Origin of the sequence: Flavobacterium salilacus subsp. salilacus (assembly GCF_004634195.1) — a bacterium.
GTDB classification, from domain to species: Bacteria; Bacteroidota; Bacteroidia; order Flavobacteriales; family Flavobacteriaceae; genus Flavobacterium; species Flavobacterium salilacus.
Genome location: NZ_SKBP01000006.1, coordinates 115,343 through 173,013, shown reverse-complemented (window position 1 = coordinate 173,013; position 57,671 = coordinate 115,343). Strand labels below are relative to the sequence as shown.

Here is a 57,671-nt window from a genome sequence, read left to right as displayed (position 1 = left end):
TGAAAAATACAGGAAATATGTCCTGTTGCAATTTCTCATAGAACACAATATGTGTCCGCTTACTATTGAAGAACTTGACGAATGGCGCAAGTACACCAAACCTTACGGCAGGCGCTACCCGCAGTCTGAAGTATTTATTAACTGGCTGCGTTTTGATTTTAATGGCGATGGCAAGCCTGATTTCCACCTGCTGGGCAAAGATAAAGATGAGAGTTATTACGCATTCCGTGCCTTTGCTACCGATGAACACTACCGTAATGTGTTCCAGAATAACCCGCAGGTACTGGGCAGGGTGTTTTACCAATTGGTGCAGCGTCGTGGCTTTAAAGGCCGTGATGATGAGGAGGCTAAAACCATGCTTACAGGCAGTAAAGACGGTGCTGTTAAGGGCAGGGATGATATTTCGGCTTATATTGAAGATTATGGTACCTTGGGCGCAGCGCTATACCATTATCAAAAGGCACGTGGCGGCCGCATAAGGCAGCGCTACAACCTACGCAAGGATTATGAAAACGAACTGAAAGAAATATGCCGCGTTCAGGATATAAGTGATAATGATTACCAAAAACTATGGAAAGCCATTATCTGGCAGCGACCGTTACGCACCCAAAAGGGGCTTATTGGTAACTGTATTTATGAACCTGGTAAAAAGCGCGCCCCCATAAGTCATCCGCTGTATGAAGAATACCGTACTTGGATTTTTATCAATAACCTGAACATAGTGCCACCGGCAGGCATTGCCAAAGCCGATTACCTGAAAGACAAAATTTACCCGCTGTTCTATAAGGCATCTGATGATTTTGATTTCAAGTCGATTTTAACCCAGTTAAAGAAAGACGGCGCAGAAACTACAGCCCGGTTTAAGGAAAATACTAAAGTGGTTTCTGCCAGGCTGCTCAGGTTTTTTAATGATGTTTTAGGCGAGGGTTGGAAAGAAAAATACGGCTGGGCCTACATACACAATCGTGAGGCAAAGCAGCAAAAGAAAACGGGTAATGGCTATACCTTTGAAGATGTATGGCACGTGCTCAATACGTTTGACGACCGCGAGAGCCTTAAGGATTTTGCAGTGAATAAACTTGGCTTAGACGAAGAAAAGACCAATAAGTTTGCAGGCAGGAGGTTGAAGCAAGGCTATGCCACACTGAGCCTTTCAGCCATTAAAAAGATATTGCCTTACCTGCAAAGAGGCTACATTTACAGCCAGGCGGTATATATGGCAAACTTGTACAAGGTGTTAGGGTCAGAAAGTATTACTGATGGGCTTATTGAGCATTTTTCTGAAGATATAGGAAAAATATTTGAAGCCAATAAAGACCTGAAACAGGTAAACGGAGTTGTAAACAGCCTTATAGCCGACGAAATGGCGGCAGGCCGTTATACTATAGAAGACGGCAGGCCGCTCGATGCAGATGAGCAGAGCCGCGTATACAAAAAAATAATAGAAACATTTACCACCAAAGCCTGGGAAAACTTTAGCGATGAAGAGAAAGAACGTATTATAGCAGCAGTATCAGAAAAATTCAGGTCGTTTTTAATGACATCGATAAGGGAAAAGAGCGGTGCTTTTGCCCAGCCTGCACGCCTTCACGACCAGGTTTTTGATTATTTTAAAGAAGCTTATGGTATCCCTGAAAGCAGGAAGAAATTTTTATGGCATCCGTCTGAACAGGAAAATTATACAGCAGCACAAGAGTATGAGCACTTTACCCTGAAAGGCAAAGACGTTTATATACCGGTCAAGAAAAAGGAGGCTTTTATACACAAGCATCCCGATGCTGATTATGAAGGGCGCAGCTTAGAACTTTTAGGAAGTCCCGAACCTATAAGCATGGGACTTAAAAACCCTATGGCGCTAAAAACCATGCATAAGCTAAAGCAGCTTATTAACCACCTGCTTAAGACCAATAAAATAGATAAATATACCCGCATAGTGGTAGAAATAGCCCGTGAACTTAATGATGCCAATACACGCAAAGCCATAGAAAAATGGAATAACGAGCGCGAGCGCGAAAATCAAAAACACCGTGATACCATAAAAGAAATTAATGCGGAATGCAAAACAAATTTTGATGAAAATAACCCAAACATGATACGCAAAATACGCCTGTGGGAAGAACAGGGCAGGATGTGTTTGTATACCGGTAAGCTTATTGGTGGCAGCGAGGTGCTTAAAGGGCATCTGTTTGATGTAGAGCACACCATACCGGCCAGCATTAGTTTTGACAGTGAACTAAAAAACCTTACCCTTGCTGATACACACTATAACAGGCATGTGAAGGGAAAACGGTTTCCATCACAATTACCCAATTATGAGCATGATGAAACAATTAACGGTAAAACCTATCCGGCAATTATAACTTCTATGGAGCGCCTTTTTGGGAAAAGGTCGTTAAAAACGGCAACAAGAAGAGGGAAGGAAGAAATCAAAGAAAGTTGGAAAAAGATTGAAGACCTTGAGAAACTATATGACGATTGGCGTAACAGGGCAAAATTTGCCTCTACAAAGGATATAAAAGACAATTGCATACAGCGCAAGCATATGGCCAAGATGGATTTAGACTATTGGAAAGCCAAGCTGCGTACCTTTACCCTTGAGGAATATAACTCGGCCTGGAAAAACAGCCAGTTGCGCGATACCCAAATGATTACCAAGTATACGCTACCTTACCTGAAAACGGTGTTTAATAAAGTAGCGGTAGAGAAGGGCAGTGTGGTACACGCGTTTAAAGAAATTTATGAAGTAAAGCTTCCATTTGAAAAAAAGGATCGCAAGGTACACAGCCACCATGCTATAGACGCGGCTATACTTACATTAATTCCGCCATTTTATGACCGGGATAAGATTTTGCAGAAGTATAATGAGCAGAAAGACAGGGATAACACTTCTTGCTATCATGAGAAACCTAACGGGTGGACTAATTTCTCAGCGGGAAAAATACTGGGCATAGAGCATGAAATACTGATTAACAATATTGCTGAAAATAAAACTACTTTACCAACTTATAAAAAGGTGAGGAAGCGTGGCAAAATTGTCAAAAATGATAATGGTACAATCAGAATAGCCAAAGGCGATACCATACGCGGGCAGCTGCACGGCGAAACACTTTATGGTGCCATTAAGCAGCCGGTAAGAGATAATGACGGCAGGATTTCTTTTGATGATAACGGTAAGATGAAACTACAGGAAAAAACTTTTGTAGTGGTGCGAAAGCCGTTGCTGTATAAAAAAGACCCAAATTCACCAGGGTTTAAGTCGCTTGAAGAGATTGAAAAGGTAATTGTAGACAAAGATCTGTACAGGATGATAAAACAGCAGGTAGAGGCTTCAGATTTTAAAACTGCTTTAACTGAAGGCGTTTATATGCTTGGTAAGAATGGTGAGCAGGTTAATAAAATAAGGAGGATACGCTGTTTTGAAAGCCTTAATTATGACAATACTGTAAAGGTACACACCCACAGCTTTATCTCTAAAAAAGAACATAAACGCAAAACCCTTGCTATAAACGGGGAAAATGCATTGTGTTTGTTTTATAAAAGCACTGACGGGAAAAATAAATCAATAAACATTCAGAGTATTGGTAAAGTGGGCGAATCTAAAATTAAGGATGATAGCTATTATTTCAACGAGCCCTTTTTCAACCAGGTAGAAATGGGTAAAGGGAAAAATGCTCTTACTGTTCCGCTACATGCTGTACTGAGGTCAGGACAAAAGGTTATGTTTTTTGCAGATTCTCCGGAAGAGCTTACTGAACTTACAAAGGCTGAGCTTTCTGCGCGTATGTTCAAAATGTATCAATTCGAAGCAGACGGCAGAATTAAGTTTAAGCATCATCTTGCCTCGGGGATAGACACTGAACTTAAAAAGGACAATAAAGAGTTTTCATATTATGATGCGAATGAAAAGCAAATGTTTTTACGCCTTACTCAAAAGCAATGGAATTTTATTGTTGAAGGGCCTGATTTTGAAATGGCTCTTGACGGCAGCATAACATTTAAAATCTGATACAATGAACCGTTCTGGTTTTTTAAAGGCATTAGGGCTGGGGGCAGGAGGTTTACTGCTACCCCAACCCTTACACTCCATATTTAGAGATTTTTTAAATCAAAAATTATGGTAAAACGAACCCTGTTTTTTAGCAATCCGGCTTATTTAAGTACAAAGAACGAGCAACTGGTAGTAAGTTTTCCGGAAGATATAAAGTTGCCGGTTACCATTCCCATTGAAGATTTGGGCTATATCGTGCTGGAACATCCTCAAATAACGCTAACAAACGGGCTAATGGGTAAGCTTATCGAAAATAAGACGGCAGTAATAACATGCGACAAGCAACATTTACCCAATGCTATTTTGCAACCATTAACCGGACATAGCGTGCAGACCGAGCGTTACAGGCACCAGCTTAACGCCAGTGTTCCATTAAAGAAAAACCTTTGGCAGCAAACGGTAAGTGTCAAGATAGCAAACCAGGCGCATCATTTGTCAGCAATAGGTAAAGACAGTAAAAAGCTGAAACGCTGGGCAAATGAGGTAAAAAGCGGCGATGTGGAAAATCACGAAGCAATAGCAGCAGCTTTTTATTTTCAAAGCTTATTTAGCCATGTCCCTGATTTTAGCCGAAACCAGAAAGGAATGGCACCTAACGGTTTATTGAATTATGGGTATGCCATTTTGCGGGCAGTTACTGCACGTGCGCTTATTAGTAGCGGGTTATTGCCGTCAGTAGGGGTTTTTCACAGTAATAAATACAATGCTTTTTGCCTTGCAGATGATATTATGGAGCCATATCGGATTTATGTAGACGCTTTGGTTTATGATATAACACAAAAGCACCACAACTATGAAGACCTTACCCACGAATTAAAAACAATACTGCTTGCCATACCCGCCATGGATGTGGTATTAGAAGGAAAACGCAGCCCGCTTATGGTGGCGATGAGCCGTACTACAAACAGCCTGTATGAATGCTATGCAGGTATCAGTAGGAAAATACTTTATCCGGTTTTTGAGGTAACTGTTTAGCCTTATGAAGCCTGATTATTATTCAAGATTAAACCAATATCGGAGTATGTGGGTACTTGTATTTTTTGATTTACCTACCGACACAAAACTGGAGCGAAAATCAGCTGCCCGTTTCAGGAAAGACCTCTTGGACGATGGCTTTACTATGTTTCAATTTTCAATATATCTCAGGTTTTGCCCCAGCCGTGAAAATGCCGATGTACATACCAAGCGAATAAAACGTGTTTTGCCCCGGCAGGGCAAGGTAGGTATTATGCAAATAACCGATAAGCAGTTTGGTATGATGGAGATATTTTATGCTCAAAAAGAAATGCCAAAAGACACCCCCGGCCAGCAATTAGAGCTGTTTTAGAACTTATAAACTACTCTTTACTACTCTTTACTGTCCTGAAATTTAGTTGATTTTTCAATCCTGACAGAGTGTGTAAAAATAAGTATACCAGCATTTTACAGCTGGTATACTGTGAATCATCTACTAAAGTATGATTTTTGAAAGCAATTCACAACAGGATGCAGTTGCCATATTTGCCCGCCTTGACTGTGAATCATCTACTAAAGTATGATTTTTGAAAGCAATTCACAACCGGGGTTTATTGGTTCTTAGAAGAACATTACTGTGAATCATCTACTAAAGTATGATTTTTGAAAGCAATTCACAACACGAGCAATACACAACAAACTTAAGAATAGACTGTGAATCATCTACTAAAGTATGATTTTTGAAAGCAATTCACAACCACGGAGTTAATGAGTACAAATTTTTTAAACTGTGAATCATCTACTAAAGTATGATTTTTGAAAGCAATTCACAACTGTCCCAACTTGTAACCGACGGGATTTTAGACTGTGAATCATCTACTAAAGTATGATTTTTGAAAGCAATTCACAACTTTAAGCAACAACACAAAAAAGTAATAACAACTGTGAATCATCTACTAAAGTATGATTTTTGAAAGCAATTCACAACTACATTAAACACGTAACATTAAACGCTTCACTGTGAATCATCTACTAAAGTATGATTTTTGAAAGCAATTCACAACTAGGGGACGACGGCGCTTTTGATAAAGCTAACTGTGAATCATCTACTAAAGTATGATTTTTGAAAGCAATTCACAACTAACTTTCTATTAAGCCCCAATTTTTAATAACTGTGAATCATCTACTAAAGTATGATTTTTGAAAGCAATTCACAACTGGTGGTGCGAGTACTGAAACCGGGAAGAAACTGTGAATCATCTACTAAAGTATGATTTTTGAAAGCAATTCACAACTAGAAACTTCTGCTAAGGCGTTCTTTGGGAACTGTGAATCATCTACTAAAGTATGATTTTTGAAAGCAATTCACAACTAACTATAAATCCTTTTTACTGATTAATACACTGTGAATCATCTACTAAAGTATGATTTTTGAAAGCAATTCACAACTGGAAGTGTTGTTTTGAATAGAACGGAAGGACTGTGAATCATCTACTAAAGTATGATTTTTGAAAGCAATTCACAACTATTCGTTGTAAGCATTGAAACACGCTTGACTGTGAATCATCTACTAAAGTATGATTTTTGAAAGCAATTCACAACTTTTTCGCCGTTAGCATTCTTGTAAACCATACTGTGAATCATCTACTAAAGTATGATTTTTGAAAGCAATTCACAACCGGACGGAACGGCAGCAATTAAAACACTTGACTGTGAATCATCTACTAAAGTATGATTTTTGAAAGCAATTCACAACAAGATATTTTAACAGCTTTTAAGGCTTTTTACTGTGAATCATCTACTAAAGTATGATTTTTGAAAGCAATTCACAACAGAGGGACAGGATGTATTTGTGCCTGCCGTACTGTGAATCATCTACTAAAGTATGATTTTTGAAAGCAATTCACAACCCGCTACTATGCTAAAAATCCGTTAACTAACTGTGAATCATCTACTAAAGTATGATTTTTGAAAGCAATTCACAACGTTTTACATATACAGGCTTATCAGCCGGATACTGTGAATCATCTACTAAAGTATGATTTTTGAAAGCAATTCACAACTAACAAGTCAACGCAGGATATTTGGAAAAAACTGTGAATCATCTACTAAAGTATGATTTTTGAAAGCAATTCACAACTTAAAGCTAAAACCTAATTTTAAATGAGCACTGTGAATCATCTACTAAAGTATGATTTTTGAAAGCAATTCACAACATGGAAAGCTGCCGTTGCAGCTTTAAACAACTGTGAATCATCTACTAAAGTATGATTTTTGAAAGCAATTCACAACAAAGAACTACCGCCAATACAGTCAAGCCCTACTGTGAATCATCTACTAAAGTATGATTTTTGAAAGCAATTCACAACCCAAGCCTGTCAGCTTCGCGCATCGATGGCACTGTGAATCATCTACTAAAGTATGATTTTTGAAAGCAATTCACAACAATCCAAACCTTGTTTCGGCAGGCGGAGAACTGTGAATCATCTACTAAAGTATGATTTTTGAAAGCAATTCACAACCGGATGCCGAGCTAAAAAATAAAGCTTGGGACTGTGAATCATCTACTAAAGTATGATTTTTGAAAGCAATTCACAACCCTGAAAATCCCCTACAATTTCTGTCACAACTGTGAATCATCTACTAAAGTATGATTTTTGAAAGCAATTCACAACTATATATGTTGACGAGCTTATTTCTAATAACTGTGAATCATCTACTAAAGTATGATTTTTGAAAGCAATTCACAACACTTTTCCTGTTGCTTTATTATAGCATTTTACTGTGAATCATCTACTAAAGTATGATTTTTGAAAGCAATTCACAACCCACAGTTTGCTGTAGATGAGCCACTTTATACTGTGAATCATCTACTAAAGTATGATTTTTGAAAGCAATTCACAACAAATGAGGAATGTTTTAGATATGTATGAAACTGTGAATCATCTACTAAAGTATGATTTTTGAAAGCAATTCACAACTCAAGACGTACACCTTACCGTAAAGGTAAAACTGTGAATCATCTACTAAAGTATGATTTTTGAAAGCAATTCACAACTAGGCATCGCTTCGATTTTGCCCGAAACGACTGTGAATCATCTACTAAAGTATGATTTTTGAAAGCAATTCACAACACTTTAGTGCTGCTTTTCCGTTGCTACTATACTGTGAATCATCTACTAAAGTATGATTTTTGAAAGCAATTCACAACTCTTATTCGGATAACATTTTGTTTAGAAATACTGTGAATCATCTACTAAAGTATGATTTTTGAAAGCAATTCACAACTAGCTCTCGAAGCAAAACCTGCTAACGTCTACTGTGAATCATCTACTAAAGTATGATTTTTGAAAGCAATTCACAACTACTCAAGTATGTAGCTTAGCTGCTCATTACTGTGAATCATCTACTAAAGTATGATTTTTGAAAGCAATTCACAACTATTCAGGATCTGATTAAAAGGGCACGCAGACTGTGAATCATCTACTAAAGTATGATTTTTGAAAGCAATTCACAACTTGCTGCTCGAATTGGTTAGTTTAACATTACTGTGAATCATCTACTAAAGTATGATTTTTGAAAGCAATTCACAACGTGGATAAGGTAGGTCTGTTTGTGCGGTTAACTGTGAATCATCTACTAAAGTATGATTTTTGAAAGCAATTCACAACTATCGCCCGCAGGGGTTTTCAGTTCTGCAAACTGTGAATCATCTACTAAAGTATGATTTTTGAAAGCAATTCACAACTCCAACGGGCAAGCACCCAAAACTTAGCATACTGTGAATCATCTACTAAAGTATGATTTTTGAAAGCAATTCACAACACTCAAATTAAGCGAGACACCGCCACCCGTACTGTGAATCATCTACTAAAGTATGATTTTTGAAAGCAATTCACAACTAGACAGGGATAACGAAGCTTTGGAACGCAACTGTGAATCATCTACTAAAGTATGATTTTTGAAAGCAATTCACAACTGGTCCTGACTCCAGCATAACGGTTTGCAGACTGTGAATCATCTACTAAAGTATGATTTTTGAAAGCAATTCACAACTCCAGTCCACGTACTTTTGCGGCATCAGCAACTGTGAATCATCTACTAAAGTATGATTTTTGAAAGCAATTCACAACATCGGTCTAAAAATATAGCTCAGCATCTCTACTGTGAATCATCTACTAAAGTATGATTTTTGAAAGCAATTCACAACAAAAACTATGATAATGATTAGGTAATGTATCAGATTAGGGTTTTGCTTTGATTTTGATTGTAAACCATTGAAAAACAATAGTAAAATAAGGTTATTGTATAATAATAGAGGGAGTATAATAACTGCCTCTGTTATTTTTAATGCTTCTAAAAGCCTTAAAATGTTTTTATTTAATCTTGATGTATCAAAATAGGGCATGGAAATAAACTGTAGATTTTGCGAAAGCAAATGTATTAAGAATGGATTTCAGTATAATGGAAGGCAACGTTATAAGTGTAGTATTTGTAACCGTAAGCAGCAGAATAGCTATTTATATAATGCTTGTAAACCAATTGTAAATAATCAGATTATCCTGTTTATAAAAGAAGGTTTGAGGATTAGAAGTACTTCAAGAATTCTAAAAATATCTACCACAACATTGCTTCGACGGATTATAATTATTGGCAAAACTATTTCCAGACCAATTATCAAAAGAAATAAAATTTATGAGGTTAATGAGATGAGAACATTAATCAACTTTTTAACCTTAAAGACTTTTACGTTACCCTATAGCACTGCTCAATTGGAACATAGGTAAGTACATTGCAACAAGCAATACTGCAACCAATACGCCAACAAAAAGAATAATAAAGGGTTCTAAAACAGTTGATAACACTTTAGACTGCTGCATAACCTCTTGGTTATATTGTTCGTTTAATTGATTGAAAATATATTCTGTTTGATTGGTTTCTTCCGCTACTTTAACAAGAGATATAATTCTATTATCAAATAGTTTGTTGTTTTTAAGGCTTTCGCTAAGGCTTTCCCCTTTCATTATGTTAGCTTCAACCTGGGTTAGGGCTTCTTGTAACGGTACAAAACGAATCATTTTAGTAACCATCTGGATACTGTTTAGTATGGGTACTTTTGAGGATGTAAGGAGTGTAACAGCTTGTGTAAACTGTGCTAAGTAAATTTTACTTATAAAACGACCTACTACCGGGATTTTGAGCATCAGCAAGTGAATGTTTTTCCGATAGGCATAATTGTCTTTTAAAAACCTACTTACCATGAAAAACAATAGTATTGAGAGAAAGAGAATCAATCCGTATGATTTGGTAATTTCTGACAGCTTTACAATTACGCGAGTAAGATAAGGCAGCTCCATATTATTTTGTTTAAAAATATCCTGGAACATAGGAACTACATAGCTAAGCATAAAAATTACTACTAATACTGCCGTAGATAATACTATAGATGGGTAAGTAAGAGCAGCTATAATAATTCTTTTCTGCTCATTTTTACGTTCATAAAAAATACCTAGTTCTTTGCTTACTCGCGCTGTAGTACCGGTTTCTTCTCCTATTTTTAAAGAGAAGTACTCATATTCAGAAAACTGCTTTGTAGCATATAAGGCTTCAGAAAATGGCTTCCCGTTTATTACCTGCTGCAATACACCACTCAACAGTTGTTTGTCTTTCTCCTTTTTTAAAGATTCAATTATTAAGCCGAGAGCTTCTTTTATAGTAATTCCGGCTTTTAACAGGACGGATAGTTCCAGATAAAAAGCTTGTTTTTTTTTATTAGAAAATCCACTACTGAAAAATGTTATCTCGGTTTTGAGTAACTTTTCAATGCTATTCCCGACAGATTTATCGGAATTATTTGCAGATATGTTATCTAACTTAAATGCCATTGTTGTTCATGTAATGTGTTGCATCATACTGCATGGAAGCAAATATAGTATGATTAGGAAGTTCTTTTTGCGCAGAGATAGTAACAGCATCGATAAATCCTGACTTTACCTCGTTGCCAAGGTAATAAAATTTATCTACAGTTAATTGTGAATGTATAGTATCAGCATTCCTTAGTAAATACTCCGGATTAAAAGAATAGGTAACGGTATCAATATCCGAAGTGCAGATTACTTTGTTATCAATGGCTTTGATAGTGTTATGAGAATTAAAATCTTGCCATAGGCGTTGCTCAAAGAGAGAAATTTCGGTTGTTTTTGCAAAGTTACGTTCAACCGTTCTAATTTGTTTTTGTACAAGGCTTAATACACTAAAAGCAATACCTACTACTATGGCTGTAATAATCATTACAACCAGCATTTCGGATAGGGTAAAAGATTTTACTTTAGCGCGCTGTGTCATATATACTGTTTATCGTTATCTCTTTTTCATTTAGTTTGTGTTTTGCAGTGGCATAAAGCCATATATTTTGGTTTTCTTTTTCTGTAGTTATATCTATTTTCCAGTTACCAAACTCTTCGTGGTAGGGTAGTTTTATAGCATTATGCTGTATCTGATATTCTAACTCGTAAATCCGGGTTTCTGCATCGTGTGTTTTTCTGGAAAATGAATTAAAAAGCAAGTTATTAAGTATAAGGCTTGCCACTATAAAAACAATCACAATAAGCACAGTTGCCATGAGGGTTTCTATTAATGTAGCCGATTGTATTTTTTTTAATAAAGCCATTTCATCACTGTTTTAACTTCATTTTCAAAAAGCAGTCCTCCAAAAGCTTCGGGCAATTTTGCACTCGAAATAGTTGCATCATATAGATGATTTACAAATATAGTACCTCTTTCATTGGCTACAAATTGATTAGTGTACACTGTACCTATAACATTTCCTTTCAACTCCAAATTGCCTTCGCAGTATATTTCTCCTTTTACAGTAACGCCGGAATCAACATATATATTTACTTTATAATCATTTTCTTTAGGTCGCTCTAAAAAGCACAAAGTCCCTTTGAGAACAGTTCCTTCACTAATATAAATTTTATTTTGAAATTCGTTATATGGCTGAGTTAAGTCAGGTTCTTCCTCAACCATTACGAGTGCCGAAGGATAATTTAATTTACACCTGCTGCCTATTTTTATAGTAGTTGTTGCAATAGCCTGGAAATTACCTGTAACCCCATCTTCAACTTCAATAATAGGGGCAGCAAGTATTATATCTTTTAGTTTTGCAGTATTACGAACCGTAATTTTATCGGCAGACCGTATAACGATATTCCCTGTAATGCTACTATTTTCTATAACTATTTCCTGTTGTGATACGATACCTTTTACAGGGGCATTAAAGGAATTTGTAATAACAGCATTATCAGATAATGAAATAAAATTGTCTTGCTCCGGCATAAATTCATTCAGATAATAATCTAGTATAGACCTGTAATTGTATTTTAGCTTAGGCAGTTCAGGAGTACTTTCTGCCACATTACCGTATATGAGGCTGGTGCCATAATAGCTGTGCCCTGCTATACTGCCTGTTTTAATTCCTTTTTGGGGCAATATAGCTTTTCCTGTTATGTTTGTGTTCCCTACAACAACAAGAGGCTTAGCCATGTCTTTTAAATATAACGACGGGCGCTTATCTGCTGGTATTGAAGAGCCAAGAAAAGAACATTTTGTAAATTCTTTTTTTCGATCTATGCTTTGCACCCATGCTTTTTCGTAAATACCCCAATGGGATAAATGGGTACGTATTGATTGATTGATTTCTTTGCCAGGCACAGCAATACTTAGCGTATCTCGATTAATTTCATCTTGCCCCTTCAAAACCATTATCCCTGAGTCGGATAGTTGTATGTTTTGTATGGAGGATTTTGATTGTTCCAGAAAAAAACGATGGGTATAAAATAAAATAACCGCAGCAGCAAGTAATAAGGCTATAATAACCGCAATAAAAATGGTGAACTGTAAAGCTCCAGAATAAATTTTATGCCCCCATTTAAATATCACGATTGTATTACTATTTTATTTTTTTGTCCTTTATATACCACTTCTATATATTCTCTGTTTCCGTTTTTTAAGGTGACTTCTTGTTCGGTATCTTTTTCTTTCATCAAAAATGTTTGTCCCTTAATAATTACCATAAACACTTTCTTTTCATTCTGATTGTCAGATACTATACCCTTATATATGATATGAGGCATTATAATCGGTTCAGCAGGTTTGGGTTTGGTTTTTTTAGATATACTTGTTTTATTATTATTGGGCAAGTACATTTTACCTAAAAAAGGATCGCGATAATTTACATTGATGGTAAATGTATCTTTAACAGGAATATTTATGGGCTTAATAGTATATGCTTTATTATTGTTAACCGCTACTGCATCGGAACCTGAAAATGAAAAAAACTGATATATGACCATAGCCCATATAAGTAATACTAAGGGCAACAGTATATATATGGCTTTTTTGTTTTTCATTAATTTATAGTAAAACTGAATACACTACTTTGCTGACTTTCATTACCGGCTTCATCAAATGCTTTTACATACCAATAGTATGTACCATTACTTAATGTTGATGTGGTATAAGGACTCGTTTCTTCACCTTCATATACTGCCGGATCGGTAAGCGAGCTATTGTTGTATATATAAATAACATCTGTTTCGGCACTTCCTGCAATAGCAGTCCTGCTCCAAGAAAATGTTATATCATTGTCTGATGTATTACCGGAGTTAGCAGGAGTATTTAAAATAGGGGTGTTCGGTACTGTGGTATCTATCAAAATATTTCGAGAGGAATATAGTGTATTCTGTTCGCCATTGGTGGCTCTTACGCGCCATTGGTAGCTCCCGTCAGAAAAGGTATAGCTAACAGAGGTTGCCGTTACATCCTGCTCATCTACCAAGTTATTATTACTGTCTAAAATTTGTAAATTGTACTGGGTAGCACCTAATACGGATTGCCATACTAAGTTTTGAGTAGCCGTATTTGTAATTATATTATTGGCAGGCGAAGTTAAGGCAACTGTATTGCTTTGAAAATCTTCATTGCTCACTACGGTTAGCGACCTCGTACTGAAAGCAGTTTCATAACCACTATTAACGCCCTGAACCCTCCATTGATAATTGCCAATACCTAACTGTGTGGTAAATGACGTAGTGTCAACAACACTATCAGCTATTATTTGTAACGGATTATTAAAATCCGGCTTTGCAATTTGTATTCTGTATTCTGTACCATTTTCTATAGCTCCCCATGTAAAGGTAATACTGGTCGAGAAAAACTGTGCATTGTCAGCAGGAGCGATAAGTAATACTGTTTCATCAGAAATGTCATCTTCCAGCAAAATTTCTTCGCAGGACAACAGCAGCAATATTGGGAGCAGTATGTATAATAGTTTCTTCATGGCTATTACATTTTAAACAAATTGGTTTGTTCTTTCTCTTTTATTTTTTCTTTCGTTTCTCCTTTGCAGCTCTTATTGTCTTTTACAATATCCCCTATATACCATTTTTGCCTGTCATTTACAGCCCAACAAAATTTACCTAATGTATAGCCTATCACAGTACCCTGTGTTAAATCTATTTCATCTGTTTTTTTGCCTGTTTTGTATAAACTGAGAGTATATTTTTTGTCTTGGCTGTTAGTAAGGTAATAAGCATCCGATGTCTTAATTTTATTCAAGGCTTCTTTAGGCAATGTTATTGCAAGCCCTGTAACGGCAACAGCATCTTCGGTATCTTTTAAATAGGTGGCAATATCTTTATTATAATCACTGTTCAGTTCATTAATATAGCCTTTTACATCAAGTAGGGAAATGGTTACCAGTTCCGGCTTAACAGACAAACTGTCTGTATATTGTATTTTTTGTTGCTCCTGTGCCAACTCAGCTTTAGCGGTATAAATCTTATATGTGTTTTTATTAAAGGGGCGCACCTGTACGTCCAGCCTTATATTGTTTTTTAATAACGGAAATGAATGCGTTTTAAAATCATTATCAAGCTTAAATAATGTTGTTGAGCGACCTATGCTACCTAACTCAGTAGTTGCTGCTGATACTGTGTACTTAACATTGTTAATTTTAGTAGTTTGGCAGCCTGTAACTACTACTATTATTAATATAAACAGATATTTAAAGGTGTTTTTCATCATAGTAAAAGTAAACATTTCAGGGTGAAAATTCTATTGTGGCCCATCTTTAACAGTTTCATTTTTTTGCATAATTATTTCTCCTGTAAGATAATCGGTATTGTATTTATAGTTTCTGTTCTTTGCAAAGGTAATATGCTTTACCGCGCCCAGTGTTACATCATTTTCTATGGCATTTATCAGTAATAATATACCGTTAAAGCTTCCTTCCAGCGTAAATATATAACTGGATGTCTTAATTTCATTTTCAACGATAATGTGTGGCTCTTTAAAGTCTGTAATTTTCAGATTATAGCGATTACTGAGAGTTGTTATTTTTTTCAGTAACTCGTTTTGAAACGATTCTTTTTCTATAAGAGAATATCGTTCTAAAATAGTATCAAGTTGTTTTTCTCTGATAACCAGTTGTCTCAGTATATCAGGATTATTCAGTGAGTTTTCTGTCACTTCTTTCTTAGATTGATATTCATTGTAATAATGAATAGTATTCGAAAAAGCAAAAGCATAGCAAATGTAGAGGGTTATGATTAACCCTAACAGAAGTAACTTATTATTTCTGCTTAATTTCATTTTGTATCTGCCCTTAACGAAAATTCTGTTTTGTTATTTTCTTTGCCGAACGATGTAATTGTTACGTTTTTTATCTCTTCCAAGTTCTCTATTTGGGATATCCAATTCGTAAAATCCTGATTGCTTAGAACCTTACCCGAAATTATAATAATGCTGTCTTGTGGTTGTATTGCTTCACCTTCTTTTATACGCTTCTCTACAGGATGAAAAATTAGTTTGTCCAATACTATTGAGCCGGGAACAGAAGAAGTTATTTTATTAATAACCAAAGAGCTTTTTGAAGAAGTATTATTGGCAAAGTTTTCTAATTTTTCCTCCTTATCGCTTATTCTCTTTTTTAGTTCATTTATTCGTTCTATTTCAACCTTATTTGCCGAAAGCACAGTATCTATTTCAGAAGCTTTTTTAAAATAATGGCTGAAGAGTAAAAAATTAATAAGCAAGAGTACTAATATCAGACCCATACCAAACCGGAGTGTTTTCTCAAAAAAGGCTTTCTGTTTAAATTTTTCGGCAAGTATATTTTTAATAGTAAGAATACTCCCCGATGTTTTATCAATGGTAAGGATGCTGCTTAAAATACCTGCAAAAGCTATAATCCAACGGGTATCTACTGCAAGACCGTTTACGTCATAAACCACAGGCTTTCCATTATAAATGTTCAGGCTTACTTCGTCTTTCTGCAAATCAATTTCATGAGTATTTGTTGTAACTGATGGGGTATTTATAAAATCTGTAACAGTAGCTAGAGAGCACAAACCAAGACTAACCGAAGCCACCCTGAAATTCTCAGAAAAGGTATTTATTTTTTCATCAATATAATTTTTTCGGCATATCACAATAACAGAAGTTGAGCCCGTGCGCCATATTTCGTAATAAAAATCATCTAACTGTATATTTGGAAAGCCTTTATGCAGTAATTTTTTATCATTACTATCCGTTCCTACTACCTCTTTTTGCAGTACATACTTGTTATTGATTATGAGTATAACAGGGAGTTTGGTTTTTTCTGTTGTAAGTTGTTCTTCAGTTTCAAAAATCTCTTTACGTGCTATCTCAAGACTGCCTTTTTTTCGTGTTACTTGTAAAAAAGCATATCTGTCCTCATTGTTTATTGAGAAGCACTCAATACCAATGTAATTTTTTCCCGAAAGAATATTTTGAAGGTTAGATGCCACTAATATATAACAGTAGGTTTAATTAACACAGTTAGTTTTTTTCTGGAATCTTCTCTCTTTCTTGAGCTGAATAACCATTTGATGATAGGTATCCGGGCTAATAACGGCACTCCTGAGCCGGAGTCGTTTTTAACTTTTTCTTCAAGCCCGCCCAATACAATTAAATCCTGATCTCTTACCCTGATAATAGAGGTAAATTCTCGTGAGTTAATACCCGGAGGGGCATCTTCATCAATACGTTCTCCGTTAAAGCTCGATTGGACAACCCGTATATCCAATGTTATTTGCCCGTCGCCCGAAACCAAAGGCTTTATAGATACCGACAACTCGGCATCTATAGGCTGATAATTTTTAATCTCGGAAGCCTGTGGTATTTGAGAACCGTAAAAATTCTGATTGGTAACCACATAATAAGTAGTTTCTCCAATAGATAGTTGCGCTTTGTGCCCATTTAAAGTAGAAAGCCTTGGTGCTGAACGTATTTTTAAATCGCCATTTGCCTCCATTGCTTTTAGGCTCAAGTAAAAATCAGGTACGACATTACCAATATTCAATGAGCCAAATCCATCAAAACGATTAATTATTTTATTGATTGTGCTTGCTCCGAGTGTTATATCCGAAGTAGGGAAAACCGTACCTGTTGTGGTAGTTGGTTTATCGCCAATGCCTGCGCTTATACCTGTTTCTATAATAGCACTTCTGCTTATTTCGAGCAGCATAACCTCGATAAGTATTACGGGTACTGGTTTATCTATATACTTAATAAAGGATTCAAATCGGTTAATATTTTCAGCAGGACCGTTTACTATAAAACTGTTCAGTTCACGATCTATTTTTATATCAAGGTCTTTTTTAACCTCGTCAGGAATAATAGTCAAAATAGATTCGGCTGGCTGGCTACTGCCTCTGTTATCATTTTGATTTTGTTGTGGCTGATTAGTAGTACGATTGTCAAAAGAACCATTATAGCTCGAAAAGCTTGATGCAGATGTCCTGCCTACAGTTCTCTGCGAAGTATCAGGATCGCCTAATAATTCTATAGAACGATGCATAAGCGGTATAGCCTTTACGTTTCGTACAGTCAACTGGCTTTTAGTACCAAAGTAATAGATATTATTTTCTTTAAGAAAGGTGTAAAAATCATTTGCAGCTCCCTGTTGTCCGGTTGTATTATTAAATTGTTGCTGTGGCGGTGCGTTATTTGCTTGGGCATTGGTTGCATTGGCTTCAAACATTTTCATTAGCAACTCGTCAAATGTTATATTTTTTGCCTTTACGGTTGCATTTCCTGCATTTTCCAATGGACTCGCTATAAACAGGTCAATTTGTAATTCTGTACCAATATCATAAACAATACTGGATATGGGTGTATTTTCAAAATCAACCTCAAGCAATTGCCTGTCCTTATCCAGTATATTAAAAAAGAAGTTCGATCGGCGCTGCCTTTGTGGTTTGTTTTGACTTACAGCCGAACTGCTTTTGTCAGGCGCAGGAGCATCGAGCCTGTCAAAAAGATAAAAATTATCTTTCGATTTTGTTACATAAAGATTATTGGCATAAGCCAGTTTATTTAATGCCGCATCAAAAGGCATATTTTTTATATAAACCGTTAATAGCTGGTTTTCCATTCCGGGAGTAAAAACAAGATTTCTCCCACTCTCATCCATTATCTTTTTAAAAGCATCGTAGAGTTTATCGTCTTTCAGGTTTAGCGAAAGCAATTCATTATTATAATTATAATCTACATCAATTACTTTTTCTTTCGGAGCTTCTACAGGCGGAGCATAGGGTTTAACGGCTAGTATATTACCCGTAAATTCAACCGTTAATTTATATTCTTTACATAAAAAAAGTATTAGATCGGCCACTATTACATCGCTAAAGTTATTAACTATAGTAGTTTGTTTTAACGCAGGATCTACACTGATGTTTACTTTATGTACTTCGGAAACCGCCAATAAAAAATCTGAAAGCGTTGCCTGTTTAATATTAACATTCACTTTCTCTGCAAGTCCGGGAGTATCGGGGAAAATAAGCTCTATATTATTCCGAATTTGCTCTATGTGTTTGTCTTCCTGCCCGTAAAAGACAGTAAAAGTGAGTAGTATGCAGCAAAATAGAATCTTTTTCATAATTGTATTGGGTAATTCCGGTGTGTGGGGATAATTGTTGCCAAATATAATTGTTTTATTCCATCAACAAAGAGAAAGCTTCTTCAACCGATGTAATACCTTGTTGTATCAAATCTATAGCATTACGTTTTAGTGTATAGATGTTTTTACTTTCCAAATATTCATCAATACTCAGGGTATTGTTTTTTATTAAATTCATAAGTTCTTTATCAATAGGCAGTATTTCGTATATAGCTTTTCTGCCACTATAACCCGTTTGGTAACAGTGCTCGCAGCCAACAGCTACATAATGATTATTCAAATTGTCGGGTATAGAAAAACCTGAAGGGAAAATACTTGGATTAACAGGTTCTGTTGTTTTACAATGGTTACAAAGTTTTCTTACCAATCGCTGTGCAATACTGATGTTGAGTGTACTGGCAATAAGAAAGGGAGGTACGCCCATATCGATAAGCCTGGAAATAGTAGCCCAAGCGGAGTTGGTATGTATGGTAGATAAAACCAAATGCCCTGTAAGCGCTGCTCGTATCGCCATATTGGCAGTATTAACATCTCTAATTTCTCCTACCATTATGATATCCGGGTCTTGTCGTAAAAAAGTTCTTAAAGTAGCCGCAAAATCAAGCCCTATATTCTCTTTTAGCTGTACTTGGTTAATACCCTCTAATGTATATTCAATAGGGTCTTCTACAGTAAGAATGTTTGTGTTGGGCTGGTTCAGTTTTTTTAGTGTTGCATATAGTGTTGTTGTTTTACCCGAACCGGTAGGACCTGATATTAATACAATACCGTTAGGTTTTTTAATTCCTTCCAAATATGTTTTAAGTTCATTGTCGGTAAATCCAACCGAAGCAAGATCGATGTGGCTGGTATCCTTGCTTAATATCCTCAAAACAATCTTTTCGCCATGAAGGGTAGGGAGGACTGAAACACGAATGTCGAAATCCTCATAATCTGTAGCGATTGTTATACGACCGTCTTGTGGGAGTCGCTTTTCTGAGATATCGAGTTGTGCCCGTATTTTTATCTTATTTACAATTATGGGGTATTCGTCATTGTCTATAAAAAATTGCTCTTTCAGTTTACCGTCAAGACGAAAGCGTACGCGGGCTTTTAGCTCGTAAGGCTCAAAGTGTATATCGCTGCTGCCTGTTTCTTTAGCACTTATTAATATTTTTTCCAGAAAATCATTAGAATAATGTATTTCTGAAACCTTGTCAGAAGATGATTTTCTATAATTAGTCGAAAGGTATTTGTTTATATTTTCAGGAGTATCTTCAGTAAGCGTTACATTTAATCCTAATAATATCAAAAGTTCCGATTGCAGTTGGGCAAAATTAGTATTATCAGTTTTAAAAACTAAAGCACCTTCCCCTTTACTCACTGGTATAATACGATAATGATATGCCTGTTCGGCATTTATTAATTGTTGTACGTCGGTTGGTATATGGAAATCCTGCTTCATAATTAGTAAGAGAACAGATATTTGGGTTCAATAAAAAAAGAAACACTATATACCGTTGTAAAAAACAGTGCTAAGTAACCTGCCAAAGGTACGGTTGTATGAGTGTCTTTCTTTTTGAATATCAAATGCATAAGTAAAGAAAATATAAGTGAAAATACTAAAAGAATGATATAGCTTATTGTGGCAAAAGTTGCTGATAGAAATACTAACATCAAAATATCACCTACTCCTATACTCGAATTAATAAACTTTTTTTTCAGTACAATGCCCGAATATAGTTTCCCTACTATAAGTATAGTTCCTGCTATAAAAATATTAATGATGGTATTAGTAACAGCGATAGTTAGATCGGTATTAAATACATTAATTAAAAATGCAATAATTCCTGCAACAGGATATAAAAACCAATAGACTTGCCTTTCCTTTATGTCTTGCCAAAAAATTGTTAAAAAAACTAAAATAATAAAAACTTTAAGGATAACCTCAATCATTAGTTACCTGTTTTGGGTTGCCGTTTTGATCGATTTCCCATACGTTAAAAATACCATTCCCATTAAAATCGGTCACTGCCGTGGCACGCGCTTTAAATTCGTTATTGGTAGCCTGTATTATTTCATAGCTATAATTAGCTGTACCGTTTTCCTGTACCGTTTTTGGAGCTTCAAAATCAATCTCACTTAACTCATTACTGTATTTAGAGTACATAAAGTAATACTGTTTTTCAGCATTATATATGGCTTTCAGTTGTGTTTGCGCTTCTACACTTTTTGCTTTGGTTATTAAAGGCATCAGGTTTGGTAATGCTATAAGCAGTAATATTCCTATAATAGCCAGAACAATCAGCATTTCCTGTAAGTTAAAAGAAGGAAGTTTTTTAGTGTATTTTTTCATTGCCTATAACTTATTTTAAACATGAGTCAAACATAGTAAAAATTTGTTGTTTATAATGATTATTGGAAAATTGTATTAAGTTTAGTACAATTCTTAACATACTATTAACGTTATTTACGTATTAAATATTTCTTAAAAAATTTAAGTTTGAAAACTTAATAAACAGAATGCTAATGTATCCGATTAGGGTTTCGCTTTGATTTTGATTGTAAACCATTGAAAAACAATCGTAAAAAAAATAGTAAAATAAGATTCTTAGATAAAAATAGAAGTAGTATAATAGCTACGGTTTAAATGTAATAAAATATCAGATTCATAACCTTGAGGTCACGGGTTCAACTCCCGTCTTCGCTACAAGGCAATCCCGAAATTAACAGTAATTACTGTACGTTTCGGGATTTTTAATTTTATTCTGATAATCAGTGTCTTATTGGTTTTATAGCATAAAAAAACTGCCCGAGTTATCGGGCAGTTTTTGTTTTTATATAACTACAAATTAAAACTTGTATATTAAGCCAAAGTTAATATCACTCATGTTAAGACCTAATTGAAAAGTATTAGTAGAGTCTGCATCATCCTCATCAGGCTCAACAGTAGTATAGCTTAAAACTCCAAAAGTAGCCTCCAGTGCAAAATGCTCTGATATAAAATAGCTTATACCCGGTGCAAATTCAACATTAAAGCCGTTCGCTTTATTAAATTCTTCATTATCAATTTCTGATTTCGTAGTTCCATAATTAACTCCTAATTGAGTAAATAGCGAAAACTGGCTTGCAGGCATAAAGTAATACCTACCAAAAGCACCAATTTCAAAGGTATTTGTTGTTACTTCAGCAGTTCCAAAACCAAATTCCTCATCCTGTTTAGTATTGTTGTACCCCAAAGCCAATCCAAGAGCAATGTTATCACTCACAAAATAACCGGCACGTGGAGAGAAGTTAAATTCGGTGGCTTTAAAATCACCTGTTTTTTCAGAACCGAAACCAACACTTCCTGAAATAAATACATCTCCTGTGCTGAAACCTCCTGTAGAAGTTGTTTCCTCTTGTGCATTAGCATAGGCAAATGCGAATACTGCCGCCGCAGATAGTAGTAATTTTTTCATTTTTAAATAAATAATTAAGTTATACAAATTGTACCGCGAAGATATTATTTCGATAAAAAAAAATCCTCCCCATTAGGGAGGATTTTAGGTATATGTTTTCGGTCTGTAAATTAGAATTTGTAACCTACAGAAAGAGATATTACATTATTTGTTATTTTATCATCAGAACCTTCTATATCACTAATGTCAGAAATACCGGCACTATATCTTGCCTGAAAGAAAAGCCCCATTGGCAAGTCATAAGCAACCCCCCCGTTAAGAGCGATGTCTATACTTTTATAGCTATCTTTAATATCTTCATCCTCAGCTTTAGCACTCATAAGGAAACCTACTTGAGGTCCTGCTTCAATACTTAAACCTTCCATCAGGTAATATTTAGCCATAATAGGAATGTTGATGTAGTCAAATTTAAGATCATATTCTTCTCCGGTAAGAATGTCTTTCCCTTTAGCACCTTGCATAGAGTAAAGAAGTTCCGGCTGGATAGAGAAAGTTTCAGTTAATTTAAACTCAGCAAGACCGCCCGCGTGGAATCCTGTTCTTGAGCCTTCGGTTTCTGCATCGCCACCAAAGTCAGCAATGTTTAAACCTGCTTTAACACCAAACTTAATTTCCTGAGCATGAGAAACAACGCTGAACGCCATTATAGCAGCAGCCGATAGTAATAATTTTTTCATTTTGTAAGTTATTTATTGTTATGCAATACAAATATAAATTATTTTTTAATCAAAAAAATATTCAATGTTATGAAATTCTTTAAAAATATGTTAAAAAGTTATATTTTTTCATAAAATAACAATTTGATAACATTCCTTAAATGTACCTAATTTGTATGCGTTATACCTGCCTCAGTTCTTTGTAGTATGGTAAATTATACTATTTTTGTGCTATATAACACTAACACAAACTTATAAAATGAAAAAATTATTACTTGCCGCTTTTGTTTTTATTGGTAGTTACACAGCCGTGAATGCTCAGGCATTCGGGTTAAAAGCAGGTTTAAACTTTGCTAATTTTAGCGGTAATGATGCTGATGATTTTAATGTTTTAACCAGTTTTCATGCAGGGTTGGTTGCCGAAATGCACCTGATGGATGCTTTATCTGTACAACCTGAGTTTTTATACTCTGTACAGGGAGCAAAAACAAAAGAAGAAAACTACAAGTTAAACTACTTGAACTTACCTGTAATGCTTAAACTGTATTTTACAGATTCGTTTAATATTCACGCCGGGCCTCAAGTAGGGTTGCTTATTAGTGAGTCCGATAATTTTGATACCTTTGAGAGTAATACCTACGATTTGGGTTTTGCAGGAGGTGTTGAATTCTTCTTTGCCGATAATTTCTCGGCACAAGCAAGATACAATGTAGGAACCAGTAAAGTATCTGACAATGCTGAGCTTAAAAACTCAGTATTACAATTGTCATTATGTTATATGTTTTAATAATCCACTAAATTTTTAGATATGAAAAAAGTTTTAATTTTAGTAGTAACAATGGCAACCGGTTTTGTCATGCAGGCACAAGGTATCAACTTCGGTATAAAGGCAGGTACAAACTTCTCCAACTTTAACGGTGACCTCGATACTGATGGTATAACCAGTTTTCATGCGGGAGCAGTTCTTGAGCTGAATATTGTACCCACTTTTTCGGTACAGGCAGAAGGATTATTTTCTTCGCAGGGAGCAACCGTTAATGATCGAGTAAATGTGGGGGAAGCCTTTGTTGAATCATCCGAAGACTTTAATCTAAATTACATAGCTGTACCGTTAATGGCAAAATATTATATTTTGCCAAGTAAGCTAAGCCTTATGGCAGGACCTCAATTTTCTTTTCTTGTTGACGAAGCAGAGGAGGCATTGGAATCTAAAAGTTTTGATATGGCAGCAGCAGGCGGTGTAGAACTTAAAATTATTGCAGGGCTTTTTGCACAGGCACGATACACAATAGGGCTTACTGATGTTTATGAAGACGTAGATTCTAAAAATGCAGTTTTTCAACTATCAGTAGGGTATTACTTCTAAAAAAATATAAATCAAGCACAAAAAGCCAACCTAAAAGGGTTGGCTTTTTTTATGTATTTTTACAAAAATATGTTTCATGAGAGTTATTATAATAAATGGTCCTAACCTTAACCTGCTGGGGCAAAGGGAGCCTGACGTATATGGGACTACAACATTTGAAGATTATTTTAAACTCCTGGCAGAGCAGTATCCTGATATTGAATTGTCATACTATCAGAGTAATATAGAGGGCGAAATAATAAACAAAATACACGAAACAGGCTTTCAGTATAGTGGCATCATACTTAATGCAGGGGCATACACCCATACCTCTGTAGCCATTGCCGATGCCGTCAAGGCTGTAACCGCCCCGGTGGTAGAAGTACATATCTCCAATACCTTTTCGAGGGAAACATTCAGGCATCAATCCTATATATCGCCTGTTGTCAAAGGGGTTATTATAGGCTTTGGTTTAAAAGGGTATAACCTTGCTTTGCAATCGTTTATAAATTAAGCTAACCAATCAGTCTTTTATTTTTGTGGTCATATAATGGTTATATCTTGATTTATCAAGCCTAAGAATTTCACCATTTACATAGAATATAAAATCATCAGCCTCTTTTCGCATTTCTTTTTTTACAGGTATTTTTATAACCTTATCTTCTTTTTTTAAGGTTATCATTATACTGTGAACTGATTTTTTTATTCTGAAAGAATATATAACACCAATGATGCCCAGTGCCGAGAATGCCGTAATTATAATTTTACTATCGGTAAAGCTAAAAGCAACCACAAAAAACAGCACAGATAGAAGGAGTAGTAAAATATTATATAAATAGGAAACAGAATTATACAATCTTATTTTATGAATAGAGTTTATGTCAATCTCTAAATCATTTTTAAAAGCATTGATAAACAGTTTGTTACCAAATACTCTTCCAAAATGACTATTCTTGCCTAACGCTGTATGCTTGGTTTTACTATCTTTTACAGGAGTATACATTTGTGTTGAGCATTAAAATAATTAGTATGATGATTATTTATAAACCATCACAAAAATAGTACTAAATTAATTGAATACTTAATAGGTTCAGATTTCTTAACATTACATAATAAATAAATATTTGTGGTAATTTAGCAGGAAATCAATATCGTATTATGATAAATAATGTACTTACTATAACCCTAAATCCAACTGTAGATAAAAGCAGTAGTGTAGCGAATATAAAACCCGAGAAAAAGCTAAGATGCGCTGCTCCAAAATATGAACCGGGGGGCGGAGGTATAAACGTTTCGCGTGGGTTATTGCGACTTGGTATAACAACCACAGCTCTTTTTACTGCCGGCGGTCGCACCGGTAGTTTGCTACAGCAACTACTGGAAGAAGAAGATATAACTACACTGCCTGTACAAGTAGCTGCCCAAACCCGCGAAAACTTTATTGTAGTAGATACCTTTACCAATGAGCAATATCGGTTTGGGATGCCCGGCGAAGCCATTACAGACAGCGAAACAGCCACTATATACAAAACAATAAAAGCAATAACACCATTCCCCGAAATTGTGGTAATAAGCGGCAGTTTGCCACCGGGTATAGCACCGGTATTTGTAAAAACACTGGTAAAACTGGCAAAAGAAAAGGGCAGTAAAGTAGTACTTGACACCTCCGGCGAGGCACTTTCGGCAGCGTTAGAAGAGGGAGTCTATTTACTGAAACCCAATATTGGCGAACTGAGCCGCCTTTCGGGTATAGAACATCTGGATAATGAGATGACAGTACAGGCAGCCATGCAACTGATAAATAAAGGTATGGCAGAGGTAATAGTGGTATCTATGGGAGCCCAAGGAGCTTATCTTGTAACGAAAGAACAAACTGCACATATACCGGCACCGGCGGTAAAAAAAATGAGTACTGTAGGAGCAGGAGACAGCATGGTGGCAGGTATGGTAGCTATGCTGGCAAAAGGCGGTACGGTTCTGGATATGGTTCGCATGGGCGTAGCCTGCGGTTCGGCTGCCACAATGAATCCCGGTACGGGATTGTTTAAAAAAGAAGATGCCGAACGTTTGTATCAATGGCTCTCTAAAGCATAAAGATTAAATTTTCATGAAATCATCTTGGACGACATATATAAATGATTATAAATCCTATCTTAAAATAGAACGGGGACTATCGGATAATTCAGTAACCAACTATCTTTTTGATATTAAAAAGCTGGTTCGTTATATGGAAAAAAACAGCATAGATGTATCTCCTGTGTATATAAATGAAGAAACCATACAAGAGTTTATATATCATGTAGCTGCGGAGTTAAATCCACGTTCCCGGGCTCGGCTTCTGTCAGGGCTGAAAAGTTTTTTCAGTTATATCGTTTTTGAAGATTACAGGAAAGACAATCCTTTAGAGCTTATAGAAGTTCCTAAAATAGGGCGTAAGCTGCCTGATACGCTATCAACTATAGAGATTGATGCACTTATCAATGCTATCGATTTAACTACTAATGAAGGGGAGCGCAACAGAGCCATATTGGAAACCCTTTATAGTTGCGGACTTCGGGTATCTGAACTGGTAGGATTAAAAATATCCGACTTGTTTTTTGAAGAAGGTTTTATTAAAGTTACAGGAAAAGGAAACAAGCAAAGATTTGTACCCATAGACAGCCTCACGCAAAAGTATATAACCCTGTATAAAGATGGCGTAAGGACTTTTCAGGATATACAAAAAGGGCATGAAGATACTTTGTTTTTAAACCGACGGGGCAGCGGGCTGACAAGAGCCATGATATTTACTATTGTTAAAGATCTGGCTAAAAAAATTGAATTGAATAAAACAATAAGCCCACACACGTTTCGCCACTCTTTCGCCACACATTTATTAGAAAACGGAGCCGATTTACGCTCTATTCAGCTTATGTTAGGACACGAATCAATTACAACTACCGAAATATATATGCACCTGGACAGAAAATTCCTCAGCAATATTATAAACACCTATCACCCAAGAAGATAATTAGGGTATATTAAGGATTAAATATCAAAAAAAATCATTAATTTTAAAACTAACCTTATTTTTGTGCAAAAACCAGTAGAAATGAAGTTTTTCGATATGCCGGATATTCATGATGGGGAAAGCTTGAATGCTTTTTATAAAAAGCTTCTTGACCAGGTCCCGGATCTTATATTTAAAATGATATGTAAGACGGATAATCTTTACTCGATAGTTTTTGCCAGCGAAACGGTTAATGATATATTAGAACTAAGTGTGGAAACATTTATGTCTAACACTCAGGTTTTTTTAAAAGAAAGGTTGGTGGCAGAAGATTTCGGTCATTTTAAAGAAACTCTTGAAGTTTCTAAAAAAACATTTGCCGGCTGGAATGATGAATTTAGGGTAAGATTGCCTATAAAAGGATTGCGCTGGATGCGAATAAATGCTAAGCCTGAATTGCAAAAAGACGGTACCATAAGTTTTTATGCGAGGGTAAGCGATATTACAGAGCAGAAGGAACACGAGCGACGATTAAAAATTTCTGAAGAACGTTTTAAATATGCTTTGCATGCCGCATCCGAAGGGATATGGGATTGGGATATGATAACAGATAATGTATATTTTTCCGGTCAATCTATGAGCATATTGGGTGTTAAAGAGGAGGAAGCCGTTGTGCCTTTAAAGTATTGGAGGGACAGGATGCACCCTGATGATATGAAGCAGCATGAGGTTTCCAGAAATGCCCATTTGAAAGGAGAAACCGCAGGTTTTGAAAATATATACCGTATTATAAATGAAGAAGGCAAGTACAGATGGGTATTGAGCAGGGGTAAAGTAGTGGCGTATGACGATTGTGGAAAACCCACAAGAGCAATAGGCACGCACAAAGATATTACCCTATTAAAAGAAAAAGAAATAGAACTGGGGAATACTATAGATATTATTGGCGATCAAAATAACAGGCTTACTAATTTTGCCCATATAGTTTCACATAATTTACGATCGCATGCAGGCAACCTTAAAATGCTGATAGATATATTTAAAGGGGCCAAAGAAGACGAAAAAGAAGAGATGCTAAACCATCTTGAGGCTATTTCTGATAGTTTGTATGTTACCATTATACACTTAAAGGAGTTAGTAGATATACAATTTGAGATAAAAACGGTAAAGGAAAACCTCAATTTAAGGTACTATCTTAAGAATATATTAAATATATTGCATAATGAAATAACCAAACACGGTGTAAATATTGAAATCAACATACCTCTTGATGTAACGGTAAACTACAATCCTGCTTATCTTGAAAGCGTTTTGCTTAACTTTACCACAAATGCAATTAAATATTCAAGTTCGGAAAGAAAGCCAATGCTATCTTATGATTTTGAAGTAATAGATGGTAAAAAAGTATTATCCATATCTGATAATGGTTTGGGTATTGATTTGAAGAAACATAAAAACTCCCTTTTCGGGATGTATAAAACATTCCATAAAAATCAAAACTCCAGAGGTATAGGTTTATTTATAACCAAAAACCAGGTAGAGGCGATGGGAGGAAAAATAGAAGTTTTTAGTGAAGTAAATAAAGGAACTACATTTAAAATATATTTTAATGAGAACGGTTAACAGCCTATATGTAATAGACGATGATAAAATATATCACTTTTTGTTCAAGAACCTTCTTAAGCAAAATGGGATAAATGTTGTTACTAAATTCTTTTGCGATGGAGCAGAGGCTATAGATTATATACGCTTAAACAACAACGATCAGTTACCTGATCTTATACTGCTTGATGTAAATATGCCTATAATGGACGGGTGGCAATTTTTGGAAGAATATTCAAAACTATCAATATCATTATCCAAATTATCAATAATATACATGATAAGCTCATCCAACAGCGAAGTAGATATAAACAAGGCTAAGGATTTTAATAATATTGTTAAAGATTATTATTTAAAACCTATTTGTAAGGAAGATTTAGATAAAATTTTCATTGCAGGGATATAAAAAAAGCTGCCATTTGGCAGCTTTTTTATATTATTCAAACAAGTTTACAAATTACTTGGCAATGTTTACAGCTCTTGTTTCCCTTATTACAGTAATTTTCACCTGTCCGGGATATGTCATTTCCGTTTGTATCTTGTGCGATATTTCAAAAGATAAGTTCGCAGCCATTTCATCACTCACTTTCTCACTTTCTACAATTACACGAAGCTCTCTACCTGCCTGTATGGCATAGGCACTCTTAACACCGCCAAAACCATAAGCAATATCTTCAAGGTCTTTAAGCCTTTGTATATAAGAGTCAAGCACCTGTCTTCTTGCACCCGGTCTGGCTCCGGATATAGCATCACATACCTGTACAACCGGCGAGAGTAAAAACTTCATTTCTATCTCATCGTGGTGAGCACCAATGGCGTTACAAACCTCTTCTTTTTCCCCATATTTCTCAGCCCATTGCATACCCAACAGCGCGTGCGGAAGGTCGCTCTCTGCATCGGGCACTTTACCAATATCGTGCAGTAATCCGGCTCTCTTGGCAAGTTTCACATTAAGACCAAGCTCTGCAGCCATAATACCGCAAAGTTTAGCCACTTCACGCGAGTGTTGCAGCAAGTTCTGCCCGTAAGAAGAACGGTATTTCATTCTTCCCACAATTTTTATCAATTCAGGATGTAGTCCGTGTATCCCTAAGTCTATCACGGTACGCTTACCTACTTCTATAATCTCGTCCTCAATTTGTTTAGCCGTTTTGGCAACCACCTCTTCAATACGTGCCGGGTGAATCCTCCCGTCAGTTACCAGTTTGTGCAATGCAAGGCGGGCAACCTCTCTGCGTACAGGGTCAAAACACGAAAGTATAATAGCTTCAGGAGTATCATCTACAATAATTTCCACCCCTGTAGCAGCTTCGAGTGCACGAATGTTACGACCTTCACGACCGATAATTCGTCCTTTAACGTCGTCTGACTCGATATTAAATACCGATACGCAGTTTTCTACAGCCTCTTCAGTACCTACACGTTGTATAGTGTTTATTATTATTTTCTTGGCTTCCTGCTGTGCTGTTAGTTTAGCCTCCTCAATAGTGTCCTGTATGTGCGACATAGCGCTGCTCTTCGCTTCGTTTTTAAGGCTTTCTATCAGTTGAGATTTTGCATCTTCTGCCGATAGTCCTGATATAACCTCAAGTTGTTCTACCTGGCTTTTGTGCAACTTGTCTATTTCCTGTTGTTTTTTGTCAAGATAATCGATACGGTTATTGTATTCAGTTATTTTAACCTCAACTTCATCATTCAGTTTTTTAGCCTTTGCAAGCTCGCTGGAAACCTGCGATTCTTTATCGCGTGTTCTTTTTTCAGCTTCCGATATTTTTTTGTCACGCCCTAAAATAACTTGTTCGTGCTCAGCTTTAAGTTCTAAAAACTTTTCTTTAGCCTGAAGTATTTTATCTTTCTTAACGGTTTCTGCCTCATTGGTTGCATCTTTAATAATAGATGCAGCCTCCTTTTTTGCATTAAATAAAATTCCTGATGCGCTCTTTTTTTCGAGAAACTTTGCAATCACGAAACCAATGGCTATCCCTATAATGCAGCCGATAATTATTATTAGTGTTGAATCCATAAATTCTTTATAATGTTGGTGTATGTATATAAAAAAAGCCTACATCAGAAGAGATTGTATAAACTCGTAATAGACAAGTTTTGAGCTAACCCGCTGTTCAAGGATCTGCTCAAAGGCAGCTTGCTTTAGAAACGGAGATTCACTCATTTTAAAATGTTAGTGTTGAGTTTATCAAATATGTACTAATGTAGGCAGTATTTTTGACGTATGTAAAGAACGTTTTTTTATTATTTGGAGAGTATTTCACTCAATTTTTCATCCATTTCCTTCAGCCGGTTAACTGCTTTTTCCAACGATTCAGCAGTATTTATCTGCTTTTGTTCCGTTTGTGCGGCAAATTGCAACGCACACATGGCTAAAACATCCTGTTTGTCTCTCACGGCATAGTTTTCTTCGAATTGCTTAATCATGACATCAATTTTTTTCGAGGCACTTCTCAGCCCCTCTTCCTGCGACGGATCTACCGTAAGCGGGTAAACCCTGTCGGCAATTGATATCTTTATTTTAAGCTTTTCATCCATTTCTTCCTAATCAGAAAGTTGTGCTATGCAGTAATCAATTTCCCGGATCAATGAATTTATTTTGAGTTTTGTATCTCTCTTATTGTCGTCACTGCCCAGTAATGAATTGGCTATTTTTAAAGTCTCATGCTGTCTTTTCAACAAATTTATCTCTTCAGACTGATTGCTTATAACCTTAGCTGATGCCGAAATTTCATTTTCAAGCTCCTGGTTTTTTTTGTTTAGCTTTTCCAGTTTCTGGTAGAGCCTTTCAATTTTATTTTCCAGAGAATCAACTATTTCGGGTAATCCGCTCATAGCATTCAATATTCATTACAATATTTTACAAAGTTAATATTACTTTGCTTACAAACAACAATTATACTAAAATTGTTATAATTTTTTTCGTATATCTGTAATAAATTGCAATGTAAACAGTTATAAGTTTGAGCCCTGTAATTACTGGATTATAGTCGCTTTTTTATATTTTAGCCTTATGAGATTTCGAATAATTTTTCTGCTGTTTACCGTTTTGTCTTTTGCTCAGCAACCTTACCCGGAAAACTATTTTCGTTCTCCACTCGATTTGCCCCTGCATCCGTCCGGTACATTTGGCGAGGTGAGAAGAAATCATTTTCATACAGGACTGGATTACAGAACAGAACAGAAAACAGGCTTTCCTGTATATGCCGCCGCCGATGGATATGTATCGCGCATTAAAGTATCATCTTACGGTTATGGTACAGCATTATACATAGACCACCCCAACGGTTATACTACCCTGTACGGGCATCTTGAAGCCTATGCTCCTAAAATTGACAGTATAGTAAGGGCAGAGCAGTATAAAAAACAAAGTTTTGAGATAGAAATGTTTTTTAAACCCGATGAGATACCTGTAACGCAAGGCGAAGTTGTGGCACTTTCAGGTAATTCGGGAGGTTCGGGCGGGCCTCATTTGCATTTTGAATACAGGGATACTAAAACCGAAGCCATTATCAACCCGCTTCATTTTGGGCTTAAAAAGTTAATGAATGATACTAAAGCCCCTGCCGTAAAAGGACTTATGGTATATGCACTGAGTGATGATGCTGTTGCAGATGGCTCTAAAAAGCCACATTTAGTAAAACTCAGGTTACAAAAGGATGGTACCTATACAGCCGATAAAATTTTGGCAAAAGGAAAAATAGGCTTCTCCCTAAATACGTCAGATAAATCTACAGGAAGCACCGGTAATAATGGTATTTATAAAGTAAAAACTTTTTACAACGACAGCCTCAATTTTAACTATACCTTCGATACTTTTGCCTTTCATGAGGCACGATATTCTAATAATTTTATCGATTATGGTTGCTATTATACTACCGGCAACCGCTTTCAGAAACTTTTTATAACAATGCCCTATCCGCTTTCGGTAATTGCAGGCAATACATCCAACGGGCAATTTGAAATTTTACCCAATACAGCACAAAAGTACAGGATAGAAATTTCTGATTTTCATGGTAACAAAACCACAATAAATGGTAGTATCGAATACTCCGATGCGCCCGCAACGGTTGCAGAACCTAAAAATGTAACTCCTTATTTTGTAAAAGCAGCAAGCGATAATAATTATACAAAAGATGGCGTTTCGGTATATATACCCGCCCATGCGTTTTATGAAGATTTTTATATGGATTTTGATGTTAAAGATTCAATATTGCATTTGCATCACCCCGAAGTACCCGTGCATGATTATATAACTGTTTCTTTTGATGTAAGCCACCTGTCGCCCGAAGTGTTACAAAAAACATTTATAGAAGGATTTATCGGCAAAAGCCGTAATTATAACTTTAGTACCACAGAAAACGGAAGATTAACGGCAAAAGTAAGATCGTTAGGCGATTATAAACTTGACCAGGATACAACCCCGCCGAAAATATACAGCCCCAGCTTTGCCGAAGGCAAATGGCTTAGCCAACACCAAACTTTTAGCCTCAAGATAAGTGACGATCTGTCGGGAATTGCTACATTTGATGCTTGGTTAAACGGCAAATGGATATTGATGCATTATGACTATAAAACCCGTATCATCTTTCACAATTTCAGTGACGGAATTGCAGATGAGGGTCGCAACGATTTAAAAGTTACAGTTACCGATAATGTTGGAAATTCTACTACCTTTGAAACGCATTTTTTCAGAACACAAAATACTGCCCTTGAAAACAATAAATAAGTTACTGACGCTCACCTTCATTTTATTCAGCAGCATACTTTTTGCACAAAAAAGCCCTGTTATATATGGTATAATTCTGGACGAACATAATGTACCGATAGAGGGTGTAAGCGTGTATTATGACACTCCTTCGGGGCGGGTAGCCACCACTACCGATCGTACCGGATTTTATAGTATATCCATCCCTGTAGATACTCCTGTAGATGTTTATTTTTCGCACATCAGTTTCAAACTTTCTTCTATAGAGGGAGTGCTGATGAGTTATAACGACTCTGTTGAATTCAACTCGTTTATGCTTACAGGATCTGAAACACTCAACAATCTTGTAATTGACGCCAAAACAGGCAGGAAGCGGGTAGAGGGAATAACCAATATATCGCCCGAAACGATAAGGAAAATACCCGGTGCTAACGCAGGGGTAGAAAATATTATAAAACTACTGGGCGGTAACAGTAATAATGAGTTGAGTACCCAGTATGCCGTGCGTGGCGGTAACTATGACGAGAACTTAGTGTATGTAGAAGATATTGAGATATACCGTCCGTTTCTCATCCGTTCGGGGCAACAGGAAGGATTGAGCTTTACCAATACGGCAATGGTGGAAAACGTAGATTTTTCGTCAGGTGGTTTTCAGGCACGCTATGGCGATAAACTATCATCGGTACTGGATATTACCTACCGCAGACCTAAAGATTTTGGCGCAGAGCTTGAAGCCAGTTTTTTGGGTGGTAGCCTTACACTCGAATCGTTATCTAAAAATAAAAAATGGAGTGGCATAATAGGTGCTCGTTATCGTGATAACAGCCTGTTGGTAAACAGTCAGGAAACAGAAACCAATTTTAAACCCACTTTTGCCGATGTGCAAACTATGGTAAGCTTTACCCCGTCTGATAAGTGGGAAATTAGTTTTTTGGGTAACATATCGCAAAACAAATATCACTACCAGCCCTTAACCCGCCAAACCAATTTTGGTACTATTGATGAGCCTATTGCCTTGCAGATATTTTATGAAGGGCAGGAAAAAGATGAATATGAAACCTATTTCGGGGCTTTTAAATCGACCTATGAAGTTTCGGAAAACTTTACTTTTAAAGTTATAGGCTCTATATACCACACACAGGAGCAGGAACATTTTGATATACTGGCACAATATGCACTGGGTGAGGTTGATACAAATATCGGTTCTGAAACCTTTGGCGATATACAATCGGCACGCGGAGCAGGCTCACAGCTTAACCATGGGCGTAATAACCTGGATGCACTTATAGTAAATGCCGAAGTAAAAGGTTTTCATGATATTAAAAAGAACCTTGTAGAATGGGGTGTTAAATATACCCGCGAAGATATACGCGACCGTTTGGTAGAGTGGGAGGTTATAGATTCGGCAGGTTTTGCATTGCCTGCACCTGTTATAGACCGACCGATAAACGACCAGCCTTATGCTCCTTATACCGGACCCTTAACACCCTACCAAAATGTAAGAGCTACTAATTTTGCCGAAATCAACAGAGTATCAGGATATGTACAATGGAGCAGAAGAGCAAAGTTGGGTACCAGCGATATATGGATGAATGCCGGAGTAAGGGCGCACCAATGGCAGGTTAGTGTATATGGCGATAACGGCAAGAGCCAGGTAACCGTTAGCCCACGCGGGCAGTTTACCATAAAGCCTAACTGGAAACGCGATATGTTGTTCCGTATAGCAGGAGGGTTGTACCACCAGCCACCGTTTTACAGGGAGTTGAGAGACTCGCTTGGCGTTGTTCGACCTAATGTTAAAGCACAGCAATCGATACACATTGTGTTGGGTAACGATTATAGTTTTAAACTGTCTGACAGACCATTTAAACTGGTTACCGAGGCATATTATAAAAAACTTGATGATGTAAACACTTATACATTGGAGAATGTTCGTCTTCGCTACCGTGCCAATAATGATGCTGTTGCCTATGCATACGGACTTGATGTGCGTATGAATGGGGAGTTTGTACCGGGCACGGAGTCATGGGTAACATTTGGTTATTTGAAGACGGAAGAAAACTATAGAGATAAGGGTTATATAGCCCGCCCAACAGACCAGAGGCTTAAATTTGGAATATTATTTCAGGATTATGTGCCTACTATACCCAATCTTAAAATGTACTTGAATCTTGTATATAATACGGGGCTGCCCGGAGGTTCGCCATCCTATGCCGACCCTTATGTATATCAATCAAGGCTTAATGACTACCGCCGTGCCGATGCGGGGTTTGCTTATGTATTTACCGATGGGACGAAGGTGTATGACAAAGGGCATTGGCTTGCTCTATTTGAAGAGCTTTCTGTAGGGTTAGAAATTTTTAATTTGTTTGATAATCAAAATGCTATAACCAATACATGGGTGCGCGATGTATATACAAAAGCCCAATATGGCATCCCTAATTATTTAACCAGTCGTGTTTTCAGTATAAAGCTTAACGCGAGAATATAATTATTCAAACATTTTCAGTATTTTTGGTAATATATCTGATATGAAAATGAAAAAAAACGCACTCTTAGTACTAACATTTTTTGCACTCCTTGCTTTAGGTTGTGGCGAAGAGGAAAAACCAAAGCCAAAGGTAATTTATGAAGATACTGAGGAGGCAAAGAAAGAAACTCCAAAAGTTGACTCTACTCAAATAAAAATTGCCGATTTGCCTGTACATATGGAGGGCACTAAGTACCTGATATACCCTATTGGCGACATCCGCATTTATGATGACAGAAGCAAAATTTACGGAACCAGCAGGACTAACAATATCAGTTATGCTATATCGAATTATAACCGTTTTGAAATTACGGGATATTTTGAGAACTTAAAATTTCAGCATATCGATTCTACAGCGTTATATTCACTCACAGATAAAAAAATACAAATACAAACCGCTACTTATCTTAATGCGCTTACCAAAAAACACGTACTTGTATATACACTGGTAGATTCTGATACCAACCATGACGGGAGGATAGATATTAACGATATAAAATCACTGTATATAAGCGAGATAAGCGGGAGGAATTTCCGCAAATTATCGCATGATATGCAAGAGCTTATAGACTGGAATGTTGTAGAGGTACAAAACAGGTTATACTTCCGTACTATTGAGGATATTAATAAAAATGGTGCTTTTGATAAAAATGATAAAGTGCACTATTATTATGTAAGCCTGCTCTCGCCGGATTGGAAAGTAACCGATTATGAGCCTGTTGCAACTGTTGTGAAAGATACGCTAAGCGATTTATAATATTCTAAATCAAGATATCACTCTCCAGGTCTGATTTTTCAATTGTAAAATTGAATCCCAACTGTTCCATAAGCTGAAAAACGAGGTTTTTATACCAGTTTTCTGACTTTGGGTGTATATATACTTTCTCAATAAGGCGGTTAATATCCACATCAATTTTTACTCCGTCGTTTATAGTTTTGCCATATTTGGTATAGTCAGATATGATGCGTACCTCGCCTTCATATTGAAAACTTTTTCTTTTAAACAGGAATGGGAAGAAGATGTCATCAAACGGAATGAACTCTTTTTTGTAATCAATATAGTTTACAGCACCAATATGCTGTTCATACTTGGTTTCAGAAGCTAAAGCCTGTTGTAGCCGTCCTATTGTAGATTGTATGGCAAGCCCTTCGCTGTTTTGCGTAAAAATTTGCCACATGGCATACGATTCATGCTCGTTAATGTGCCAACTGCTTATTACTACTTTCTCTCTGTGTGTTTTGTAACGGGATAGAAATTCAGGATTGTTTTGGGCAATCTTTTTCATTTCGCCATACGTAGGCTCGCTGAATGTGCCTTCATACTGGTCTTCAAATTTATCGGCACGTGCCATAAACAGCTTTTTACAAAGCAGTAAATCCAAAAATTTAGAAAGGTCTAAATACTTCCATACCACAGTATCGGGTTCGGGTAAGGTTATATTTTTCTGAGGAACATACATAACAATCAGTTGGCTTATTTAATATGTTAAATGTACAAATGTTACGCCATACTAACCATTAAAATATTGTTATTAGTTTACTTGGTATTATAAATAAGGGCAAGTTCTTTAAAATGGTTTATGGTATAGTCAGCCATATCAGAGTTTTGTTCTTTGTTTCGGTCATACAATACGGTGGGTATTCCCAATGCTTTTGCTGCAGCAATTTCCGATTCTGGGTCGTCACCTACTACCAGTACCTCTTCTGGGGCATAATTATGACGCTGCAATATATTGGCAAAAACTTCTTTTTTACTGGTAATTACCGGATTTACTACATGCACTTCTTTAAAATCGTTTTCAATGCCCAAATGTTTTATTTTGCTCAGTTGCATTTTGCGGAAGCCTGTAGTGACTAAAAAGCGGTCGGCAACAATATTATGAATTTCAAAATAATCATCAAAAGGGGCTATGGTTTCATTATATTCCAGCTCTTCCTGTAAGTCGATACCTTTTTGGGTAAGCTCGTCACTAAAGTTAAAACGTTGCGCTACCAGCCTGAAGGGGGTGCGCATAATGGCTTTGCGTATCGCTTCGTAATCTTCATTATGCTGACCGCTTTCGAGGATAAGAGTAAACAACGAACCAAACAGTTTGTCGCCTATGGCGCTAACGGGATATATGGTATTATCGAGGTCGTAAATAATTGCTTTTCCGGGCATAGTATCAGTTTTTATTTTGGCAAAGCTAAATATACTGCATAAAAAATAGCTGCAAACGTGCAGCTATTCCTTATCATATTATTAACAATAGTTATTCGAAACTTTGCATCATTACCAGTTTTCTGTATATGCCATCAAGGGCAAGAAGTTCATCATGCGTACCTTGTTCTACAATCTTACCTTTTTGCATCACTATAATTTTATCGGCTTTTTGTATCGTAGAGAGTCTGTGTGCTATAACTACCGATGTACGGTTTTGCATCATGTTTTCCAATGCTTGTTGTACCAGTCTTTCGCTTTCGGTATCCAGTGCCGAGGTGGCTTCGTCCAGTATCATTATCGGTGGGTTTTTCAATACTGCTCTGGCTATACTAAGGCGTTGTTTTTGCCCACCGCTCAGTTTGTTTCCGCTGTCGCCTATGTTGGTTTCTATGCCCTCAGGCAGATCTTTTACAAACTCATAGGCATTGGCTATTTTCAAGGCTTCAATTATTTCTTCATCGCTTGCATTTTCTTTACCTAAGGCAACATTATTCCTGATAGAATCATTAAATAATATACTGTCCTGAGTAACCAGCCCCATCATACCGCGTACCGATTTCAGCTTATAATCCCTAATGTCAATACCATCTATTTTTATACTGCCTTCCTGCACGTCATAAAAACGGGTAAGCAGGTTGGCAATGGTACTCTTTCCGCTGCCCGATTGCCCTACCAAAGCAACGGTTTGCCCTTTGGGTACAGTAAGCGAAAAATCTTTTAAAACATTTTCTTCCCCATATCGGAAATTAATATTTTCTATAGATATATTCTGCTCAAAGTAATTCTTTTCAATAGCATTGGGTTTGTCTTTAATTGGGTTATCCTGTTCGAGTACTTCCATAACACGTTCGGCAGCGGCATTACCTTTTTTAACCCCATATGATGCTTTTGAAATAGCTTTTGCAGGAGTAAGAATATTATAAGCAAGTCCCATATAAACGATAAAGTCGGAAGGATCTAAGCTTTTTTCTACTAATACCATATGTCCTCCATACCACAGTAATACAGTAATAACTACAATGCCTAAAAATTCACTGGTTGGTGATGCCAGGTTTTGTCTGTTAAGGACTTTGTTGGAAAAATGATAAAACTTATTAGTAGAATGCTGGAATTTTTTATTGAAATAAGGTTCAGAATTAAAGCCTTTTATTACTTTGAGTCCTCCTAAGGTTTCTTCAATAATAGAAAGGAAATATCCCTGTTCTCTTTGTGCACGGTCTGATCGTTTTTTTAATGATTTTCCTACCAGAGAGATAGCATACCCTGAAACGGGTATAAAAATGAAAACAAATATCGTGAGCTTCGTGCTTATAGTTAACATCACAATTATAGTAAAAATAATAGTTAATGGCTCACGCACAATGAGTTCCAAAATAGATAGGAAAGAGTGTTGTATCTCTAATACATCAGACGATATACGCGCCATAGTGTCTCCTTTTCTTTTTTCTGAAAAGTAAGCCAATGGCAGCTCTACAATCTTTTTATACATGGCATTTCTTATATCTTTCAGCACACCATTTCTTAAAAAAGTAATGAAGTACATAGCCCAATAATTACACATGTTTTTCAACAGGAACATCGATATGATGAGTCCTATTACTATAGTGAGTGTATATTGTTGACCGTGCTCTATGGTTGCATTTTGTATATAATACCCCATGTATGTTTTTCCATACTCTCCAATTTCTAATATTCCTGTATAAACTGGTTTGCTTATAACTTTGTCTTTATCCTCTCCGAAAAGAACATCAAGCATGGGTATGAGTGATACAAAAGAAAGTGCACTGAACAGAGCATAAAAAATATTAAAGAAAATGTTCAGTGCAGCATATTTTCTATAAGGTTTCGCAAAGCGAAAAATCTTTTTAAAATAGTTCATTAACTTAAATAAGGTTCATTGCTTTTATAATGTTTTCAATTTTTTGGGTAAGTGCGGCTTCTGCATCCTTAAAATCGTCAACATGCTCCAGTGTATCGTTTACACTAAAGTAAAATTTAATTTTTGGTTCGGTACCGCTTGGTCGGGCGCATATTTTACTGCCGTCTTCCAGGTAGTAAATAAGCACATTCGATTTTGGCAGATATAATTCTTCCGTTTCACCCGTCAACAGGTTTCGGGCTGTTGATGACTGATAGTCCTCCACCATTACCACACGCTGACCGTTTATTTCGCTCATTGGGTTTTCGCGCAGGTTTATCATCATTTGTTTTATCTCCTCTGCGCCTTCAATACCTTTTTTGGTAAGTGATATGAGCGACTCTTTATAAAACCCAAACTCGGTATAAAGGCGTAATAATTCCTGATATACAGAGCTGCCTTTGGCTTTAGCCTGTGCAGCCATTTCGCAAACCAGCAGGGTAGAGGTAACGGCATCTTTATCGCGTACGGCATCGCCCACCATATAACCGAAACTTTCTTCTCCACCGCCTATAAACTCCAATTCGGGGAAGTCTTTTATCATTTTGGCAATCCACTTAAAGCCTGTAAGCCCCACTTTACACTCTACATTATAGGCTGTGGCAAGCTCCATCATCATTGGGGTAGATACAATAGTTGAGCCAATAAACTGACTGTCTGTTATTTTGTCATGCTTCTTCCATTGCTCCAATAAAAACTGTGTCATCAGCACCATGGTTTGATTACCGTTAAGCAATGTCATAACACCTTTATCATTGCGCACGGCTACACCCAGCCTGTCGCTGTCGGGGTCAGTGCCTATCACTATATCCGCGTCTGTCAAATCGGCTAAAGCTACCGCCATAGCTAATGCTTCGGGCTCTTCGGGATTGGGCGATTTTACTGTTGGGAAATTACCGTTGGGTACAGCCTGTTCTGCTACAAGGTGTACCTTTTTATAACCGGCAGCTTCCAGTAAGTCAGGCACCAATTTTATAGATGTCCCGTGGAGTGCTGTAAATACAATGGTTAAATTGTCTTTAGCTTCCTGCGGTGTATTGAAAGTAGCATTTTTTAGGGAAGATTGTATGAATGCTTTATCAATAGCAGTGTCTATATACTCTATAAGGCTTTCGTTAGCTTCAAATTTAATCTGATTATACTCTAACGCCTCAATAGTATCTATAATTTCTTCATCCTGTGGTGGTACAAGTTGCCCGCCATCCTGCCAGTACACCTTATAACCGTTATATTCGGGCGGGTTATGTGATGCTGTAAGTACTATACCTGCTTGGCAGTCTAATTGTTTAACGGCAAATGATAGTTCGGGCGTGGGGCGCATATCAGAGAAAAGGAATACTTTAATGCCATTAGCTGAGAGTACATCGGCAACCACTTTAGCAAGTGTATCGCTGTTATGACGGCAGTCATAGGCGATAGCTACTTTAATTTGCTGGTTAGCAAATGATTTTTTTAAGTAATCAGATAAACCTTGTGTGGCTTTACCCAATGTATATTTATTAATACGGTTAGTACCCGGACCCATAATGCCGCGTATGCCACCTGTACCAAATTCAAGGTTTTTATAAAAACTTTCTTCAAGATCTTTGAGCGATGAGGTCATCATTTCCTGTATCGCATTTTGTGTATCGGTATCAAAATCAGGCGTTAGCCATATATTTACTTTTTCCAGTATCGATTTTTCAATATCCATAGAATTATAATGTAAGTTTAATGGTTGGTTTTTATGAATTGAAGATACAAATTATTTTTATTACAGTGTTTCGCTTATTTTGTAGCGTTCCTCATTGTTTTTAGTACGCAAAATAATTTCTCCTAAAAACCCTGCGAGGAAAAGCTGTGTTCCTATTATCATAGTAGTAAGCGCGATGTAAAACCAAGGATTATCAGTTACCAATATAGTGGGCTCATGATTGTACAGTTTGTACAGCTTTATAAAACCGATGTAAGCTGCCGATAGGAATCCTATAATAAACATGAGTACGCCCAGCGCACCAAAAAGGTGCATGGGACGTTTGCCAAAACGTGATATAAACCAAATTGTAATAAGGTCGAGAAAACCGTTTATAAACCGTTCCATACCAAACTTGGTACTGCCATATTTTCTTGCTTGGTGTACTACTACTTTTTCGCCTATTTTGGCAAATCCTGCATTTTTGGCAAGCACCGGTATATAACGGTGCATTTCGCCCGATACCTCGATGTTTTTTACTACGGTGTTTTTATAGGCTTTCAACCCGCAGTTAAAGTCATGCAGCTTTACCCCCGATGTTTTACGTGCTGCCCAGTTAAAAAGCTTAGAGGGTAAATTTTTAGACAGTATGGAGTCATATCGCTTTTTTTTCCAGCCCGATACTAAGTCGAAACCCTTGCCTGTAATCATGTTATACAGTTCGGGTATTTCGTTGGGGCTGTCCTGGAGGTCGGCATCCATAGTAATAATAACATCTCCCTGCGCCTTTGCAAAACCGGCATGCAACGCCTGCGATTTACCATAGTTATGCAAAAAGCGTATGCCTTTTACATTAGCGTCAGTAGCCGAAAGTGCCTGTATTTTTTGCCAGGAACTGTCAGTACTGCCGTCGTCTATAAAAATAATTTCGTAGCTAAAGTTGTTACTCACCATTACGGAAACAATCCATTGGTGCAATTCGTTAAGAGATTCCTCTTCGTTAAGGAGTGGGATTACTATGGATAAATTCATCTAGTTTTCGAACTCAGGCTTGCTTTTTTTCATTGCGGCAGCCACGATAAGACCTATTATTATATAGAATACGAGTCCCCAAATAAATGATTTTATCTGCGAAGCTATACTAAAGTTATCCGTTGTTTCTATCTGTTCGACAGTGGTTTTTATATCCCCGGTTGGAGAACCCAAACTTTGCATCATGGCAACCGTTTTTTCAATTACAGCTTCCATGATAATATCTTTTGAAGCAGGGTCTATTAAATTAAAAAGAATATACATAAATATACTTCCGATTGCCGATCCAACAACCATTACTATGAAATAAACTGTAAAAGCTTCTTTAAAGGATATATAACCACCAAGTGCTTTTTTAGATTTAACTACAGCAATAATAGCTATAATAAGGCTTATAAAAAATGATAATATGCCTATCCAATAACTGGCAAACATTTTTACATCAACAATGTAAATCATTGTTGTTACTAATATGGAAAATACGCCAATTATAATACCGAAATTTAATCCGTTCTTTTTTACTATGTCAGTCATGATATTGATTGGTTTTAAAATACAAATATACTAATTACAATAGAATGAGTCGTGAAAATAACAGTGTTGTTACAGCGAAAAAAATAATAGTAGCTATTTGATATTAAAAAAATAATTGTACTTTTGCACTCTCGAATTTAAAATGTTTAAAAACAAAAAGTTGTAAAAACGTTTATACCTTTCCCTATTATAAGGAAAGCCGCAAAATGAGATTACAGCCATAACAAAATAAAATTTACGTAAAGATGAAAAAAGGTATTCACCCAGAAAATTACAGATTAGTTGCATTCAAAGACATGTCTAACGAGGATGTTTTTATTACTAAATCTACAGCAGACACAAAAGAAACGATTGAAGTGGACGGAGTTGAATATCCGGTAGTGAAAATGGAGATTTCCAGAACATCACACCCATTCTATACAGGTAAATCTAAACTTATCGATACCGCAGGACGTATCGACAAGTTCAAAAACAAATATGCTAAATTCAAAAAATAATTTTTGGATTTCAAAATATACAGAAAACCTTCCCGAAACGGAAGGTTTTTTTATGCCTTTTTTTAAGCTATCATTAAAATTTTAACTTAATACTGCCTGCATGATTTTTAGGTTATAACTTTACAACTTTATTATCTATTTTTGGAACATAAACACAGCAAACCATGAACTATATACTTTTTGACGGAACCGTACGCAACGCGCTATTGCCGTTTACCTATACCCGCCCTGTGGCAGACATAAGGATAGGAATACTTACTATTCGCGAAAAATGGGAAAAGCACCTGAGCTATACCACCACAACCCTTACCGAAGAATACCTTATGGATAAGTACCCTATGGTAGAAATGGAAGAAAATATCATGATAAATGCATCATTCCTGCCAACAGAGGATATGGCGGAAATGGTACAGGGGCTTGAAGAAAATCAGGCTATTTTTTATGGTGAAGAGGTTATTGCTTTTTATACCAAAGATACACAGGAAGAAGTAGATTTTGATACGTATGAAATTATAGAATATACCGAAGATTGTATAAGGGTAGAAAATCCCTGGGATATTTTTAAAAATAATGATGCTGCCATACGCGAAGATTTTGAACTGATTACCGAAGGGCGCACCTCGCAACCCATACCCGCTACGGTAAATGTTATTGCCCCCGAAAATATTTTTATAGAAGATGGTGCAGTACTACAGTTTGTTACGCTAAATGCATCCACAGGACCAATATATATAGGTAGGGATACCGATATTATGGAAGGCTCCGTTATTCGTGGTCCATTTGCATTATGCGAAGGCGCGCAGGTAAAAATGGGCGCAAAAATATATGGTGCTACTACCGTAGGGCCACACTCCCGCGTTGGTGGAGAAGTAAGTAACTCAGTACTGTTTGGTTATTCCAACAAAGGGCACGACGGCTTTTTAGGAAATTCGGTATTGGGCGAGTGGTGTAACCTTGGCGCAGATACTAACAACTCTAACCTTAAAAATAATTACGAAGAGGTAAAACTGTGGAGCTATGAAAAAGAAGGCTTCGTTAAAACAGGGTTACAGTTTTGCGGATTGATGATGGGCGACCACAGCAAGTGCGGTATAAACACCATGTTTAATACCGGTACTGTAGTGGGTGTGAGCGCTAATATATTTGGCAGCGGTTTCCCACGCAATTTTGTACCGAGTTTTTCTTGGGGCGGAGCATCAGGCTTTACAACCTATATAACTAAGAAAGCCTTTGAAACGGCAAAAATAGTAATGTCACGTCGTCATGTAGAGTTTACCGAAGAAGATGCTGCTATAATGGAGCATATTTTTGAGGAAACAAAAAAATGGCGTAAAGATGATTAGTAAATAGTTATTATACAACATGGCAAAAAAGCAAAACAGAAATAAAAGTACCGGAAAATACTCTGCGTGGGCACTCATTATGCTGCTTATAGTTTCTGTATATTCAGTTGTCAGGAATATTGACAAAGGCGATAAGCCCCGCGACGGTTTTGTAAAAGAATCCTATGAAAAAGCCAAGAAACCGTATCGCAGCCTAAAAACCTTTACAGGCAAAGTAGTGAGTATAAAAGACGGCGATACTTTTGAAGTATTGTATGACGGACTTGCCGAGCGCATTCGCCTTGCCGAAATAGACTGCCCCGAAAGCAAACAAGCCTTTGGTAATGTGGCTAAAAAATATGCTTCTGACCTTTGTTTTGGGCAAACCGTAACAGTAGAATCAGGCGGAAAACGCGACCGTTATGGCAGGGTAGTGGGGACTATAATAACCCAAAACGGTATTAATGTAAATGAAGCTCTGGTAAAAGCCGGGCTGGCGTGGCACTATAAAGACTATTCTGATAGTGAGGAGCTTGCCCAAATGGAACAAGAGGCAAGAGCAAATAAAGTAGGTTTGTGGGCAGATAAAAAACCTACTGCTCCCTGGAATTGGCGTAAAAGAAACAGGAGAAGATAGTACTACTTTTGTTTCTTTACGCGCTTTAGGGTTAGTAAGTTTAATGGATTAATACCCAGCCCTTCTATGTTTTTACCCGTAAAACGCGCTGCTTTGTCATAAAACAGAGGAATAACGGGAGCTTCCTCCATAAGTATAGCATCCATTTGTCTATACAATAGGTATCTTTCCTTATCATTTATAACGGTAAAGGCTTTTTCGTAGAGCTTGTCAAATTCTTCATTTTTAAAATGGGTGTAATTAGGACCGCCCGGAGAAAAGTTTTTACTGTAAAATAACGAAAGATAGTTCTCCGCATCAGGATAATCAGCTATCCAACTGGCTTTAAAAAATGAAACCTTACCATTGGATATGGATTGTGTAAGCGTAGAAGGTGGGTTTACATCCACTTCTACATTCAGTCCTATTTTTTGCCATTCCCGTTGCAGGTATTCCGCTATATCCAGATATGATGCGCTGGTGCTCATTTGTATTTTCGGGTTGTTATCTCCTGTAGCTTTTTTGTACTCCGCTACCAGTTCACGCGCTTTTGCAGGGTTATAATCATACCCTTTTGCGCCGTAGCCGCCCAACCCTGTGGGTATCATGCCGTGTATGGCAGGAGTGCCCATACCGTTACGCAAATACATAATCATTTTACTGCGGTTAAACCCATAGTTCATAGCTCGGCGTATGCGTTTGTCTTTAACGGCATCATCAGCACCATCCAGCCTAAAGCCCATATATTCCGTATTCAGATAAGCCCCGGTTATCATGTTTACCTTATTTTTATATTTGGGTTGCAGTTCGCCTGTGGGTGTCAGTATTTCATCTTTATAGGATGGGTCTAAACCCGAAACAAAATCCTGCCTGCCTTGCACAAACTGTAAAAAACCACTTTGTTTATCAGGTAAAAAAGTAATGGCTACGGCTTCAAGATAGGGGAGTTGTAAGCCGTTCTCATCTTTTTCGTAGTACAACGGATTTTTTCGCAATACCAGTTTTATGTTTTCTTCCCATATTTTAAACTGAAACGGTCCTGTACCGATAGGGTTAGCACGGAAATCATAACCTTTGGCTTCAAAGGCTTCATGGGGCACTACCGAAGCATATTTCATAGTGAGCAACCCTAAAAAAGCAGGAAATGTTTTGTTGAGCTGTATTTGAAAAGTACTGTCGTTTACTGCGTTAAAACTTTCCACATTTTGCAGTATCCACCTGCCGGGAGCGGCAATATCTTCATCCAGCAAGCGGTTGAGGCTATATTCAAAATCGGCAGCAACTACGGTTCGGGTGCTGTCTGCTCCAAAAACAGCATTTTTATGAAAATATACATCATCACGAAGGGTGAAAGTGTAGGTTTTGCCATCAGGTGATATTTTCCAGTTTTTTGCAATATCAGGTTGTATATTCAGCTCATCATCAAGCTGAACCAGTCCGTTAAATAGCTGATTACAAACCCATATAGACGGACGAATGCGTGAAAAAGCAGGATCTAACGAGTTTACGGCTGCATTTTCGTTATATCGGAAAACAAGGTGGTCGCGATTTTGTTTTTCTGATTTTGAGCAGGAAGTAAACAGAAATATAAAGCAACAAATTGATATATAGTATCTTATTGATTTCATCAAATCGATTTTTGTGTGTAAATTTGCAACCTCTTTTTTAAGAGAGGTAAATATAAATAAAGTTACTGCTTTACAGTAAACTTAGAGAATGGAAAACAAGAAAAAAGTCGCTTTTTATACACTAGGATGTAAACTGAATTTTTCAGAAACATCTACTATTGCCCGTAATTTTCAGGATGAAGGTTTCGACCGTGTTGATTTTGAAGATGCTGCGGATATTTATGTTATAAACACCTGTTCGGTTACCGAGAATGCCGACAAGCAGTTTAAGCAGATAGTAAAAAAAGCGTTGAAGAAGAATGATAAGGCTTTTGTAGCTGCGGTAGGCTGCTATGCACAGCTTAAACCCGAAGAGCTTGCTACCGTTGGCGGTGTTGACCTTGTTTTGGGTGCTACCGAAAAATTTAAACTTACCGATTATATAAACGACCTGTCTAAAAATGATATGGGCGAGGTACATTCCTGCGAAATATCAGAAGCTGATTTTTATGTAGGCAGTTATTCTATTGGCGACCGTACCCGTGCTTTTTTGAAAGTGCAGGATGGGTGCGATTATAAATGTACCTACTGTACTATTCCTTTGGCAAGGGGTATTTCCCGTAGCGATACACTGGAAAATGTACTTAAAAATGCTGCTGAAATTTCGGCTCAAAATATAAAAGAAATTGTGCTTACAGGCGTAAACATAGGCGACTATGGTAAAGGGGAGTTTGGCAATAAAAAGCACGAACATACTTTTTATGAATTAGTAAAGGCATTGGATGAGGTAGAAGGGATAGAGCGTTTACGAATATCATCTATAGAGCCTAACCTGTTGAAAAACGAAACTATTGATTTTGTGGCTAAAAGCAGAACGTTTGTGCCGCATTTTCATATCCCGTTACAATCCGGTAGTAATGATATTCTTAAACTGATGCGTCGCCGTTATATGCGTGAAGTATATACCGAGCGCGTGGCAAGAATACGCGAAGTAATGCCACACGCCTGCATCGGGGTAGATGTTATTGTTGGCTTCCCCGGTGAAACCGATGAGCATTTTTTAGAAACGTACAACTACCTGAATAGTTTGGATATCTCCTACCTGCATGTATTTACTTATAGCGAAAGGGATAATACTCCCGCTGCCGAAATGGATGGTGTAGTACCTATGAATGTGCGCAGCAAGCGCAGCAAAATGCTTCGTGGACTTTCGGTTAAAAAACGCAGGGCTTTTTATGAAAGCCAGTTGGGCACTACGCGCACGGTATTGTTTGAAGGAGAGAATAAGGAAGGTTATATTCACGGTTTTACTGAGAATTATGTAAAGGTAAAAACGCCTTGGAATCCTGAATTGGTAAACACACTGCACGAAATAAAACTTACCAGAATAGATGACGATGGTATTGTACGTCTGGAATTTGTAAACGAGCCTGTTTTTGTAGGATAAAAATTAAAGAAAGGAACTTATTTGTTGACGGACTTAATTTTTTCAGTCAATAATTCAGGATTCTGTCTTGTGTCCCATATCGCTAAAAGTACTATTTTGTTGGATTCCGTTAAATAAACAATTTTGTAATCTTTTACGGTTCTGCAACGTACATTGGGAATATTTGTGGCAATCCCTATCTGGGGATGTTTTAGTAACAAATCAATTTGTATTCTGAAAATGCCGTTTAATTTCCGACTATAGTTTTTAGATTTATTCCGGTTATTCCAGTATTCAAAAATTGCTATCCTGTTTTGCTGAGCCTCAAGAGTCCAAATTAATCTTTTAGCCATTTCTGAATATCTTGTTCCGCAACTTTATCAGTAAGATAGTTTCCTTCCTCGTATGACTTTATTGATGCCTGTATCGTAGCTGCTTCCTCTTCGCTAAAAATAATTTTTGCATCATCGTCAGCTTTAATAAGCCTTGCAATATCAAGCAACAAATCGTCGCTTGCATTTTTAATGCGCGCTATTATATTATTTTTTAAGGCAGTACTATCCATAACAAATTTTTTATAAAGTTATAAAAATTACAATTCCAAAACTATCATTCTTTTATCTATAGTAAAGCTCTTAAATCCGAATTCACTCTTTATCCATTCAAAAGTTTTTGCGTGGTAAAAAAATACGTGGGTAGGGTCGTCCTTATAATACCATGTTGAAAAGTCACTTTTTTCGTCAAATAAAACAGTCATTAATAGTAACTTTCCTTTTGGTAATAACAGATTTCGCAGCAATTCAAATTCTTTATAAGGTTCTTTAAAATGCTCGGCAACTTCGGTACAGGATATATAGTTATATTGTTGTTGCAGCACCGTTTTATCAGTATGAAAAAACAAGTCATATTGCGAAATGTTATACTCATTATCCTTAAGCATTTTTACAATAGGGGAGCCTGTACCCGAACCAAAATCAAGTCCTTTATCTTTTTTTGTAAAGCTGTTGAGTATAGCATTTACAACAGGACTTACAAAATTTTGATAGCGAATATCAAAAGGGTCGTTGTTGTGGGTATTATAATGTGCTTTTTCTTTGGTAGAGGTAAGGTAATGTTTTGGATGCAAAAAAACAGACGAGCAATTACTGCACTTAAAAAACTCCCGTTTATTATGTATGCAATAAGATTCACCGGTGCTATTACAAAGCGGGCAGCGATAAGTATACATTTATATCCGTATTCCCGGTGGTAGTAACTCCTTGTACTGTGGATTTTTTTTAAAAAAAGCCGCTGCTTTGGGGTGTACCGGTACTACTTTTAGTCTCTTTTCTTCGGCTATAGCCAATATTTCTTTAAGAAATTCCGCAATTACTTCATCATCTTCAAAACCTTCGGGCATATTAACACGAGTAAGAAATAGTTTTCGTTCTTGCAAGGAATATTCTACAGATAGCAATACGTTATTATTTATTGTGGTTTCAAACTGTCTTTGAAATTCATTGTCTTTAATTTCCATAGCTTTCTTAATTCTTAATTATGAGTCATCGGGACTTCTATCATTACTATTTTTGAGGATTTTTTTATTTCAATGGTAAGTTCTTCCAGTTCTATAGCGCCATAGGCATCGCGTTCGTTTACCGTTTGTCCGTCTATTTCCAGTTCGCCCTCTATCAGGAACAGGTATATACCGTTGCCGGGTATCATAACATTATAGGTTATTTGCTGCCCGGCATCAAATATTCCTAAATGCAGGTAAGCCTGCTGGTGTATCCATAAAGCATTATTATCGTCTTTACCTTGCGGAGCTACTATGTTAACAAAAGTATTTTTGTTTTTTTCCAGGTCAAACCCTTTTTGGTCATATCTGGGTGCTACATCCTGCTCGTCAGGAAATATCCATAATTGCAGCGTTTTGGCAGCTTCGGTTTTACTTGCATTCATTTCAGAGTGTTGTATGCCTGTTCCGGCACTCATTACCTGCACCTCGCCAAAGCTCACGGTAGCCTCATTGCCCATACTGTCACGATGTGTAAGCCCGCCCTGTAGCGGTATGGTTATAATTTCCATATTATCGTGCGGATGCGTACCAAACCCCATTCCGGCAGCAATAGTATCGTCATTCAAAACGCGGAGCATGCCAAACTGCACTATATCAGGATTATAGTAATTACCGAAAGAAAACGAGAAGTTGGCTTGTAACCACCCGAAATCGGCAGTGCCTCTTTCACTTTTAGGAAATAATCGTGACTTCATAATTTATTGATAAATTAAGATTATAGGAACGCTTGAAGTGGAATAAAAATTTTAATTTTATACAAATTTCGTAATAAAAATCGACAAATGACGTCGGGAAAGCGTTAAAACACACTAATAATATGGAAAGAATTCCAGTTTATTTTATGCCGGGACTCGCAGCGAGTCCTATTATTTTTGAAAATATAAAGCTGCCCGAAGATAAATTTGAGATGTTTTTTTTGGAATGGTTACTCCCTGAAGAGGGAGAATCTTTAGCACATTATGCCACACGTATTGCTGAAAATATACTGCACGAAAATCCTGTTTTGATAGGAGTTTCATTCGGAGGCGTTTTAGTGCAGGAAATAGCCGAAATGATAACGCCAAGAAAAGTAATAATTATATCGAGTGTTAAATGTAATACCGAGTTTCCGCGCAGGATGCGTTTTGCCAAGTTGGTAAAAGCATACAGGGTTTTTCCTACCGCTCTTATGGAGCGGGTTGACTGGCTGGCTCGTTTTGCCAATGGCAACAGTTTTATTGCGAAACGGTTAAAGCTGTATGAAAAATACTTATCGGTTAGAGATAAAAGATATCTCGACTGGGCATTTAAAACCATAATACTTTGGGATAGAGTTGAACCCAATCCTCGGGTAATTCATATTCATGGCGATGCCGACGGGGTTTTTCCTCCACAATATTTAAGCAATTATATTCCCATAAAGGGAGGTACACACATAATGATAATTAACAAGGCAAAATGGTTTAATGAAAACCTGCCCCAAATTATCACAGGCAAGTAATATTTAGTTGTTGTTTTTGTAACTTTACATCATTAGTAAATGGCTTCATTATTACTTTAAATTATGAATTATTAAAAAGAACGATATTATGAAATGGATTAAGAAAACGGGTGTTATAGCGTCGGTGGTAGTAGTAAGCGGAATACTTATAAATGCCGTTTCGACCAAAACGACAGAAAAAGCAGCAGAAGAAAAGGTTACAACCGCTTTTTACTTTCCTGCCAAGATTGATTTTGCAGGAGAATCTGCGCCTTTGAATGTAGCTGATGTAAAAGAAAGATTTGACAGAGAACTACTTGTAAACGCTAACCTGCATGCAACCACTCAGATTATTATTAAGCGTGCCAACCGTGCTTTTACGGTTATAGAACCTATACTGAAGAAAAACGGTGTGCCTGACGATTTTAAATATCTTGCTGTTGCCGAGAGCGGACTGGTAAATGCCGTTTCATCTGCCGGAGCACGAGGCGTATGGCAGTTTATGCCCGAAACAGGAAAACAATATGGCTTAGAAATAGATGATCTTATAGATGAACGTTATCATTTAGAAAAATCTACAGAAGCCGCTTGTAAGTACCTGTTAAATGCAAAAGAAAAATTAGGTTCCTGGACTTTAGCGGCTGCATCTTATAATGCAGGACTTGCGGGGGTTAACAGGCAGCTAACATTTCAGGGTGTAAATGATTATTATGATTTGCTTTTAAATGACGAGACTTCGCGCTATGTATTCAGGATACTGGCTTTAAAGCAGATAATGAAAGAGCCAGCCAAATACAACTTCTACCTTGCAGAAGGGGATATGTATCCTGTATTGCCTGTAAAAAACATAACGGTATCATCTTCCATACCGGATTTGGCTGTGTTTGCCAAAGAGCAGGGGATAAATTATAAAATATTAAAAATACATAACCCTTGGTTACGTGACAGAAAACTGAATGTTACCTCAGGTAAAGAGTACAGTGTAGAGATACCGCTTTCGGGATATTAACCAAAAAAAGCCGTCTATTCAGACGGCTTTTTTATTTTATGGATAGTACATAGTATTATCTGCTTATAAAAGGTTTTCCGTTAAGTGCCTGTAACAGTACATATACTGCCATGATGCCATACAGCACTGCTACTGCAAAAGTCAGTTTTGTGTTTTTCAGTATATAATAGGATAGCAACGGTAATACCTGTAAAGCGTGCATACCCATAAAATGAGCTACTCTCGGGTCGCCATACTGTCGGCTCCAGTTTAAAAAAGGAATTCCGCCCCCGCCGTCAGGAGCACCTATGGTATGCGAAAGTCGTGAACCCATTACAAAACCTTCAAATGAAAAAATGACAAAAAGCAGGATTCCCAGCCGTATTGCCCATACATAATAATTGGGGAGTGCAGGAAAACTTTGGCTGAAAAATAGCAAGCCTATATAGGCAGTATAAAGTGTAACAATACTTGCAGCCAATGCCATAGCCACATATAAACCTGAATAAAAGGGAGTGCTCATATTGTAATGCGATAGCTGCCCTCTGCCGGCTTGTAAACCAATATACACTATTTCGAACCCAAGCAATATAATTACCGCCCAGTTGTATAGCTGTATATTTATGGTATTACCAAGATAGTGTACATACCAACCCATAGTAAAGGAGTAGGTTGCTATGGATAGTGCAAACTTTAAGGGTTTGTACCACGCGTTTGTTCCTGCTACCTGAATATCAGATACCCTGCTTAGTATAAGAAACAGCAGGGCAAGCAACAGGTTAATAACCCCGAAAATAAATAACGGATAATTTCTTTGTTTTAAGGCTTCTATAAACAACATATTCTCTATTGATATAAATTTACTTTAGCAAATATCCAATATCGAAAACAATAAAAACGATAACATTTGTTTAGAAAATGCTATACTTTTTCTTTTTTTAACCTGCTGAGGTGTTCAGGTGTAATACCAAGATAGGAGGCTATCATGTGCTGAGGAGCCCTGTTGTGTATGTTAGGAAACACCTCGCCGATAGCGTCATACCTTTCTTTGGGTGTACGAGAATATAAGTTCATTATACGATTATCTTTATAAATCAGATAAAATTCAGCAATAATCCTTCCTAACTTTTCGCCTTCGGTAAGATTTTTATATCCCCATTCCACAGCCTTTCGGGGCAGTACCACAACCTCTGTAGGTTCAATAGCCTGTATAGTGTATATCGAAGGTATTTGTTGTATAAAACAGGAATAATCTGCTATAAACTGATTTTCCATAGCAAAATGAATAGTATGGTTATTTCCCTCTTTATCGGTAAGAATAACTCTTAATAGTCCTGTATTGATAAAAAAAATGTCGTTAGGGATGTAATCTACAGGGCTTACAATTTCGTTTTTACTGATTTTTTTTACGCTACAGTACTCCGTAAGGTCATCAATCTCCTGACCGGAAATGTTAATCATTTCTTTTATAACGGCTTCCATCCGGCTATACTTGTTCATACTCAGGCTTTATTATTTTCAAATATAGTAAATTGAAGCTATAAATTGCGGGTATAAAAAAACGCCCTAAAAGGCGTTTCTTGTTTAATATCTTCTTTGTTGCATTTGCGGCCCTTTTTTCAGCTGCTGTTTCATCATGGTTATCTGGTCTTTCAGCATATTCTGTTTATCCAGTTTCTTGGCCTCGTTAAGCAAGTTGGTGGCTTCCATCTTTCGTCCTTTAGTAATGGCTATACCGGCAAGGTTCAGTTTTGCCATCGCCATATCCTGACTCATATTAAGCCCCAGTGCTACCGCTTTTTTCAGGTATTTTTCAGCCTGGGTCAGGTTGGTTTGCGACAGCATAAGCCCGTTAAGGTAGTTGTAATACCCCTCCTGTTTTCTTACCAGCGATGCCTGTGGGTTTTTTATTTTGTCAAGCAATCTTTTAGCCCCGTCAAAATCCTGTTTTCTTAATTTAAAGAAAGCCATCAGGATTATCTCATTCTTATAGTATAACAATATAAAAATACCCGAAAGAAGCAACAGAAAAATACCGTTGCCTATATTTTTTTCTGTAAATTGCCATACAGCTATTATAACTGCCAGCACGGCAAGTGCCAGCTTAATGTTTTTATTGAACATAGTAGTAGTATAATTTTGAGGTGCAAAGGTAAGAAAATGAATTAAAAATATTTTTATAAAACCACTTGTGTGTAAAAAAAAGGTTTGTATATTTGCACTCGGTTTTGGAATAACGGTATTCCGCATATCCCATACAAGATATTCAATAAAGATTTTAAAGATACAAAGCAATGAGTAAGAGAACGTTTCAACCATCGAGAAGAAAAAGAAGAAATAAGCACGGTTTTATGGAAAGAATGGCTTCTGCCAACGGTAGAAAAGTGCTTGCTCGCAGAAGGGCTAAAGGAAGACATAAACTAACTGTTTCCAGTGAGCCAAGACATAAAAAATAATGTTGATATAAAACATACATAAAGGTGTTACTTATTTTTAGTAACGCCTTTTTTTGTACCCTGCAAAATTCCCCTCTTTACGACTATCGGTACAAAGGGGGATTTTTTTAAAATAAATAGTAAATTTGCACAACTTCAATATATAACTACAACTACAACACAACAATGCCGAAAGACAATTCTATAAAATCTATTTTAATTATCGGTTCAGGTCCCATCGTTATCGGGCAGGCCTGCGAGTTTGATTATGCCGGGTCGCAAGCGGCTCGCTCCATAAGAGAAGAAGGGATAGAGGTAATATTAATTAACTCTAACCCTGCTACGATAATGACCGACCCATCGATGGCAGATTATGTATATCTGAAACCCCTTACTACAAAATCTATTATCGAGATATTAAAGGCACATCCTAATATTGATGCCGTGCTGCCTACTATGGGCGGGCAAACCGCTTTAAACCTTTGTCTTGAGGCAGAGGAAAAAGGCATTTGGTCAGACTTTAATGTAAGACTTATAGGGGTAGATATTAATGCCATTAACATTACCGAAGACAGGGAGCAGTTTAAACAACTCTTGGAAAGAATAGGCATACCTGCCGCCCCTGCAAAAACAGCTAACTCTTTCCTGAAAGGAAAAGAAATAGCGCAGGAGTTCGGATTTCCTTTAGTAATACGCCCGTCGTTTACGCTGGGAGGTTCAGGAGCTGCGTTTGTGCATCGTAAAGAAGATTTTGATGACTTGCTTACCTTTGGTTTGGAGTCATCGCCCATACACGAGGTACTTATTGATAAAGCCTTATTAGGCTGGAAAGAGTATGAATTGGAATTATTGCGCGATAAAAATGATAATGTTGTTATCATCTGTTCTATAGAAAACATGGATCCTATGGGTATCCATACGGGCGATAGTATCACAGTAGCACCGGCAATGACTTTATCTGATACTACCTATCAGAAGATGCGGGATATGGCAATAAAAATGATGCGAAGCATAGGCAACTTTGCCGGAGGGTGTAACGTGCAGTTTGCGGTAAGCCCTGATGAAAAAGAAGATATTGTTGCCATCGAAATTAACCCGAGAGTATCACGCTCATCAGCATTAGCATCCAAAGCTACGGGATATCCCATTGCCAAGATAGCCTCTAAGCTGGCGTTGGGCTATCACTTGGATGAATTGATGAACCAGATTACCAAATCAACCTCGGCATTATTTGAGCCAACGCTAGACTATGTTATTGTAAAAATACCACGTTGGAACTTTGATAAATTTGAAGGCGCTGACAGAACATTGGGACTGCAAATGAAATCGGTAGGCGAGGTAATGGGTATTGGGCGTTCGTTCCAGGAAGCACTGCACAAAGCTACCCAATCGTTAGAAATTAAACGTAACGGGCTTGGCGCAGATGGTAAAGGATATACCAATTATGAGCAGATTATAGAAAAACTTACCAACCCAAGTTGGGACAGGGTATTTGTTATTTATGATGCCATACAAATGGGCATTCCGTTAAGCCGCATACACGAGATTACTAAAATTGATATGTGGTTCTTAAAGCAGTATGAAGAACTGAATGCTCTTGAAAGAGAAGTTTCTAACTACACTATAGAAACGCTATCTAAGGAGCTATTGCTTGAGGCGAAACAAAAAGGTTTTGCCGACAGGCAGATAGCCCACATGATAGGATGCCTGGAGAGCCAGGTGTACAACAAGCGTGAGGAAATGGGTGTAAAGCGTGTGTATAAACTGGTAGATACCTGTGCTGCCGAATTTAAAGCGCAAACACCCTACTACTACTCTACATTTGAGGCAGAAATAGAAAAACCTGACGGTACAAGATATGTACATAACGAGAGTATAGTTTCTGACAGGAAGAAAGTGATAGTACTGGGTTCCGGTCCTAACCGAATAGGGCAGGGTATCGAGTTTGATTACTCTTGTGTGCATGGTGTGCTTGCCGCATCGGAGTGCGGATATGAAACCATAATGATAAACTGTAACCCGGAAACGGTATCGACTGATTTTGATACGGCAGATAAGTTGTACTTTGAGCCTGTATTCTGGGAGCATATCTATGATATTATCCGCCATGAAAAGCCTGAAGGGGTTATCGTCCAGCTTGGC

56 protein-coding genes, 1 other RNA gene and 1 CRISPR repeat array (2 of these 58 running past the window's edge) are annotated in these 57,671 nt (G+C 37.0%); of the genes, 22 read left to right on the top strand and 35 right to left on the bottom strand.

Annotation, left to right across the window (positions count from 1 at the left end):
* The 4 genes from cas9 to E0W68_RS14050 all read left to right on the top strand — a co-directional run.
* Nucleotides 1-4,006: the 3' portion of a type II CRISPR RNA-guided endonuclease Cas9 gene (gene cas9, locus E0W68_RS09435; protein WP_135219174.1), read on the top strand. It extends 197 nt beyond the left edge of the window; the window shows 4,006 of its 4,203 coding nt (coding positions 198-4,203); the start codon falls outside the window, past its left edge; it ends in the stop codon at nucleotides 4,004-4,006.
* Nucleotides 4,007-4,114: 108 nt separating this feature from the next.
* Nucleotides 4,115-5,023: a type II CRISPR-associated endonuclease Cas1 gene (cas1, locus tag E0W68_RS09430; protein ID WP_135219173.1), complete on the top strand. Its 909-nt coding sequence runs from the start codon at nucleotides 4,115-4,117 to the stop codon at nucleotides 5,021-5,023.
* Nucleotides 5,024-5,069: 46 nt separating this feature from the next.
* Complete coding sequence (gene cas2, locus E0W68_RS09425) at nucleotides 5,070-5,375, top strand: CRISPR-associated endonuclease Cas2 (protein WP_394346286.1); 306 nt, start codon at nucleotides 5,070-5,072, stop codon at nucleotides 5,373-5,375.
* Nucleotides 5,376-5,483: 108 nt separating this feature from the next.
* Nucleotides 5,484-9,212: direct repeats of the CRISPR family, unit length 47 nt; unit sequence ACTGTGAATCATCTACTAAAGTATGATTTTTGAAAGCAATTCACAAC.
* 196 nt (nucleotides 9,213-9,408) lie between these two features.
* A complete protein-coding gene (locus tag E0W68_RS14050; RefSeq protein WP_449404227.1) occupies nucleotides 9,409-9,789 on the top strand; it encodes a transposase-like zinc-binding domain-containing protein in 381 nt (126 codons plus the stop codon).
* On the opposite strand, the gene E0W68_RS09420 is transcribed toward E0W68_RS14050, so the two are convergent.
* The 15 genes from E0W68_RS09420 to E0W68_RS09350 form a co-directional block, all read right to left on the bottom strand.
* A complete protein-coding gene (locus tag E0W68_RS09420; protein WP_135219171.1) occupies nucleotides 9,754-10,887 on the bottom strand; it encodes a type II secretion system F family protein in 1,134 nt (377 codons plus the stop codon). The genes E0W68_RS14050 and E0W68_RS09420 overlap by 36 nt on opposite strands.
* Complete coding sequence (locus E0W68_RS09415) at nucleotides 10,877-11,347, bottom strand: PulJ/GspJ family protein (protein WP_135219170.1); 471 nt, start codon at nucleotides 11,345-11,347, stop codon at nucleotides 10,877-10,879. The genes E0W68_RS09420 and E0W68_RS09415 overlap by 11 nt, the downstream gene beginning before the upstream one ends.
* Nucleotides 11,331-11,672, bottom strand: a complete 342-nt coding sequence (locus tag E0W68_RS09410; RefSeq protein WP_135219169.1) for a hypothetical protein — start codon at nucleotides 11,670-11,672, stop codon at nucleotides 11,331-11,333. Before E0W68_RS09410 ends, E0W68_RS09415 begins: the two co-directional genes overlap by 17 nt.
* Nucleotides 11,660-12,943 (bottom strand): polymer-forming cytoskeletal protein, encoded by a 1,284-nt coding sequence (locus E0W68_RS09405; protein ID WP_135219168.1) that lies wholly within the window; start codon nucleotides 12,941-12,943, stop codon nucleotides 11,660-11,662. Before E0W68_RS09405 ends, E0W68_RS09410 begins: the two co-directional genes overlap by 13 nt.
* A complete protein-coding gene (locus tag E0W68_RS09400; RefSeq protein ID WP_135219167.1) occupies nucleotides 12,940-13,413 on the bottom strand; it encodes a hypothetical protein in 474 nt (157 codons plus the stop codon). The genes E0W68_RS09405 and E0W68_RS09400 overlap by 4 nt, the downstream gene beginning before the upstream one ends.
* The gene (locus tag E0W68_RS09395) at nucleotides 13,413-14,342 is read right to left on the bottom strand and encodes an Ig-like domain-containing protein (protein WP_135219166.1); all 930 of its coding nucleotides are present in this window, start codon (nucleotides 14,340-14,342) and stop codon (nucleotides 13,413-13,415) included. Before E0W68_RS09395 ends, E0W68_RS09400 begins: the two co-directional genes overlap by 1 nt.
* 5 nt (nucleotides 14,343-14,347) lie before the next feature.
* Nucleotides 14,348-15,088, bottom strand: a complete 741-nt coding sequence (locus E0W68_RS09390) for a hypothetical protein (RefSeq protein ID WP_225990355.1) — start codon at nucleotides 15,086-15,088, stop codon at nucleotides 14,348-14,350.
* Nucleotides 15,089-15,118: 30 nt separating this feature from the next.
* Nucleotides 15,119-15,655, bottom strand: coding sequence for a general secretion pathway protein (locus tag E0W68_RS09385; RefSeq protein WP_135219165.1), 537 nt, complete (start codon nucleotides 15,653-15,655; stop codon nucleotides 15,119-15,121).
* Complete coding sequence (locus E0W68_RS09380) at nucleotides 15,652-16,833, bottom strand: general secretion pathway protein (protein ID WP_135219164.1); 1,182 nt, start codon at nucleotides 16,831-16,833, stop codon at nucleotides 15,652-15,654. Before E0W68_RS09380 ends, E0W68_RS09385 begins: the two co-directional genes overlap by 4 nt.
* Entirely contained in the window at nucleotides 16,833-18,965 is a 2,133-nt protein-coding gene (locus E0W68_RS09375; RefSeq protein ID WP_135219163.1) for a type II secretion system protein GspD, read from the bottom strand. Before E0W68_RS09375 ends, E0W68_RS09380 begins: the two co-directional genes overlap by 1 nt.
* Before the next feature lie 55 nt (nucleotides 18,966-19,020).
* Entirely contained in the window at nucleotides 19,021-20,430 is a 1,410-nt protein-coding gene (locus tag E0W68_RS09370) for a GspE/PulE family protein (RefSeq protein WP_135219162.1), read from the bottom strand.
* A 2-nt stretch (nucleotides 20,431-20,432) separates the two neighbouring features.
* Nucleotides 20,433-20,921, bottom strand: a complete 489-nt coding sequence (locus E0W68_RS09365) for a general secretion pathway protein (RefSeq protein ID WP_135219161.1) — start codon at nucleotides 20,919-20,921, stop codon at nucleotides 20,433-20,435.
* Entirely contained in the window at nucleotides 20,914-21,321 is a 408-nt protein-coding gene (locus E0W68_RS09360) for a prepilin-type N-terminal cleavage/methylation domain-containing protein (RefSeq protein ID WP_135219160.1), read from the bottom strand. The genes E0W68_RS09365 and E0W68_RS09360 overlap by 8 nt, the downstream gene beginning before the upstream one ends.
* 496 nt (nucleotides 21,322-21,817) lie before the next feature.
* The gene (locus tag E0W68_RS09355) at nucleotides 21,818-22,426 is read right to left on the bottom strand and encodes an outer membrane beta-barrel protein (RefSeq protein WP_135219159.1); all 609 of its coding nucleotides are present in this window, start codon (nucleotides 22,424-22,426) and stop codon (nucleotides 21,818-21,820) included.
* A 110-nt stretch (nucleotides 22,427-22,536) separates the two neighbouring features.
* Entirely contained in the window at nucleotides 22,537-23,103 is a 567-nt protein-coding gene (locus E0W68_RS09350) for a porin family protein (protein WP_135219158.1), read from the bottom strand.
* A 238-nt stretch (nucleotides 23,104-23,341) separates the two neighbouring features.
* On the opposite strand from E0W68_RS09350, the gene E0W68_RS09345 reads away from it, so the two are divergent.
* From E0W68_RS09345 to aroQ, 3 genes are all read left to right on the top strand, one after another.
* Nucleotides 23,342-23,869, top strand: coding sequence for a porin family protein (locus tag E0W68_RS09345; protein ID WP_135219157.1), 528 nt, complete (start codon nucleotides 23,342-23,344; stop codon nucleotides 23,867-23,869).
* A 21-nt stretch (nucleotides 23,870-23,890) separates the two neighbouring features.
* On the top strand, nucleotides 23,891-24,448 hold the full coding sequence (locus E0W68_RS09340) for a porin family protein (protein WP_135219156.1): 558 nt from the start codon (nucleotides 23,891-23,893) through the stop codon (nucleotides 24,446-24,448).
* Between the two features lie 76 nt (nucleotides 24,449-24,524).
* Nucleotides 24,525-24,941, top strand: coding sequence for a type II 3-dehydroquinate dehydratase (gene aroQ, locus E0W68_RS09335; RefSeq protein WP_135219155.1), 417 nt, complete (start codon nucleotides 24,525-24,527; stop codon nucleotides 24,939-24,941).
* Nucleotides 24,942-24,950: 9 nt separating this feature from the next.
* On the opposite strand, the gene E0W68_RS09330 is transcribed toward aroQ, so the two are convergent.
* Nucleotides 24,951-25,430 carry a hypothetical protein gene (locus tag E0W68_RS09330; RefSeq protein ID WP_135219154.1) on the bottom strand — a complete coding sequence of 160 codons (480 nt, stop codon included), beginning with the start codon at nucleotides 25,428-25,430 and terminating at the stop codon, nucleotides 24,951-24,953.
* Between the two features lie 155 nt (nucleotides 25,431-25,585).
* Here E0W68_RS09330 and E0W68_RS09325 point away from each other — a divergent pair, with 155 nt between their 5' ends.
* The 4 genes from E0W68_RS09325 (at nucleotide 25,586) to E0W68_RS09310 (ending at nucleotide 29,424) form a co-directional block, all read left to right on the top strand.
* Nucleotides 25,586-26,521 (top strand): 1-phosphofructokinase family hexose kinase, encoded by a 936-nt coding sequence (locus E0W68_RS09325; RefSeq protein WP_135219153.1) that lies wholly within the window; start codon nucleotides 25,586-25,588, stop codon nucleotides 26,519-26,521.
* A 13-nt stretch (nucleotides 26,522-26,534) separates the two neighbouring features.
* A complete protein-coding gene (locus tag E0W68_RS09320; protein WP_135219152.1) occupies nucleotides 26,535-27,437 on the top strand; it encodes a site-specific tyrosine recombinase in 903 nt (300 codons plus the stop codon).
* Nucleotides 27,438-27,518: 81 nt separating this feature from the next.
* A complete protein-coding gene (locus tag E0W68_RS09315) occupies nucleotides 27,519-29,039 on the top strand; it encodes a sensor histidine kinase (RefSeq protein WP_135219151.1) in 1,521 nt (506 codons plus the stop codon).
* Entirely contained in the window at nucleotides 29,026-29,424 is a 399-nt protein-coding gene (locus tag E0W68_RS09310) for a response regulator (protein WP_135219150.1), read from the top strand. Before E0W68_RS09315 ends, E0W68_RS09310 begins: the two co-directional genes overlap by 14 nt.
* Before the next feature lie 51 nt (nucleotides 29,425-29,475).
* Here the strand turns inward: E0W68_RS09310 and rny are convergent, their stop codons facing one another.
* The 4 genes from rny to E0W68_RS09290 form a co-directional block, all read right to left on the bottom strand.
* Nucleotides 29,476-31,041 carry a ribonuclease Y gene (gene rny, locus E0W68_RS09305; RefSeq protein WP_135219149.1) on the bottom strand — a complete coding sequence of 522 codons (1,566 nt, stop codon included), beginning with the start codon at nucleotides 31,039-31,041 and terminating at the stop codon, nucleotides 29,476-29,478.
* A 60-nt stretch (nucleotides 31,042-31,101) separates the two neighbouring features.
* A non-coding RNA gene (ssrS, locus tag E0W68_RS09300) (6S RNA) lies at nucleotides 31,102-31,209 on the bottom strand.
* A gap of 59 nt (nucleotides 31,210-31,268) precedes the next feature.
* Nucleotides 31,269-31,562, bottom strand: coding sequence for a cell division protein ZapA (locus tag E0W68_RS09295; protein ID WP_135219148.1), 294 nt, complete (start codon nucleotides 31,560-31,562; stop codon nucleotides 31,269-31,271).
* A 6-nt stretch (nucleotides 31,563-31,568) separates the two neighbouring features.
* Nucleotides 31,569-31,859, bottom strand: a complete 291-nt coding sequence (locus E0W68_RS09290; protein ID WP_135219147.1) for a hypothetical protein — start codon at nucleotides 31,857-31,859, stop codon at nucleotides 31,569-31,571.
* A gap of 178 nt (nucleotides 31,860-32,037) precedes the next feature.
* On the opposite strand from E0W68_RS09290, the gene E0W68_RS09285 reads away from it, so the two are divergent.
* Genes E0W68_RS09285 through E0W68_RS09275 form a run of 3 tightly spaced genes read left to right on the top strand, consistent with a single transcriptional unit; the run spans nucleotide 32,038 to nucleotide 37,019 of the window.
* Nucleotides 32,038-33,753 carry a M23 family metallopeptidase gene (locus tag E0W68_RS09285; RefSeq protein ID WP_135219146.1) on the top strand — a complete coding sequence of 572 codons (1,716 nt, stop codon included), beginning with the start codon at nucleotides 32,038-32,040 and terminating at the stop codon, nucleotides 33,751-33,753.
* Nucleotides 33,737-36,223 carry a TonB-dependent receptor gene (locus E0W68_RS09280; protein WP_225990354.1) on the top strand — a complete coding sequence of 829 codons (2,487 nt, stop codon included), beginning with the start codon at nucleotides 33,737-33,739 and terminating at the stop codon, nucleotides 36,221-36,223. The genes E0W68_RS09285 and E0W68_RS09280 overlap by 17 nt, the downstream gene beginning before the upstream one ends.
* A gap of 46 nt (nucleotides 36,224-36,269) precedes the next feature.
* Nucleotides 36,270-37,019, top strand: coding sequence for a hypothetical protein (locus tag E0W68_RS09275; protein WP_135219181.1), 750 nt, complete (start codon nucleotides 36,270-36,272; stop codon nucleotides 37,017-37,019).
* A gap of 4 nt (nucleotides 37,020-37,023) precedes the next feature.
* Here the strand turns inward: E0W68_RS09275 and E0W68_RS09270 are convergent, their stop codons facing one another.
* The 6 genes from E0W68_RS09270 to E0W68_RS09245 all read right to left on the bottom strand — a co-directional run bounded on the left by E0W68_RS09270 (nucleotide 37,024) and on the right by E0W68_RS09245 (nucleotide 43,621).
* Nucleotides 37,024-37,722 (bottom strand): hypothetical protein, encoded by a 699-nt coding sequence (locus E0W68_RS09270; protein ID WP_135219144.1) that lies wholly within the window; start codon nucleotides 37,720-37,722, stop codon nucleotides 37,024-37,026.
* Between the two features lie 77 nt (nucleotides 37,723-37,799).
* On the bottom strand, nucleotides 37,800-38,423 hold the full coding sequence (locus E0W68_RS09265; RefSeq protein WP_135219143.1) for an HAD family hydrolase: 624 nt from the start codon (nucleotides 38,421-38,423) through the stop codon (nucleotides 37,800-37,802).
* 91 nt (nucleotides 38,424-38,514) lie between these two features.
* Nucleotides 38,515-40,344, bottom strand: a complete 1,830-nt coding sequence (locus E0W68_RS09260) for an ABC transporter ATP-binding protein (protein WP_135219142.1) — start codon at nucleotides 40,342-40,344, stop codon at nucleotides 38,515-38,517.
* A gap of 4 nt (nucleotides 40,345-40,348) precedes the next feature.
* Nucleotides 40,349-42,076 (bottom strand): phospho-sugar mutase, encoded by a 1,728-nt coding sequence (locus E0W68_RS09255; protein ID WP_135219141.1) that lies wholly within the window; start codon nucleotides 42,074-42,076, stop codon nucleotides 40,349-40,351.
* Nucleotides 42,077-42,136: 60 nt separating this feature from the next.
* Nucleotides 42,137-43,087, bottom strand: coding sequence for a glycosyltransferase family 2 protein (locus E0W68_RS09250; RefSeq protein ID WP_135219140.1), 951 nt, complete (start codon nucleotides 43,085-43,087; stop codon nucleotides 42,137-42,139).
* Nucleotides 43,088-43,621, bottom strand: coding sequence for a DUF4199 domain-containing protein (locus E0W68_RS09245; protein WP_135219139.1), 534 nt, complete (start codon nucleotides 43,619-43,621; stop codon nucleotides 43,088-43,090). It lies immediately after the preceding gene.
* Between the two features lie 245 nt (nucleotides 43,622-43,866).
* On the opposite strand from E0W68_RS09245, the gene E0W68_RS09240 reads away from it, so the two are divergent.
* From E0W68_RS09240 to E0W68_RS09230, 3 genes are all read left to right on the top strand, one after another.
* Nucleotides 43,867-44,118: a type B 50S ribosomal protein L31 gene (locus tag E0W68_RS09240; protein ID WP_129749530.1), complete on the top strand. Its 252-nt coding sequence runs from the start codon at nucleotides 43,867-43,869 to the stop codon at nucleotides 44,116-44,118.
* A gap of 164 nt (nucleotides 44,119-44,282) precedes the next feature.
* Entirely contained in the window at nucleotides 44,283-45,461 is a 1,179-nt protein-coding gene (locus E0W68_RS09235; RefSeq protein ID WP_135219138.1) for a GlmU family protein, read from the top strand.
* 19 nt (nucleotides 45,462-45,480) lie between these two features.
* Entirely contained in the window at nucleotides 45,481-46,077 is a 597-nt protein-coding gene (locus tag E0W68_RS09230; protein ID WP_225990353.1) for a thermonuclease family protein, read from the top strand.
* A gap of 2 nt (nucleotides 46,078-46,079) precedes the next feature.
* Here the strand turns inward: E0W68_RS09230 and E0W68_RS09225 are convergent, their stop codons facing one another.
* A complete protein-coding gene (locus E0W68_RS09225) occupies nucleotides 46,080-47,684 on the bottom strand; it encodes an ABC transporter substrate-binding protein (protein ID WP_135219137.1) in 1,605 nt (534 codons plus the stop codon).
* A gap of 88 nt (nucleotides 47,685-47,772) precedes the next feature.
* Between E0W68_RS09225 and mtaB the strand changes: the two genes are divergently transcribed.
* Nucleotides 47,773-49,110, top strand: coding sequence for a tRNA (N(6)-L-threonylcarbamoyladenosine(37)-C(2))-methylthiotransferase MtaB (gene mtaB / locus E0W68_RS09220; RefSeq protein WP_135219136.1), 1,338 nt, complete (start codon nucleotides 47,773-47,775; stop codon nucleotides 49,108-49,110).
* A 17-nt stretch (nucleotides 49,111-49,127) separates the two neighbouring features.
* On the opposite strand, the gene E0W68_RS09215 is transcribed toward mtaB, so the two are convergent.
* From E0W68_RS09215 to E0W68_RS09195, 5 genes are all read right to left on the bottom strand, one after another.
* On the bottom strand, nucleotides 49,128-49,442 hold the full coding sequence (locus E0W68_RS09215) for a type II toxin-antitoxin system RelE/ParE family toxin (RefSeq protein ID WP_135219135.1): 315 nt from the start codon (nucleotides 49,440-49,442) through the stop codon (nucleotides 49,128-49,130).
* A complete protein-coding gene (locus E0W68_RS09210; RefSeq protein ID WP_135219134.1) occupies nucleotides 49,427-49,654 on the bottom strand; it encodes a hypothetical protein in 228 nt (75 codons plus the stop codon). The genes E0W68_RS09215 and E0W68_RS09210 overlap by 16 nt, the downstream gene beginning before the upstream one ends.
* Before the next feature lie 27 nt (nucleotides 49,655-49,681).
* A complete protein-coding gene (locus tag E0W68_RS09205) occupies nucleotides 49,682-50,215 on the bottom strand; it encodes a methyltransferase domain-containing protein (RefSeq protein ID WP_225990352.1) in 534 nt (177 codons plus the stop codon).
* A gap of 102 nt (nucleotides 50,216-50,317) precedes the next feature.
* The gene (locus E0W68_RS09200; RefSeq protein ID WP_135219132.1) at nucleotides 50,318-50,605 is read right to left on the bottom strand and encodes a GNAT family N-acetyltransferase; all 288 of its coding nucleotides are present in this window, start codon (nucleotides 50,603-50,605) and stop codon (nucleotides 50,318-50,320) included.
* A gap of 14 nt (nucleotides 50,606-50,619) precedes the next feature.
* Complete coding sequence (locus tag E0W68_RS09195) at nucleotides 50,620-51,342, bottom strand: pirin family protein (protein ID WP_135219131.1); 723 nt, start codon at nucleotides 51,340-51,342, stop codon at nucleotides 50,620-50,622.
* 122 nt (nucleotides 51,343-51,464) lie between these two features.
* Here E0W68_RS09195 and E0W68_RS09190 point away from each other — a divergent pair, with 122 nt between their 5' ends.
* The gene (locus E0W68_RS09190) at nucleotides 51,465-52,127 is read left to right on the top strand and encodes an alpha/beta hydrolase (RefSeq protein WP_135219130.1); all 663 of its coding nucleotides are present in this window, start codon (nucleotides 51,465-51,467) and stop codon (nucleotides 52,125-52,127) included.
* 88 nt (nucleotides 52,128-52,215) lie between these two features.
* Nucleotides 52,216-53,115, top strand: a complete 900-nt coding sequence (locus E0W68_RS09185) for a lytic transglycosylase domain-containing protein (protein WP_135219129.1) — start codon at nucleotides 52,216-52,218, stop codon at nucleotides 53,113-53,115.
* A gap of 55 nt (nucleotides 53,116-53,170) precedes the next feature.
* Here E0W68_RS09185 and E0W68_RS09180 read toward each other — a convergent pair whose 3' ends face one another.
* The 3 genes from E0W68_RS09180 to E0W68_RS09170 all read right to left on the bottom strand — a co-directional run bounded on the left by E0W68_RS09180 (nucleotide 53,171) and on the right by E0W68_RS09170 (nucleotide 55,218).
* Nucleotides 53,171-53,935: a hypothetical protein gene (locus E0W68_RS09180; protein WP_135219128.1), complete on the bottom strand. Its 765-nt coding sequence runs from the start codon at nucleotides 53,933-53,935 to the stop codon at nucleotides 53,171-53,173.
* An 80-nt stretch (nucleotides 53,936-54,015) separates the two neighbouring features.
* Complete coding sequence (locus tag E0W68_RS09175; protein ID WP_205435332.1) at nucleotides 54,016-54,594, bottom strand: Crp/Fnr family transcriptional regulator; 579 nt, start codon at nucleotides 54,592-54,594, stop codon at nucleotides 54,016-54,018.
* 84 nt (nucleotides 54,595-54,678) lie between these two features.
* Nucleotides 54,679-55,218 carry a DUF2892 domain-containing protein gene (locus E0W68_RS09170; RefSeq protein ID WP_135219127.1) on the bottom strand — a complete coding sequence of 180 codons (540 nt, stop codon included), beginning with the start codon at nucleotides 55,216-55,218 and terminating at the stop codon, nucleotides 54,679-54,681.
* A gap of 170 nt (nucleotides 55,219-55,388) precedes the next feature.
* Here E0W68_RS09170 and rpmH point away from each other — a divergent pair, with 170 nt between their 5' ends.
* Nucleotides 55,389-55,550 carry a 50S ribosomal protein L34 gene (gene rpmH / locus E0W68_RS09165; RefSeq protein ID WP_135219126.1) on the top strand — a complete coding sequence of 54 codons (162 nt, stop codon included), beginning with the start codon at nucleotides 55,389-55,391 and terminating at the stop codon, nucleotides 55,548-55,550.
* A 165-nt stretch (nucleotides 55,551-55,715) separates the two neighbouring features.
* On the top strand, nucleotides 55,716-57,671 hold the 5' portion of the coding sequence (gene carB, locus E0W68_RS09160; protein WP_135219125.1) for a carbamoyl-phosphate synthase large subunit. 897 nt of this gene lie beyond the right edge of the window; 1,956 of the gene's 2,853 nt are visible here — the first part of the coding sequence; the start codon lies at nucleotides 55,716-55,718; its stop codon lies off the right edge, out of view.

Bases quoted from the DNA above. Each gene is read 5' to 3' on its own strand.
- E0W68_RS09370 (WP_135219162.1), bottom strand. From the start codon at position 20,430: ATGAAGCAGGATTTCCATATACCAACCGACGTACAACAATTAATAAAT.
- E0W68_RS09260 (WP_135219142.1), bottom strand. From the start codon at position 40,344: ATGAACTATTTTAAAAAGATTTTTCGCTTTGCGAAACCTTATAGAAAA.
- E0W68_RS09275 (WP_135219181.1), top strand. From the start codon at position 36,270: ATGAAAAAAAACGCACTCTTAGTACTAACATTTTTTGCACTCCTTGCT.
- E0W68_RS09410 (WP_135219169.1), bottom strand. From the start codon at position 11,672: ATGGCTTTATTAAAAAAAATACAATCGGCTACATTAATAGAAACCCTC.
- E0W68_RS09270 (WP_135219144.1), bottom strand. From the start codon at position 37,722: ATGTATGTTCCTCAGAAAAATATAACCTTACCCGAACCCGATACTGTG.
- E0W68_RS09225 (WP_135219137.1), bottom strand. From the start codon at position 47,684: ATGAAATCAATAAGATACTATATATCAATTTGTTGCTTTATATTTCTG.
- cas2 (WP_394346286.1), top strand. From the start codon at position 5,070: ATGTGGGTACTTGTATTTTTTGATTTACCTACCGACACAAAACTGGAG.
- E0W68_RS09390 (WP_225990355.1), bottom strand. From the start codon at position 15,088: ATGATGAAAAACACCTTTAAATATCTGTTTATATTAATAATAGTAGTA.
- E0W68_RS09315 (WP_135219151.1), top strand. From the start codon at position 27,519: ATGAAGTTTTTCGATATGCCGGATATTCATGATGGGGAAAGCTTGAAT.
- mtaB (WP_135219136.1), top strand. From the start codon at position 47,773: ATGGAAAACAAGAAAAAAGTCGCTTTTTATACACTAGGATGTAAACTG.
- rny (WP_135219149.1), bottom strand. From the start codon at position 31,041: ATGGATTCAACACTAATAATAATTATCGGCTGCATTATAGGGATAGCC.
- E0W68_RS09395 (WP_135219166.1), bottom strand. From the start codon at position 14,342: ATGAAGAAACTATTATACATACTGCTCCCAATATTGCTGCTGTTGTCC.
- E0W68_RS09325 (WP_135219153.1), top strand. From the start codon at position 25,586: ATGATAAATAATGTACTTACTATAACCCTAAATCCAACTGTAGATAAA.
- E0W68_RS09190 (WP_135219130.1), top strand. From the start codon at position 51,465: ATGGAAAGAATTCCAGTTTATTTTATGCCGGGACTCGCAGCGAGTCCT.
- E0W68_RS09175 (WP_205435332.1), bottom strand. From the start codon at position 54,594: ATGAACAAGTATAGCCGGATGGAAGCCGTTATAAAAGAAATGATTAAC.
- E0W68_RS09310 (WP_135219150.1), top strand. From the start codon at position 29,026: ATGAGAACGGTTAACAGCCTATATGTAATAGACGATGATAAAATATAT.
- E0W68_RS09330 (WP_135219154.1), bottom strand. From the start codon at position 25,430: ATGTATACTCCTGTAAAAGATAGTAAAACCAAGCATACAGCGTTAGGC.
- E0W68_RS09195 (WP_135219131.1), bottom strand. From the start codon at position 51,342: ATGAAGTCACGATTATTTCCTAAAAGTGAAAGAGGCACTGCCGATTTC.
- E0W68_RS09285 (WP_135219146.1), top strand. From the start codon at position 32,038: ATGAGATTTCGAATAATTTTTCTGCTGTTTACCGTTTTGTCTTTTGCT.
- E0W68_RS14050 (WP_449404227.1), top strand. From the start codon at position 9,409: ATGGAAATAAACTGTAGATTTTGCGAAAGCAAATGTATTAAGAATGGA.
- E0W68_RS09290 (WP_135219147.1), bottom strand. From the start codon at position 31,859: ATGAGCGGATTACCCGAAATAGTTGATTCTCTGGAAAATAAAATTGAA.
- E0W68_RS09420 (WP_135219171.1), bottom strand. From the start codon at position 10,887: ATGGCATTTAAGTTAGATAACATATCTGCAAATAATTCCGATAAATCT.
- E0W68_RS09345 (WP_135219157.1), top strand. From the start codon at position 23,342: ATGAAAAAATTATTACTTGCCGCTTTTGTTTTTATTGGTAGTTACACA.
- E0W68_RS09295 (WP_135219148.1), bottom strand. From the start codon at position 31,562: ATGGATGAAAAGCTTAAAATAAAGATATCAATTGCCGACAGGGTTTAC.
- E0W68_RS09185 (WP_135219129.1), top strand. From the start codon at position 52,216: ATGAAATGGATTAAGAAAACGGGTGTTATAGCGTCGGTGGTAGTAGTA.
- E0W68_RS09350 (WP_135219158.1), bottom strand. From the start codon at position 23,103: ATGAAAAAATTATTACTATCGGCTGCTGCTATAATGGCGTTCAGCGTT.
- E0W68_RS09180 (WP_135219128.1), bottom strand. From the start codon at position 53,935: ATGTTGTTTATAGAAGCCTTAAAACAAAGAAATTATCCGTTATTTATT.
- cas1 (WP_135219173.1), top strand. From the start codon at position 4,115: ATGGTAAAACGAACCCTGTTTTTTAGCAATCCGGCTTATTTAAGTACA.
- E0W68_RS09200 (WP_135219132.1), bottom strand. From the start codon at position 50,605: ATGGAAATTAAAGACAATGAATTTCAAAGACAGTTTGAAACCACAATA.
- E0W68_RS09210 (WP_135219134.1), bottom strand. From the start codon at position 49,654: ATGGATAGTACTGCCTTAAAAAATAATATAATAGCGCGCATTAAAAAT.
- E0W68_RS09320 (WP_135219152.1), top strand. From the start codon at position 26,535: ATGAAATCATCTTGGACGACATATATAAATGATTATAAATCCTATCTT.
- E0W68_RS09240 (WP_129749530.1), top strand. From the start codon at position 43,867: ATGAAAAAAGGTATTCACCCAGAAAATTACAGATTAGTTGCATTCAAA.
- aroQ (WP_135219155.1), top strand. From the start codon at position 24,525: ATGAGAGTTATTATAATAAATGGTCCTAACCTTAACCTGCTGGGGCAA.
- E0W68_RS09400 (WP_135219167.1), bottom strand. From the start codon at position 13,413: ATGAAAAACAAAAAAGCCATATATATACTGTTGCCCTTAGTATTACTT.
- E0W68_RS09250 (WP_135219140.1), bottom strand. From the start codon at position 43,087: ATGAATTTATCCATAGTAATCCCACTCCTTAACGAAGAGGAATCTCTT.
- E0W68_RS09375 (WP_135219163.1), bottom strand. From the start codon at position 18,965: ATGAAAAAGATTCTATTTTGCTGCATACTACTCACTTTTACTGTCTTT.
- E0W68_RS09255 (WP_135219141.1), bottom strand. From the start codon at position 42,076: ATGGATATTGAAAAATCGATACTGGAAAAAGTAAATATATGGCTAACG.
- E0W68_RS09170 (WP_135219127.1), bottom strand. From the start codon at position 55,218: ATGTTCAATAAAAACATTAAGCTGGCACTTGCCGTGCTGGCAGTTATA.
- E0W68_RS09230 (WP_225990353.1), top strand. From the start codon at position 45,481: ATGGCAAAAAAGCAAAACAGAAATAAAAGTACCGGAAAATACTCTGCG.
- E0W68_RS09360 (WP_135219160.1), bottom strand. From the start codon at position 21,321: ATGAAAAAATACACTAAAAAACTTCCTTCTTTTAACTTACAGGAAATG.
- E0W68_RS09340 (WP_135219156.1), top strand. From the start codon at position 23,891: ATGAAAAAAGTTTTAATTTTAGTAGTAACAATGGCAACCGGTTTTGTC.
- E0W68_RS09245 (WP_135219139.1), bottom strand. From the start codon at position 43,621: ATGACTGACATAGTAAAAAAGAACGGATTAAATTTCGGTATTATAATT.
- E0W68_RS09365 (WP_135219161.1), bottom strand. From the start codon at position 20,921: ATGATTGAGGTTATCCTTAAAGTTTTTATTATTTTAGTTTTTTTAACA.
- E0W68_RS09235 (WP_135219138.1), top strand. From the start codon at position 44,283: ATGAACTATATACTTTTTGACGGAACCGTACGCAACGCGCTATTGCCG.
- E0W68_RS09415 (WP_135219170.1), bottom strand. From the start codon at position 11,347: ATGACACAGCGCGCTAAAGTAAAATCTTTTACCCTATCCGAAATGCTG.
- E0W68_RS09355 (WP_135219159.1), bottom strand. From the start codon at position 22,426: ATGAAAAAATTACTACTATCTGCGGCGGCAGTATTCGCATTTGCCTAT.
- E0W68_RS09215 (WP_135219135.1), bottom strand. From the start codon at position 49,442: ATGGCTAAAAGATTAATTTGGACTCTTGAGGCTCAGCAAAACAGGATA.
- E0W68_RS09265 (WP_135219143.1), bottom strand. From the start codon at position 38,423: ATGCCCGGAAAAGCAATTATTTACGACCTCGATAATACCATATATCCC.
- rpmH (WP_135219126.1), top strand. From the start codon at position 55,389: ATGAGTAAGAGAACGTTTCAACCATCGAGAAGAAAAAGAAGAAATAAG.
- E0W68_RS09385 (WP_135219165.1), bottom strand. From the start codon at position 15,655: ATGAAATTAAGCAGAAATAATAAGTTACTTCTGTTAGGGTTAATCATA.